Source organism: Microcoleus sp. PH2017_28_MFU_U_A (genome assembly GCF_020738035.1).
GTDB lineage: Bacteria > Cyanobacteriota > Cyanobacteriia > Cyanobacteriales > Microcoleaceae > Microcoleus.
Window position 1 is genome coordinate 1 of record NZ_JAEQCX010000031.1, and the last position, 56,598, is coordinate 56,598.

Below are 56,598 nucleotides of genomic sequence, written 5' to 3' on the forward strand. Positions count from 1 at the left end.
CTTTAGCCAGATTGCAGTTTCTACAGGCCAGAGTCAGATTCGACACCCGCGAACTTCCTCCTTTCGATTTGGCGTGAATGTGTTCGACTTCTAAAGGCGCATTCTTGATGTCGCAGTAAGCACATTTCCTGCCCCATTTTTCTAACAAATATTGTCGGATTTCATAACCTGCTAGTTCGCCTTGAGTATATTCAATTCCTGATATTTCCGGAAATTGCATTGCTTGGGTGTCGAATTTAACTAACTCTTGAGATATAGCTGTTACGGGAACATACCGTCGCAATCGATTCACCCAAGTCACAATATTCGATACTCTTGAAGCTAAACTCGGTGGCAACCATCCGGGAGTGCGAGTACGATTGAGATGACGGTATCTAGTCTTGCGATTCCTGCGGTTGCGACGGATTGCGGCTCGGGATGCTAAGTCACCAGTGATGTGATTTCCCCGATGAACTAACTCGGCTGCCCAGATAACTTTGTCACCTTCCAATACGGCTAATCCTGTGGTTTTCGAGCCGGGATCGAGCTTAATTTCGTGCGATTTGGTAAGCGGTTTTTCACAGGAATACTTTAGGATTATTGTGAACGGATAACGTCTGTAAACTGCTGCTTTACCTTGAGTTAATATCCGTCTGGCAAGACCTGGAGTTACAGGATCTAACGGTTGTTTGTTGGTGTCTAAAACGAAGACAAAATTAGACATAATCGTCCTCCGATTGCTCGGGTAATGTTTTCCTCGCCAATGTTTTCAGGGCTTGTTGAGTCAACCGCACTTCTTTAATTGACGACAGAGCCACAGGCTGGAAAGTACCTGTAGGTGTCATCACCCTCAAAACGTAGTTGTAACTGAGGCTGGCTATCTCTTCACCTTTAGGTACTGGTTGTCTAGTTATGTCCGGTGATTGGTGGATAGCATCAATTGTGCCTGAAATTCCGCGCACAGTGTGAGTTTAGCACAATTTTCGATTTGGGCGATCGCACAATAAAATTGGTTCGTAGTGCGGACTTTCATTACCGGACATGAGATAAGTCCTCGACGCAAGTGTGACAATAGTTAAAGATTTTTTGAGGTAGATTGTGGCGCCAAGAGTGAAGACAGCGCAACCGCATACCTTTGGTTAATGTGCCAGTTGCGTCTCGGAATGTAAATGAAACGCCCGCGCAGCAAGCTGTCGCGCGCCCGGATCTGTGTCAGCTTGGGGCGCCGTGCACATTGTATAACATCGCGATCGGGCCCAGCGGAATAGAATAGCCTTATATCCATGTGTGCGTCTATTGTCAACTAATTTTCTTCTCTTATCTCTCTTCCTTCGCCCCGCGAAGCAAGGAGACTATGAAAGCGGTGCATTTAAAAAACTTCTTCACAATCCAAAATCTCAAATATAAAATCTCAAATCCCTATGAGCTACTGTATTAACCCAGAATGTCAAAATCCCGAAAATTCACTCACAGAAAAACTTTGCTTGAACTGCGGCTTTAACCTATTGTTGAGACAGCGGTATCGCCCGATTAAACTCTTAGGAAGAGGTGGATTTGGCAAAACTTTCCTCGCCATTGATGAAGACATCCCCTCGCAACCGCGCTGTGCCATCAAGCAATTTTATTTTCGCGATCGCGATCCAGTAATTTTCAACAAAGCCCTTGAATTATTCCACCAAGAAGCAGTCCGTTTAGACGAACTGGGAAAACACGCGCAAATTCCCACTTTATTAGCTGCATTTGAACAAGAAGGTCATATTTATTTAGTTCAAGAGTTTATAGACGGGCCGACTCTCAAAGAAGAATTAGACCAAAGTGTCTGCGATGAAAATCAAATTTGGCAACTGCTGCAAGACTTATTACCCGTGCTGCAATTCATCCACGACAACCGCGTCATTCACCGCGACATCAAACCTGAAAATATTATCCGCCGCCAGTCGGACAACAAACTCGTATTGATCGATTTCGGCATTGCCAAACTGCTGACTGATTCAGCTATACTCCGTTCAGCAACGCTGATCGGGAGTCAAGATTATATAGCTCCCGAACAAATGCGCGGTAAAGTATTTCCTGCTAGCGACCTTTACAGTTTAGGTGTTACTTGCATTCGCCTGATGACGCAAGTTCCGCCGTTGGATATGTACGACTGTAAAACCGAGCGCTGGTGGTGGCGCGAGTTTCTCCCCAAAGGCACGAGTATTAGCGCCGAGTTAGGTGAGATTTTAGATAAATTGCTACAAACTCATCTTTGTCAGCGCTACAGTTTTGCGGCGGAAGTTTTGCAAGATATCAATGCAGTTTTAGATATTCGCCAGCAAAATTTGGTTGTGCCGAAAAAGCCGATCGCCCAAACTCTCATTAATACCGACAACTCGCCTTATTTCAAAGCCCTGCCAACTTCTGAGCCTCCGATTTCACCGACCAAAACTACCGCCAATTCCGCAGAAACTTTGTCCTTATCAAGGATTTCAAATCTCGATTCTACCATGATTTCAGCAGCGGGAGTTGATTATACCAAACTGCGGGATTGTTTGTCAACTAAAAAGTGGAAAGAAGCCGATCGCGAAACTTGGGCCGTGATGTGTCAATCTCTATCGCTGACACCGGGAATTCAGCTAGAAATCAGCCAAATTTACAAGTTACCATGCGAAGATTTGCAAATAGTCGATCGCCTGTGGCTGCACTACAGTCAAGGTCGGTTTGGCTTCAGCGTCCAAAAGGAAATCTATGAAAGCGTCAAGGGAGATTATGTCAGATTTTGCGATCGGGTAAACTGGCAAACCTACAATTCTGCTACTGCTTCGGGACAACTTAAATTTACTCAGCAAGCACCAATCGGACACCTGCCATCTCGCAGTTGGGTAGGCGGCATTCAGTGGCTGCGACACCTCGATGCCTTGTCAGCAAAGCTAACCGAATGCAACAACAATTGACTATTGATATTTGTTATTTGTTATTTGTTATTTGTTATTTTTGAATATTTCGCAATAATTAATAACCAATAACTAATGACTAATAGCGTTCGCGAGCAGGGACAGCACTAATGACTAATGACTAATGCCCAATGACCTGTTTGGCCACTGCCCTGTTTGCCCAATTCCCGATGCCCAATTCCCGATGCCCAATAACTTAACTCTACCTGAAAGCAGAGCAATGGCTCCCGCTAGATGTATCCAACGAGCGAGGTTCAGTGCGATCGCTTGTCGCACAATATATTCTGAAGCATAAACACAGATACAAGTCTGCAACCGAACTAAAGAGAGGTATCGATCGATGTTTTTTCACAAAAAGCCACTAATGTCTGCGGTAACAGTAGACGAAGCCAACCCCCGTTTTGCCCAACTGCTGCTAGAACAGTTTGGCGGAGCAACCGGAGAACTGACAGCAGCTTTGCAATACTGGGTGCAGTCCTTTCACTGTGAAAATGCAGAGATTAAGGATATGCTCCAAGATATTGCGATCGAAGAATTCAGCCACTTAGAAATGGTTGGCAAACTGATCGAAGCTCACACCAAAAACGTTGACCAAACAGAAGCTTACAAAAGCACTTTGTTTGCAGTCAGAGGTGTAGGCCCGCACTTGTTGGATAGCCAAGGTCAAGCTTGGAGTGCTGCTTACGTCAACGAAGGCGGCGATGTTGTCCGCGATTTGCGCGCTAATATCGGTGCGGAAGCAGGAGCTCGCCAAACCTACGAAGCATTGATTGAACTAGCGCCGGATGCGGGAACGAAAAAGACGCTGCACTTCTTGCTGACTCGGGAAATTTCCCACACTCAAATGTTCATGAAAGCTTTGGAAGCGATGGGCAAACTTACCGATCCGTTCTTCGGAAATATCGCGCCAGATTCAACAGTAGATTTGTTCTTTAATTTGTCTAGTGATGGCAAAGACCAACCAACTGCTTTGAACTCTGAACCTACTTTCAAGTACGTCGCCGAGCCTACTCCTCAAGGTTAATCAGAATATTCGGCAACTGTTATCCCCGACTTCTTAAAGAAGTCGGGGATTTCGGCGTTCGGTTTTTTTTAGGAGTTGCGGCTCCCTGATGTTAGAATTATTCAACATCCCGATCGACCATTAACATCAAATCCCTATTGAAATTGCGATCGACTTACCTATTAGTTTCTCACGGCAGCCGTGACCCCAGACCGCAAGTAGCTTTGGAAAACCTGGCTCAACTGCTGTCTGATAATTTGGCCCACTCCTTCCCCGCAGTCGCCACCGCCACCCTAGAACTCGGCCCCGCGCCACTCCACGAACAAATTTGCAGTTTTGGCGAACGTACCCTCTCCCTCGGACTGACTCAATTGCAAATCCTGCCCGTATTTTTATTACCGGGAGTGCACGTCGCCGACGACATACCGGCAGAGGTGGAAATTGCCCAGAAAACTTTTGGTTCCCGGTTAAACATAGAAGTGCGCCCGCATTTAGGTTCCCAAGTAGCAGGCTTAACAAACTTGCTCAAAACTCAGATGCAAGAGCTAGCTTTTGTCCCCAATTTGCTATCCCCAAAATGGATTGTACTATCTCACGGCAGCCGCCGCCCCGGAGGTAACTCGACATTTGAACAAATCGCCAGCCAACTCGGCGCAGAGACTGCTTATTGGTCGGTAAAGCCGAGTTTGGAAGCACGAATTGACAGTTTGGTTCGCGGTGGACATCAGCAAATAGGAATTGTGCCATACTTCTTATTTAATGGAGGAATTACAGATGCGATCGCCAAAAATGTCGAGCAGCTACAGCAGCAATTTCCCACGGCAGAACTTCATCTCGCAAATCCTCTAGGCGCCAGTGTAGAATTAGCAGACTTAATTCGGGATTTAATTCAAAAATGAATCGCAAAGACACAGAAGAGGTCAAGGAAGCAAGAAAAATGTCTTTAGGTAAAGTGTATTTAGTAGGTGCAGGCCCCGGAGATCCGGGTTTGATGACTTTGAAGGGAAAAGCGCTGTTAGAGTGCGCGGATGTGGTGATTTACGACGCTTTAGTCAGCCCTCAAATTTTGGCAGTCATCAACCCCCAAGCAGAACGAATTGATGCCGGGAAACGCAAAGGCCGTCACTCGTTAATGCAGGACGAAACTACTCAGTTAATGATAGACAAAGCTCAAGATAATGCGATCGTAGTTCGTCTCAAAGGCGGCGATCCGTTTATTTTTGGGCGCGGCGGCGAAGAAATGGAAGATTTGGTAAAAGCTGGAGTCTCGGTAGAAGTTGTACCCGGTGTCACTTCGGGAATTGCGGCCCCGGCTTATGCGGGAATTCCGTTAACACATCGATCGTACAGTTCGTCAGTCACTTTTGTCACCGGCCACGAATCGGCGGGAAAATATCGGCCGGAGGTTAATTGGCAGGCGATCGCCCGCGGCTCCGAAACTATTGTAGTATACATGGGAATCCACAATTTGCCTTATATCATCGGCCAGTTAACAGCAGCCGAATTGAGCGCAGAAACGCCCGTAGCCTTAGTGCGCTGGGGAACGCGGCCGGAACAAGAGGAATTGATTGGCACTTTGAGTACAATTGTAGAGCAAGTTGAGGCGACTGGATTTTCCGCACCTGCGATCGCCGTAATCGGAAATGTCGTTAATTTGCACTCTATATTGTCTGGCTGTCGGCCACATCAGACGGTGGTTGAAACCGCACCTACACAAACGATTTCTGCCTCCGCAGACTGAACAAAACAAATTAAATTTAACAATCTTTGTCTTCAACCCGCGGAGGCGGGTTTTGTCTGTGTAGACGCGGTTTTAACCGCCGTGTCTTTTCTACAAACCTATGTTCAACGTGCTACCTGCCGCATATATTCCCCCCACAACTGAGCCGCATTTGCACTACCTCCGCCAGTCGGAGAATTATCATCATTTCCCAACCAAACTCCTGTCACCAGTTGCTGGCTGGGAATATAACCGACAAACCACAAATCTTTATTATCATTAGTCGTGCCTGTTTTTCCAGCTTCTCCCAAGCCCAAAGCAGCACTGCTACCCGTACCTCCCCGAACAACTCCTTGCAGCATATCAGTCATCGTATCCGCGACGCCTTCAGAAACTAACTGTCGATTGGCAACGCCATCTTTTTGATAGTCATAAATCACCCGACAACTTTTAAAATCATTTCGATCTTTGCAGTCGCTGCTGTCAATAATTCGCTTGATTACGTGGGGGCGATTCCCCAAACCCCGGTTCGCCAAAACCCCGAACGCACCCGTTAATTGCAATACGTTAACTTCACTTTCACCTAACACTAAACCGGGGGAAGAACGCAGGGGAGATGTAATCCCCAAACGTCTGGCCATGCCCACTACATTGTCTAAACCGACATCTTGCGCGACTCTCAAAGCAATGGGATTTTCCGACTGTGCTAAACCCCGATACATATCAGTGCTACCGCTGGTTCTGGCGCAGCCATTGTAACTTTGTCCTCCCCAAGAAAGCGGCTCGCAAGAATAAGTCTTACTGGGTGGGATTCCGCGTTCTAGGGCGGCGGCATAGGTGAAAATCTTAAATGTAGAACCGGGCTGTCTCAATGCTTGGGTAGCCCGATTAAACTGACTTTGCAAGTAATCTACACCCCCAACTAATGCTAAGACTTCCCCGGTTGTAGAATTGAGAGTTACTACAGCTCCTTGAGAAAAACCTGCATTCGCTCCGGCATTTTCTACGGCATTTTTGAGGGAAGATTCAGCTACTTTTTGCAGACCTGGATTTAAGCCTGTTTCTACAATAAAATTGCCTTCTCTGGCTAACTGCTCCCCCAACAAAAACTCCAATTCGTCAAATACATAATTGTAGAAATAAGGCGCGATCGTACTTTGCAGGTATTGGCGGGCTTTGGGATTGATGTCAATTCGCGATCGCCTCGCGCGATCGGCTTCTTCCTGAGAAACCGTCCCCATGGCTCGCATCCGTTCGATTACTCGATCGCGATACTGCACCGCCAACTGATAATTTTGAATCGGATTAAAACTGTTTGGCCCAGGCAAAATCCCCGCCAAAGTCGCCGCCTCAGACAAAGTCAAATCCTTCGCCGACTTGGCAAAATAAAATCGAGACGCATCCTCAAAACCGTAGAGGTCAATTCCCAAAAACACGCGATTTAAATAAGTCAGCAACAGCTCATCTTTGCTGTAATAACTCTCTAGTTTCAAAGCAACTACTGCTTCCCGGAATTTGCGTCCGCCCGAATCTTGAGTACCTACATAATCTCGAAACAAACTCCGCGCTAACTGCTGCGTCAGAGTGCTACCGCCTTCGCGAATTCCTCCCCCGCGCACATTGGTCAACAGCGCCCGCAAAACGCCGATCGGATCTACGCCCAAATGCCAATTGTAGCGGCTGTCTTCCGAAGCAAGTACCGCCTTGGATAAATAAGGCGAAAAATCCTGCAATTGCTTCAATTCTAAGTGAGCGTTATTCTGAGGGGGACGCAGCGGAGTTTGTCCGTCGCGGGCGTAAACAATCACAGGGCCGTTGATACTTCTCGGTAGAGGCCGCACTTGAAACTTGGTCGATTCAACACCAACCAAAATAGCTATCAGAGTGGTGATTCCGCTAACACCGTAAAAGCTGTAACGCAAAAATTCTAAATACCAAGGTGGCGGATCTACGTACTGAACTCTGACGGCGGCGGCGAGTTCCGGCGGCCCTAATGTGAACACGTCTCCGTGACGGAGGGACATACTTTTAATTCGTCTTTTCCCTCTGTAAATGCCGTTGGTAGAGTCTTCGTCTTTAATTACAAAAGGTGTTCGCCGTCGAGTATCCCGCGACAGGGATAGGTGTACGTGACTGACAACGGGATTGCGAACTACAATATCTGAAGCTTTGGACGATCGACCTAACAGATATCGATCGCCCAATAGCGGATAAACCTCAGCTTTAGCCGCACCTGCATCCTGTACCCACAGTTCGGGTACTTTGGCATTTGGTTTCAGGGCTAGCTGGTTAAAATTAACCTTGGCAATTGTCTGGACTGCTTGGGTAATCGCACCCAAGACGGTTTGAGGTTTGCGGGGCGGCTGCGGTGGGGTCATATTTCGCTATGGACTACGATCGAGCGATCGGCTCTTGAATCATTCTACTCGCAACTTTTGGCTATTTTCAGGATCTGTCCCATACTTTGGGCGATCGACCGTCGATGTTAGATTTTAGATTTTAGATTTTAGATTTTAGATTTATACCGTGTCCTGTCAATTACCTAAAATTAAAAATGTTCGATCGTTCGGACTTTAGTCCTACTAGCGATTCCCAGCAAAATATTATAAATTTCCTAAACAATGAACTGTTTATCTAACATTTATCCTCGATTTATATCATTTATCAAAACTTTTGCTACAAAACAATTGTTCGGATTGTTTGATCGACCTCGATCGAGGCTAATTCTTAGGTACGTAGTTGCGCTCTTTGCGCTCCGATCTTAATATATATAGCCATCCTAAATCATTATCACGGGCGGCGAACATAAATGTGATTTCGCCTAAATCAATCAGGGACACGGCTTGACCTAAGTCCCTACAGGTACTCATGAAAATCCTGCGAGGATTGCGATAAGAGCGCAAAGAGCGCAACTACGTACCTTTATTTAGTGTGACGGTTGCGTCTAAGACTGAATTAATTAAAACCCCCCTTTTTCAAGGGAGGTTTTAGGCGTAAAATACGCAATATTGTCCTTACATCGAAGAACCCAAACCGGCATAAGCACCGTAGAAGAAAAGGCTCAAAATGCTCAGAGCACCGAGACCTGCGACAGTAGCTACCAGCCACAAAGGAATTCTGCCACTTTCACTAAACATAGCGATCACCTCACTAATTCACAGCTAAACAAATTGGATTGAATCACAGAGATTGAACTGAACCACCAGTTAGTTAAAGAAATAACTGGAGAACAAAATCCCCAACACAAAAATCAGCAATAAACCCAAATAAAGAGAAGTCCGGTTTAACTCGACTGGCTGCTCGTTGGGATTAGGGGCGCGTTCAGGCATTATAAACTCCTATCGTTGAATAAATTGCATTGCTGCGATCGCGCCCAAAAAGAAAATCGTTGGGACACCTAAAGTATGAACGGCCAACCAGCGTACCGTAAAAATCGGATACGAAATTGGCTCATTGTTTGGCGTTCTGCTCGTCATTTTTCCAAATCCTTGTAAAATTACTTGCCAATGAACTGATCTACTTGTTTCTTAGCTTCAAAGCGATCCGAGATAATCGGAACTTCTTCGCGCTGCTCTGTGAAATACTGGTTAGGGCGAGGAGTTCCGAAAGCATCGTAAGCCAAACCAGTTTGCACAAACAGCCATCCAGCAATAAACAAAGCTGGAATGGTGAGGCTGTGAATTACCCAATAACGGATGCTTGTAATAATGTCCCCAAACGGACGTTCTCCAGTTGTACCGGCCATTTAGAATCCTCCTTTCAACAACAAATCGACAGACAATCTCTATTACTATTCTACTATCAAGCAGCTTGCGCTGAACCTTGATATTTAAGTAGAGTACCGCTCGCACCAATCACGAATCCGCGATCGGGGCCCATAAAGACAATCCTGTAAAAATTAGCAGGAACGTCCTCAACTTCACGGTCTTTTTGCCAAGTTTTCCCGCCATCCAAACTGCACAGCAAATTGCCGCCGCCGCCGGCTACCCAAACTTCATTATCAGTCCGGTAAGCCATGTCTAGCAAACCCCAACTCGCTTTGCGATCGGGAAAAAACGGTTTTCCCCAACCTTCAGGATTGGACGGATCGCTAAACTGAATCTGACCGCCGCGGGCGAGCATCCACAAACGCCCGTCCTTGGTAAAGCCCATGTTTTGCAAGCGGCGAGAACTATTGCGGTTGTGGGGTTCCCAAGCTTGTTGTCCTGGTCTCCACACGGAGTAGAAATTACCTTTCGAGGATACCGCAACATACTGCCCGTCTTCCGAGCGGTTGATATTGCGAACTACCCCAAAAGAATCTTGCACGATCGCTTTCCAATTTTTGCCACCGTCAGAAGTCCGGTAAATCGCCCCGACATCCGTCGTCATATCAGCCGTATTTGGGCCAATAGCGGCGATCGTACTCGGAGAACCTGGTAACTGAGAGCTTAAAGCAATCCGCGTCCAAGACTTGCCCTCATCTTCTGTGTGGAGCAAAACCGAAGGCTGACCGACAATCCAGCCTTCGGAACCGGAAAAACTCACCGACGCAAAACGCGATCTCGGCTCGTCTATATCCAGTGCTACTGGCTTCCAGTTAGTCCCGCCGTCGATCGTTTCAAACAGAGTCGCCTCAGAACCAACAACCCAGCCGTGCTGGGCATTTCCCGTAAAGGCAATATCCTGTAAATTAGCTTCTGTTGGCAAGGAAATCACTTGCCAAGGGTTGTAACTCACAGAACCGATCGTGCTGCAACTCGTACAGATGAGTGCAGCCGCCAATAACATTACAATTCGTTGCCAAAATCTCACAATCGTTTTACTGCAAACCATACATACTAAGTAACAACAAGAAACCAACGACCAAGCCGCCAAAAATCAGCAAACTTTTTTGACCTTCGGTCATGCCGTTGACGCCGACACCGTAGCGCTGATTTGCTTTAAATCCCGATACTCCTTCCATCTGACCCAGATTTTGAAAGACCGACTTGCGGCCCGCGCAAACGGGACAAACCCAAGTAGCGGGCAAATCTTCAAAAGCCGTGCCAGGGGCAATGTCATTTTTAGGATTCCCTTTTTTCGGATCGTAGACGTAGCCGCAGGCGCGGCACTCGTGCCGATCGAGGGTCTTAGTCTCAGTGGCTCGATCGCTCATAGTTCCAAAAAGAGTAGGTCAGTTGACACTCTCCGGGCTTTAGCCACGGAGATTCTTAAGACCACAATTTGAGTCTTAAAGGCGCTGACAAATCGCCTCTACACGCTCAAAACAACTACTAACACCAGAAGTATTGCAATTGCGCTTACTTTGATCTTTTTATACTTTCAGAGTCCATCACGCCCGCCAGTTAGGTACGCTCAACAATTCACTATTGCTTGTTTAACTCTCGCTACGATCGAGTCGAGGCGAGCTAAATCAGGAGTTACACCTTTTGATATTGTTTCAACACGTAGATGGTTGTTCTTACTTGCCTTTCTAGATCTTCTAACGCGAAGCCGTCCTAGAAGGACGGGGCTTCAGACCCATTTTGTTGGTGAAGTACCTCAACTAAGCTTCGTTATAGTTGGGGCTGCCAACCAACACTCAGATTAGGACGGTCTTATTCGTCTTCGAGGTTTCCCGTCTCAACCGCCGATACCACGTTAGGGACACCACAAGGGTGTTCGACACAAAGCGTCGATGATGGTCTTACTCAGCGTCCACAGGCAGCCGCCCGTCTTCCACAGGCAGTTAGAATATCGTTTACCCAATCCTGAGATTGCGGTTTTATTAAAATATACATTAAAAATTATTGCAGAAGATGGACAATTAATCTCGATCGACCAGTAATTTCTGTTACCGAAAAATTGGGCCTAAAGCCCCGTGTCCCGATCGGACGGCTTTTATGATAAGTTATGTATTTATGTATTGTTGATTCGCGAGATGTAAAAATCCGGTCTCAACTGTATAAATCCAAAAAATCTCAAATAAGTTGGGGCATCAACTATCGTGCTAGGCAATATGAGACAAGCCGTGCTTGCTTTTGCTGTTTAAATCCACAATCCCCATGCCTTTAGGTTGGGGAGTATGTCAAATAACCCTTTCACAGAGGCAGTAATTATTCACCGTGTTTGCACTTAGCGGCTACGAGTATTTTTTAGGCTTCCTGTTAATTTCGAGCCTAGTGCCTATCCTCGCCCTCACGGCGTCTAAGGTACTGCGGCCCAAAAGTCGTCCCTACGACCGACGCACTACCTACGAATCTGGCGTTGAGCCGATCGGCGGAGCCTGGATTCAGTTCAACATCCGATATTATATGTTCGCCCTGGTCTTCGTCATCTTCGACGTAGAGACCGTATTCCTCTACCCTTGGGCGGTTGCTTTCAACCAGCTAGGACTCTTGGCTTTCATCGAAGCCTTGTTTTTCATCACGATCCTCGTTATTGCTCTTGTATATGCATGGCGCAAAGGAGCCTTAGAATGGTCTTAAGTTCTGATACATCACAAAAATCCCTAATTGTCAATCCGGCAGAGCGGCCGCAAGTCACATCCGAATTATCAGAGAACGTCATCCTAACCACGGTTGATGACATCTATAACTGGGCGAGACTTTCCAGCCTGTGGCCGTTGCTTTACGGCACGGCTTGCTGCTTCATCGAATTTGCAGCTTTGATTGGTTCGCGCTTTGACTTCGACAGATTCGGCTTAGTACCGCGATCGAGCCCCAGACAAGCTGACCTGTTAATCACCGCAGGTACAATTACCATGAAGTACGCCCCCATCTTGGTGCGGCTGTACGAACAAATGCCCGAACCCAAGTACGTGATCGCCATGGGCGCGTGCACGATCACCGGTGGAATGTTCAGCGTAGACTCCCCCACAGCAGTCAGAGGCGTTGACAAACTTATCCCCGTAGATGTGTACATCCCCGGCTGTCCCCCGCGTCCCGAAGCGATTATTGACGCAATTATCAAACTGCGGAAAAAAATCGCCAACGACTCAATGCAAGAAAGGGCTAACTTGTTACCGACTCACCGCTACTACACCAGACCCCACAAAATGAAAGTAGTAGACGACATTTTGGATGGCAAATATTTGTCAATTCCCGGGCGGATAGCCCCACCGAAGGAGTTGACGGAAGCAATGGGAATGCCCGTACCGCCCGCCCTGCTTGCAGGACAAAAACAGGAGGTACAACGTGGCTGAGACAGAATCTGCGATTGTTGAAGCTGGGAAGGTTTCTCAGTGGTTGACTCAGAATGGCTTCGATCACGAGGCTTTAGCTGCTGATAATTTGGGTGTGGAGATCTTAAAGGTCGATCGAGAATTCCTAATTCCGATGTCAACAGCACTGTACGCCTACGGGTTCAATTATATGCAGTACCAGTGCGCCTACGACCAAGGCCCTGGACAAGATTTAGTCAGCGTCTACCACTTGGCTAAATTGACGGACAACGCTTCGCACCCCGAAGAAGTCCGCGTCAAAGTATTTATTCCCCGCGAAGATCCGAGAGTTCCATCAGTTTACTGGATTTGGAAAGCAGCAGATTTCCAAGAGCGGGAATCCTACGATATGTACGGCATCGTCTACGAAGGACATCCGAATCTGAAACGGATTTTGATGAACGAAGATTGGGTGGGCTGGCCGCTGCGGAAAGATTATATTTCGCCTGATTTTTACGAATTGCAAGACGCTTATTAAGGGAGTTTTGTGAGGGCGGGTTTAGAGCATAAAATTTGACTTTTAAAGTTTAGTTTTATGTGAAACTCGCCCTCTATTTTTTGGCTAATTTGGATTTTCAAACCGCAGATGCACGCTGATTTACGCAGATGAGTACAAATTTTTACACGAAGATACTGGAAGGGATTAAGGAAAGTAAGTAGTTCCTAGAGATTCATAAGTGATGTGAGGAAAATTTTGCAACAACATCTTTCGTTGTTCATGAGATAAGTTTTTAAATTTATCAGTTACTACAGTGTAAGCTGCACAAAAACCAGGCATACCAAGCAACTCAGCAGTAAGCCCTTGAAAAAATTCCGGTGAGAGATTGGTCAATCTTGAAATATCATCAAGCCATGTTGTAAAATTTTGTCCATGAAGATGTACTTTTAAATCTAAATTTAATCTTATCTCTCTTTCAAGCAAGCCAATTAAAAGTCGAATAATAATTGATTTTTGAGATGAAGGATACCACTGAGGAATCTCGATATAAGATTCTTTCATGAGGTTTAATAATATTATTTCCACAGACATTGCTTGTGCTTCAAGAAACAAAAACTCGTTGGGAGCTAATATGTTAGACCACTTTTTATCATAAGCTTGCATTTGCCAAATATGCACAGAATCGTGAATGATATGCCATACAAAGAACTGGGATGGTCTAAAAATTCCTGGATCGACTAAGGTGGGACAATCTAGGAAGCGCCAGCACCGCCATACCTCTGAACTCCAGTCAGCGACTCTCAGTTTTGGAGAAGCATATAAAGTTTCGCGACTTGGTAAGTAGTCTTTGAGGTATCTATCAGCTACTTCCGTAAACCATTCATCATACGCCCTTGTGTACAACGAAGAAACTTGTAAACTCCAATCGCTTGGAATGGTATCTGATTCAACTTCCCTCTTCAAATTGTCATTTAAATTATTTTTATAGCAACCCAAAAACTCACAAATTTCTTCAACTCTAGAGGAGATCGTATGATGAGAATTCATTGTTGTTTCAACATTATTCAAGTCGATACAACTAGCTACCTGTGGATTAAATCGAATGCTTGCTGCAATTTTGAGACAACGCTCAGACATCTCTTGCTGCTGACCGTAATTTAGCAGGAGATTAGCTGCTTTTTGAAGTTTGCGCGCTGCTGCTTCACCTCCAAATTCACCGCAAATTAAATAGAAAATTTCCAGAAAACCTTCAAGATTGTCAAACTGTTGATTTAGTAAAGAAGTGACTGCTTCATCATAGAAGGCTTTTGCTGTCCACGCTCCCTGACCAACTTTGGAATATTGTTCAATATACTTTTCCATTTTTTTATGGTAGCTGTTTTTATCGGGAAATAAAAGTATTTGTCTTTGACTAATTCATGCGAATTCTCAGAAGTAATCTGTTTGAATCTAAAAATGGCGATCGACCGTGTAACATCCTATGGTTATCTACAAAAATTGCTTCTCCATTATTAAGTAACAAACTAGAGCAATATCTACTTGTGTGAATCAAATCATTAAAAACTTGAAGCTTTTCCTCAAAATCTTTTACATGGCTGTGCTTAATTAATTCTAATCCGGTCTTCAAAGTGTCATATCTGTATCTAATCATGGGAATATCTGAAATCAAACTTGAATAAATATATGCCGTTTTATTTTGGGTTTGAAATATAGTTGGGACTGCGATAGGAAATTTGGTTTTACAAGCAAACTCGATCGTCTGTCTTCCCAAATAACTTTTTTTTAATTCATTGAAAACTAGGTTAAAATCCAGTAATAAAGTTTCTCCTCCTGCACACTCAGCTTGACGAAAAACAAGTAACGCCATATATTTTTCAGGCAACTTCCTGTATTGAGAATCAGTGTGTAATGGAGCAGCTTTGTTATGTTCGGAAAAAGTTACGATCTGAGAGATTGATGATTTAGGCTTGATTTCCCATACAAAATCAGATTGACCGAGATTGTGAGGCACTAAAGTACCAATATGAGAGGAAAGCTTTGTCAAAAAGAGCTTTGCAGAACTCAAATCGTAAGACTCGGATTCTAATCCCTGCAAAATTATAAAACCGTGCCTATCGACATATTTTCTTATCCATCTACCCACTGTCCCAATAGAACCGAACCTTTTAAGCAAATACTTATACTCAAATTTATGCTTTTCAGCAGACAACATATTACAGAATTCTAGATTAAATTTAGTCAAGTTTTATTGTTAACCATGCTGTACCAATTGAAAAGCGGAAAAAGACGGATTTTATTTAATTTTTGTAAACGACGGAAAAAGAATGAAAAAGACGGATAAAGTCGGCTATAATAACTGATGTCCTCCCACATCCCGAATAATGCAGGTGCGCGAAGTATTGCAATTTGTGGACAAAGTTGTCTACGCCAAGACAGGTAAACATCTCAATGACTTGCAGCGCGGAATTATCGAAGGAACTTTGAAGCGTCAAAAGTATCCCGATATTGCAGAAAATTGCGGTTGTTCAGCGGGTCACGCTAAGGATGTCGGTTATGAGCTTTTACAAATGTTATCTGATGTCTTGGATGAACCAGTAGATAAAAAAAATCTTAAATCTGTCCTTGAGCGCCAAGGTAATCTGACTATTTCTTTTGGCGATAGAAGTAAAAGTATTAGAAGTATCAATAGTAATATAATTGGCTGCCTAAACGTTAGTTCTGAGCAAGCAGTTGCTACCGGAAACGAAAGTCAGTCTCAAACTTCTGACTTTCAGCGCGTTAAGAATAAAGCTAGGATTGAAGCTGTTGGTAAATTACGGCAGTTTGGATTGAGCGACGAACAAATTGCAGAGGTGCTAGAACTACCTTTGGATGTGGTTGAGCGGGTGAATTTGCAGGAATAAATCTGGTGGAGTAATAAAGTTATATGCAAACTTGATGAGTTCCAACGATCGCAAAACAAAACTAGAATATGGCGATTTTCAGACACCGCCGGCATTAGCCGAGATGGTATGTCGAAAATTAGTAGAACTTAATATCAATCCTCGCACCATAATTGAGCCGACGTGCGGTGTCGGTAATTTTATTCAAGCTGCTGCACTTTCGTTTCCATCCGCAGACAAGATTATCGGGGTTGAAATAAATCATAATTACTTAACACAAATTAGACTCAATAACCAATTATTTCAGGATGAGAGATGTGATATTTGGCACGGAGATTTCTTTGAATTTGATTGGGAATTATTAATCAATCAATCCACTGATAGACTGCTTGTACTCGGCAATTTTCCTTGGGTGACAAACTCACAACAAGGAACTTTTGGTAGCGAAAATTTACCTAAAAAAAACAACTTTCAAAATCACAAAGGCTTAGATGCTCTCACAGGTAAGAGTAACTTTGATATCTCAGAATGGATGCTGATTCAGGCGGTGCAATGGCTGCAAAACCGCGATGCTGATCTGGCGATGCTTTGCAAGACTTCGACTGCTAGAAAGTTATTGAATTACCTTCACTGTCAAAAACTCAATCTCGCTGAATGTGCAACTTACACAATAGATGCTAAAAAATATTTTGATGCAAATGTTGATGCTTGTTTGTTAGTCTGCAAATTTGATGCTGACTCGCGAAACTACTTCTGTGATGTATTTAGCAGTTTAGAAACTTCGGACTGTCACCGAATTGGATATCACAACAATCTCCTAGTTAAGGATATAGATGCTTTCAGTAAATTGAGCGATTTATATGCTGTGAATTCAGGGACAAAATGGCGATCGGGTGTAAAGCATGACTGTTCTAGTGTAATGGAATTTAAGAAAATTGACAATTATTTTGTAAATAAATTGGGAGAAGTTGCTGATATTGAGGAAACTTATCTGTTTCCCATGATTAAAGGATCTGGTGTTGCTCAAAATCGAATTAATGCTACCGATCGCTATATGCTAATTACTCAAAAAAATATCGGGGAATCAACGGAAAATATCCAAAAAATTGCCCCTAAAACGGGGCGATATCTGGAGTCTCGCGGGCAATATCTAGATAATCGAAAAAGCAAAATTTATGAAAATAACCCTAGATTTGCGATTTTTGGAGTGGGCGATTATACCTTCAAACCTTGGAAAATTGCGATCGGCGGGCTTTATAAAAAATTGGAGTTTAGGTTAATCGGCGAAATCGCTAATAAACCTGTAGTTTTTGATGATACTGTTTACTTCCTAAGTTTTGACGATGAGGGAGTTGCACGTCAAACTTTTGAGCTTTTGAATTCATCGGCTGCAATTAAGTTTTATTCTGCGATCGTATTTTGGGATGAAAAGCGTCCGATCAAATCGAGTGTCTTAAATTGTCTGAATCTGTCATTGCTGGCAGATTCGGAGTTTGTAACCGCAGATGCACGCGGATGAGTATAGTTCTGCTATTTTTGACCGAATACGTAAAAAGTGGTGATATCGTTCCAAATTCCTTGCTGGGTTTGCAATGCTTCTATTTCTGCTTCAAATTCGGCCTTGGCTTGTGCTAATTGCTCAGTTGAAAGTGTTGATAACGGCGGCGGATATTGTCCAGGGGCGGGATGAGAATTTCCGGCCCACATTGCTTTTGCTTTTTCTAAACTGATATAGCTGCCGTCTTGTTCGATTTTAATTTCTATCTGTTTAAATCCTGCTTTTTCGAGCAGTTTGTGGCATTTTTCAACAGTGCCTGTGGGTTTGCTCATATTGAAGGAAATGCCGTATTTTTCGGCTACTTGCTGCGTCACAACTCCGCCTACAAAAGCGGTGTCGGCAAAGGCATGAAAGCCAATTATTCCTCCTGGTTTGAGGAATGTGTACCAATGCGTGAGGGCGACGTGCAGATCCGACATCCAGATGAAGGCAGAGGCACAAAAAATGCGATCGCAAACATTACGTGGTAAGTCGATATTTTCGGCATCCCTTAGCAAAAATTCTGTATTATTAAGCTTTAATTCGAGAGCTTTTTTTCTGGCTACATCGAGCATTCCATGCGAAATATCTACGCCAATAACTAGACCTTCAGTACCGACAATTTGAGCGGCTGCGATCGCCACATGACCCGTTCCCGTTGCAATGTCTAAAACCGTTTGTCCGCGACTCACTCGTCCGTATTCAACGAGACGCTGAGCAATCTGCAAATGCCAATCGCTATTGTCATAACTTTGACTTCTGCGGGTGTACAAATCTGCGATTTCTTGTTTGTATTTGTCTAATTTAGGTTGGTTGTTCATAGAGCAAAATGATGAATAGATTCAATGTACCACTCAATTTCCGCATCCGTGCAAGTAATTCCATTCTGCCAAATTTCATATTCACTCAGATCGATATCTTCATTCCAAACCAGTGCATAACCACCAGGCTCAATTTTAAAGTTTCTGAAAAATCTAGGATTACCTAACGTCGCAAACATCGGATTCTCTAATAACTTAGAGATGTCATATTTTTTGATTTCAAGATTAGTAAACTTAACCATCAAGGTATTATCGTCAATAACTTTAGCAGAAACAATGCGCTCAGGTTTCATAATGAGGATTATTGTAGTAGAAATAATAGCACAATGACAGACCATCGCCACTAACTTCAATCATTCCGCAAAGCTGCGATCGGATCTAAGCGAGCGGCATTCCGTGCCGGCAATACTCCAGCCAATAAGCCTACTGTAAAGGATAGTCCAAAACCGGCTGCGATCGACCATACTGAAATTACAAACGGAAAACTAAATGCTGTCGCGGCCCCAAAGGCGATCGCAATTCCCAACCCAATACCAGCCGTACCGCCCACAGTCGAAACTAAAATCGATTCAGCCATGAATTGAATCAAAATAGCTGCATTGGTAGCACCTACAGCTTTGCGAATCCCGATTTCCTTAGTGCGCTCCACAACTGACACCAACATAATATTAGCAATCCCGATGCCGCCAACTACGAGCGAAATTCCGGCGATCGCTACTACCATCACTGTAAACAAACCTACCACATTGCTGAAAGTATTCACAATATCAACTTGATTAATCACTCGAAAATCATCCGGTTGTGGCGGATAGATATTGTGGCGCAAACGCATGATATTTTCTACTTGAAATTGAGCATCAGCTAAATCCGATTCCCCCGTAGTTTGTAACCAAAAACCAGAGATGGCAATTCCAGCCAAAGAATTTCTACCCACAATTCGAGCCGACATATTTTTCAGGGGAATATACACGCGATCGTCCTGATCCGTACCCCCTACCGAACCCTTGGGTTCCATCACTCCTATTACCTTGTAGCGCCCTCCCTGAATGCGAACATCGGCTGATAGGGCATTAGCACCAACTCCAAAAAGCTCGTCTCGCACCTTAGAACCAAGGACAACAACTGGTTCAGCAGCATTCAATTCATCCTCATTAAAAAACCGTCCTGCTTGAGGTTGAATGTTCTTCACATCGGGGTAATTTAAATCAGTTCCTAATATAGAAGTAGATGAATTTTGTCCGCCATAAACAACTTGCACTTGGCGCTGCAAAAACGCCGAAATCGCCTTAACTGCCGGTGCTTGTTTGCCGATCGCCCTAGCGTCATCCCATGTCACAGTAGAAGCAGAACCACTACCCTGACTAACACCGCCCGATCGCGAAGCACCAGATAAAACCAACAGCACATTAGTACCCAAAGCCTTCAACTGTTCCTCAGTAGACTTTTGTACTCCCTGGCCCACCGAAGTAATCGCAATCACCGAAGATATGCCAATAATCACGCCCAGCATCGTCAAACTGGTACGCAACTTATTATTCCACAGCGCCTCAGTCGCCATGAACATAATTTGAACATTTGAGATTTTGTTAATAACTGGGGGAGTTTTTAATTTCATGTTATCGGTTATTTGTTATTTGTTATTTGTTATTGAGCGGGCAAATTTCTACTACTCAAATCTTGTACTTTTTCATGAACAGGCAAGATGCCTGTTCCACAAAAATTCAATTTTCTTGTGGGGTGGGCTTCTAGCCCGCCCAGAAAAGATTATTGCAAATAGTGCAAAATATCTCTTTTTATGAACAGGCAAGATGCCTGTTCCACAATAGATCAATTTTCTGCTTGTGGGGTGGGCTTCTAGCCCGCCCAGAAAAGATTATTCCAAATAGTGCAAAATATCCGATCTAACGCAAACGACTTCCACCACCCGGCTGCAAACCTGGAATTCCGCCCGATGATGGAGTTTGAGATTTAGGCCGCAAGCCAGGGGGGAAACTAATAAAAACCTTTTCATTTCCCTTCAAGCCCGATCGCACTTCCGTCTTATCATCAACCGTCATCCCCGTCTTAATCGGCACAAACAAAGGCTTCCCATCTTCACCACCAGTCACAAACACTCCCGTTTCCTTTTTTTGACGAACAATCGCCGCAGTCGGGACAACTAAAACATCCTTCAACTCACCCGCCTTAAACTCCACATTCACATTCATTCCCGATCGCAATAGTTTTTTAGCATCATCAAGAATTGAAGCTTTTACCTCAAAACTGGTAACATTTTGCTGGACAATTGACTGAGGTGAAATTTGATTAACTTTCCCAGTAAAAGTCTTTCCCGTATAAGCATCAGCTTGAATAGACGCATTTAAGCCGAGGCGGATTTGAGCAATATTACTTTCTGCCACATTCGCCACAACCTGATTTTTTGAAGCTAAAGACAAAATCGAAGAAGAAGTTGCCGATGTCACCGCACTACCTGCTGTTGTCGGTGTCACAAAAGCTCCTGGATCGGCATATTTGCGGGTGACAGTACCGCTGAAAGGAGCGCGAATTTTCGTATCATTAATCAACGCTTGGACTGTTTGAAGACTACCTTTAGCCGAGAGAACTTGAGCCCGGGCGATCGCAATTTCTTCCGGCCGAGCACCACCTTGAATTAGTGCCAAAGCTTGCTGTTTTTGCTCCACTGCGGCTTCGGAAGCGGCGATGTCTTCGGATCGCGCCCCCGATCGCACTCCTGCCAAAACTTGCCGTTTTTGCTCGACTGCTGCTGCGGAAGCCGCAATATCTTCCGGGCGAGCACCAGCTTGAATTAGCGCCAAAGCTTGCTGTTTTTGTTCAACTGCGGCCCGCGCAGCAGCGATGTCTTCCGGGCGCGAACCAGCTTGCAACAAAGCTACAGCTTGTTGAGCTTGTCTGACTTGAGTTTGAGCTCGATCGCGCGCGGTGCGAGAAGTATTCACAATTTGAAGAGAAATGGCCCCCGATGTGTAGAGTTCCTGATTTCTTTGAAAGTCTTCTTCTGCTTGTTTTTTGGCATATTCAGCATCCCTAAGTTTAGCTTGCGCTTGGGCAATATCTTCAGGGCGATTGCCCTTGAGCAATTTTTGAAGAGTTGCTTGTTGTTCTGCTAATTGGGCCTTTGCTGCTGCAATATCTTGACTGCGATTCCCATTGAGCAATTTTTGCAGGTTTGCTTGTTGTTCATTTACTTGGGCTTGGGCGGCGGCAATATCCTGAGTGCGATTACCGTTAAGTAATTTTTCCAAACTGGCTTGTTGTTCAGCTAATTGAGCCTTTGCTACTGCAATATCTTCGACTCGATTACCATTGAGTAATTTTTGCAAGTTGGCTTCGGCTGAGGCGAGTTGTCCGCGATTTTGAGTCAATTGTCCTTGCAGGTTGGAGTCATCCATTTGGGCGAGAATCTGCCCTGTTTTAACAGTGTCTCCTTCTTTAACCAGTAAAGTTTTGAGCACTCCTGAAGTTTTGGGGCTGACGTTAACACTCCTTTCGGGTACTATTGTGCCATTTGCGGAAATGGCGATCGGCAAATTCACCCTTTCTACAGCAACGGTTTTTTCCTTACGTCTGCTTTCGCGTTTCGATTTGACTGTGAGTTGGCTGTAAGCTGTGTAGCCGACTCCGGCGAGTAGGGAGGCAGCGAGGAGTCCGCTTAACCAGGGAGTCAGCCCTTTTTTAATCTGAAACTGCTTTAGGAAGTACATATAAATTTAGACCGATCGGGCGTCTGCTTCATTTTGACCGATCGGGAACCGAAAAGGTTCAATTTAAGTCTGGCTAATTTTTTTTGGTTGTGGTGTTGTGTCGGATTATTTTGGATAATAATGAAATCAGCTACGATCAATTGAGAATCTCGATCGATGAGGAACGCAGACATGAGCATTCAATTAGAGTTACCGCCGGAGTTAGAAAGTCAACTATCTACTGAAGCCTTACGACTAAACCTACCTTTATCTGAGTACATACTACGTGTTTTATCGATCAGAGAAGTTCTGAGTAACCCACCTAAAACTGGAGCAGAACTTGTTGCTTACTGGCAAAGTGAAGGAGTCATCAACTCACGACCTGATATTACCGATAGTCAATTATATGCTCGAAACCTGCGCCATCATTTCTATCCTGCTTGAGCAATAATTTTCCCTATATCTTGAGGCGTTGCACCTGTTGCCAGGATTGCGCGTATTAACAGTTCAATAGAAACCGAATCTTCGCCATTTTCAGCCTTGGCAATACGAGGTTGACTGGAGTTGATTTTATCGGCTAACTCTGCCTGTGTCATCAATTTTTGCCGACCTTAATTGAGATTAAGACTGAGGGCTAACTTAATCTCAATTAAGGTCGATTCCTCTGGTGAAAGTTCTAAGAATTCCGAGGCAGATCCGATTTTCCAGCCTCGATCTTCTAGACGCTTCTTTTTCGCTTGATCCATAACATTAGTCCTCTATATCCGTGTCATATTATATCATATCTGATATAATTATGGCGAAGATCGTCATTCGAGGTAACAGTTGCTATGACTTACCCTAAGAAGAAAAAAGGTTTCCGCACCATCAATGTTGAAGGGCAAGAATTCCGTTGGCATTTCCGCCCTTCTTTTGACGACGACTACTTGACTTTGCAAGGGAGTGTTTCATCTGGCGAGCAGTTAATTGTTATCATGCGTTATCCGTGGTTGCCAATCAACGGTTTCCATTTAACCGATGGCGGTAATGTGTTCCATTTGCACAAAGCAGCCTGGATCGTCACTAGCAAATTTGCTCGGACAGCTATCTTGCATGGTATTGCTAACGGCTGGAAACCAAACGATCGCCGTCCACCCCTGTTCTGCGTTTATAGTGAAGGAACCTTTTCATCTATGACACCGCAACGCGAAACATCGGTTACATATTCCTAGAAAGAGTTATAAAGCCGTCACAAATAGGAGAAAATATGCTCGAACTCAGACCAACCTGTGAGCATTGCAACAAGGCGTTGCCACCAGACTCGCTTGATGCACGCATCTGTACCTATGAATGCACTTTTTGCGCTACCTGTGTGGAGAGCATTTTGGGTAAAAATATTTGTCCGAATTGTGGTGGTGGCTTTGTTCTGAGACCAATCAGGCCATCAAAAAACTGGAGAGACAACAACTATCTTAGCAACGATCCGGCGATCGCCAAAGTCAAATACAGGCCAGTGGATCTAGAGGCTTATGCAAAGCTTGTGGCGGCAATTGGCAGCTTAGCTCCGGAAAAGCGGTAAGGCATTTAATGATTTTACCTGCCAGCCATCAAAACCTGTTCAGCAGTCAGTTTTAAGTCTGGGAAAGTTAGAGAGACGATGGTCTGATTGCCCCGAATCTGTTGAATTTGATATTCCCCATTCACTAAAGTGCAGATAGAAAGGGTGGGTTTTTTAGGCTTTCCAATGTGTTGAGTACCACCTAATCCTGCGTAGTCCGCAATCCAATATTCAGGAATACCTAAAACTGCGTAGTCTTCGACTTTACGAGAATAGTCATTTTGCCAGTTACTACTAACAACTTCCGCCACAAATTTAATCGAACTGCCCAGTGTTAGAATCGACTCACCAGACCAAAGCAGTTCTTTAGTAAGTTCATCGCGATCGACAACTGCAACATCAGGTCGAAATGCTGTCATACCAATATTTGAAGGGCGCAATAGTCCCCGCTGAAGGACAAACCAAGGTAAGCCTGTTCCGTCGATCTGGACACATATTTTTGTGGTAATGAAGGCTGCAACCTCCTCATGGGGGCCTGTGGGTTCCAAGTCGAATACCTCTCCATCGATCAGCTCATAGCGATTATCGCCACCATAACGGGCGATAAACTCGTCAAAGCTGAGTGGTTTCTGTTGTATTGGTTGGTCGATCGCAATGGTCATAGCTCAACTTAGCCCAATCAATTCCTTTAGTCTATCAGATGGACAAACTGGTTAGATCGATCGAACTTGTGAAAAGTTCGATCGCCCATTTCCTCCTTAACAAACAGCAGCCACGCCCAACTCTGTAATCGCCGCCTCCGGGCCCACCAAAGAAATATACGGTTCGACGAAGTATTTGTGAGCAGCTTCCCTAGCTTCAGCAGCAGTAACTGCCGCAATTTCTGCTTGAAACTGCTCGTCAAATTTAATTCCCAATTCCAGGATTTCGTACCAACCTAAAACTTGGGCAATTTGCGAATTGGTTTGTTTTCCTAAAGCATATTGACCGAGCATTTTATTCTTGCAAGCTTGCAATTCTTCTTCGCTTAGTTGGGTGTTGGCGAGTCGATCGACTTCTGTACGCAATCCTTCAAAAGCAGTCACCGTATTTTCGGGTGCTGTACCCATGTACGCTACAAACTGAGCCGTGTCCAGGCGCGTCGCGTAGAGTGCCGAAACATCGTAAGCTAAGCCCCGCTTTTCCCGCAATTCCACAAACAACCGACTCGACAAACCGTTACCCAAATAGGTATTCAGTAACTTAATCGCTGCATAGTCGGGATTTTTGACCGAGGGCGCGAGGTAGCCCAGCATAATCACTGATTGCTGGGTATCTTGCGCCTTAGCCACGGATTGCGGGGAGGCTTTGAGGGGGGGAACGGTTAAAGTTGGGAGGGGTGTTAAAGGCGCTTTCCAGTCACCAAATGTACGATCGATCAGGGCGATCGCATCTTCGGTAGATATTCTGCCGGCTACCGAAATAACCACATTATCGGGACGGAAATAGGTTTTGTGGAACTGTTCGAGCTCGTTTCTGGTGAGCTTTGACATCGTAGCTTCCGTGCCCAAGGTGGAGAAAGCATAGGGATGTTCCTGATACATGGCGTGTCGCAATTGCTCGAAGGCGATCGCAAATGGTTGTTCTTGTTGCGATCGAATTGCCGATATCGCAATGCGGCGTTCGAGTTCGACTTCAGCTTCCGGGAAAGTGGGCGATCGCATCAATTCCGCAGCCAACTCCAAAATGTCCTGAAAATCGGCAACAACCGTCTTCAAACTCACTAAAAAATAGTCTGTAGTCGAGTCGGTACTCAATCTCGCTCCTACCGATTCTACACGTTCGGCAATTTCTAGCGAAGACAGGCGATCGGTTCCCTTAGTCATTACCGCCGACAGCAAGTGACACAATCCTGCTTGTTCCGGCTGTACGCAGCGGCTACCGGCGCGCAGGAATATCCTAGCTGCAATAATATCTGCTGCTGGATTTTCTGATGCTAAGACAACCATACCGTTGTCTAAAACCGTGCGCTGAATTTCATTTTTCATCATTAATTTAGTTAGTAATTGGGAATCGGTAATGGGGAATCGGTAATGGGTAATTGGTAATGGGTAATTGGTAATTACCAGAAATAATTGGTTGAAAGCCGGAACCTTGATTGGGAGAAATTAAAATCAGACTATTCATTACTCCAATCTTCTTCCTTCGTCAAGTGCTGTCAACTGTCAACTGTCAACTGTCAACTGAATCGATCGCCATTTTGCTATTTTCCATTTGCATTTTGTATGCTGTCAGACCGAGCAGAGCTTGATGCACGATCATACTAAATGTAACAAAATCTATCCCCTAGGGTGCGGGCCAAACACAGAAAACACCGGACAAACCAAGATTTATCCGGTATCAAAGATATTCATATTCTGTCCCTTTACCATCAGACTGGTTTGATCGCCACAGCCGCATAGCGTTGGGGTGAGAGATATTGTTGAGCTAGGCGCTGGAGGTCTGATGGCTTAAATGACTGAATCCTGGTAGGATAGCTGAGCGCTAATTCGGCAGTCGCGATCGTACTGTAATATCCGTAAAGACCAGCTAACTGTCCCGGCGTTTCGAGGGAGAAAGCAAAGTCGTTGCACAGCAAACGCTTGCAGCGCATCAGTTCTGTCTCCGAAACCAGCTCAGATTGCAATTCCCAAAGCCGATCGCAAATTCGAGATTCCACCTCTTCTAGATCCTCGGCTTCCAAGACAGCACTAATCGTAAACAAACTCGATTCCCGTTGTAGCGAGAAAGAGCTTTCGATCGCGTGTACCAATTGTAATTCTTCCCGCAGTTCCCGGACTAAACGCGAACTCCGCCCATCTGCGAGCAACACAGAGATCAAATCCAAGCCGCAAGCACTTTGCAAGTGATCGACTCCCGGCCCAGTCCACGCCATCATCAGTCGCGCTTGTTCCAATCGAGGAAGACAGAGTTCCTGACGGCGAATTTCTACTAACGGCGGTTCGGCTTCGGCGACAAATTTAGGACAATCCCACCTGTCAGAAAACCGATCGAATGCTTTCCCTGTGATATCTCTGGCTTCTTCTTCCTCAATTCCCCCGACTATCACCACAGTCATATTTTCCGGCTGATAGTGCGATCGATGAAAACAGCGCATTTCGTGGGGAGTTCGCGACATCAGCAACTCTTCCGTACCGAGTACCGATCGCCTGTAGGGATGTCGCTGGTAGACTGTTTCCATCATTGCTTGGAAACCCAGCCAATCGGGATCGTCTTGAGATTGTCGGATTTCTTCGAGTACCACATCTCGTTCGCGATCGAATTCCGCATCGGGAATCCCAGCACGCAACAGCAATTCTGCCAGTGGCTGCGCCGTTTCTGCTAAATAATCTGCCCCAGCGTTGACATAAAAATGGGCGTAGTCGTGACTTGTAGCTGCGTTGGCGACACCGCCGCGATTTTCGATTACTTGGTCAAATTCTCCAGGGGCGATCGCATCCGTCCCTTTAAATATCATGTGTTCTAGAAAATGAGCCATTCCCGACCAAGAATCCGGCTCCTTCGTAGCGCCAGCCCTCACCCACACGTCTAGCGCAACCACCGGTGTGGCCGAAATCCGCTGGTGAATGACCGTTAACCCATTGTGCAGCTTCCAGACCTTGGCTGGGAACTCTAAAGCAGTGAGCAGTTGAGACAAGCTAGTTATTCTTAAACTTCAGTTAACTTCGGCTTCAACTATAGTAGCGCTTTACTGATGTGCGATCGGGATTAATTGATACAAAAGTCAGTTGTCAGTTGTCAGTGGGCTGTTGTCTGTGGGTTGTGGTCATTCAGGAAGTAATTTTTGCTTTTTTTAAAACGACCTTAGCCTTAATTACTTACCATTTCTTGGTTTAAAAGTCAATAGGTTGCGCGGGATATTAATGAATCAGTCGGGAGAAAGAGGGAGTAATCAGAATATTTCCATAAATTAAAAGATGTAAGAACACTAAAGACATCGAGAGGAGAAACGACAGATGGTAGCTACCCTTGAAGATACCAAGCGCCAAGCGATCGCGATGAAATTAGCAGACATGAAAGCACTGCAAAACCTGCTGATCGCCAACGAGCAATTGTTCATCAATTCCTGCAACGACTCCGAACTGTGCGATCGCTTCCGGGATATGCTGGAGGACGATCGCAAAAACATGGGCGTATTGGAAACCACGATCGTCCAATACGGGATTCAATCCGAACCCAAAGAAACCACCACAAAAATGATCGAAGAAATTCAGAAACTCATGGAAGGTTCTGAACTCACAATGTTTGAAAAAGTCGGTCAGCACGAACTGCTCAAACACAAACAAACAATGGCCGGCTTGTTAATTCACAAAGCCGCTCAAGTAGTTGGCGCCGACATCGAAGCCGCCATTACTCCCCTCAACACAGTTAACTTTGAAAACCGCGCCCACCAAGAACAACTCAAAGGAGTTCTCGAAATTTTAGGAGTGCGCGAACTCACCGGAAAAGACCCCGATCAAGGCGTTTGGGCCCGCGTCCAAGACGCAATGGCTGCGATGACCGGCATCATCGGCGGTGCAGTTACCCGCACCAAAGAGGAGATGAACATCACCGAAATCATCTCCATGGATCACCGCAAAGTCGATACCATATTCATGGAAATCGAAAAAACCGACAATCCTCAAAAACTGCAAGAATTCTTCGGTCAACTTTACAAAGACTTAAGCGTTCATGCAGAAGCCGAAGAACAAATTGTCTATCCCGCAGTTCGCAGCTACTACAGCGATACCCAAGAACTGTACGACGAGCAAGCAGCAATGAAGCAAATGCTCGCCCAAATCAAGGCTCTCAACCCCAGTTCTTCTGATTTCAAAGCTCAAATCCAACAGCTAAAAAAAGCGGTTCAGGATCACGTTAAGGAAGAAGAAAACGATATGTTCCCTCAAATTCGCCGCAACCTGAGCGAAGCACAAATGGAACAAATGGCTACTCAATTCAAAGAAGCCAAGAGTACAATTCAGCAAGAAATGGCTGGCATTAGCTAATTGAGCAGCGAGCTAATTTCAATTCTAGCTAAAGCTAGAAAACAGCTCAACTGCAACCTATCAATCCCGCCACCAAGATGGCGGGATTACTATTTTAAAAAGCAGGAAAAAAGAAATATGAGGACTAAAGTCCTCAGTACAAACTTAAAAACAAGGTTTGTAGTAAGGAATTTAGTCCTTCTTAAAAACAAGGTTTGTAGTAAGGAATTTAGTCCTTCCTAACCATTAACTACAGATCCGCCGTTGGGATGCAAAATTTTACCTGTGATATAAATAAAGGTTTTGTGGCGGCGGGGAATCGTTCTTTTTGCCGATCGCAGTCTACGACTAAAGACAGTTTGTGCGGCACAAAAGTAAACTGCACCCCAAAACAATGTTTGACGTGCAGCTTAAACTAGCTAATTACTAATAGTTGAGTCTCAAACTAGAGACCCAACTTCAGATTAGAAACCAGTCGGAGAAGTAGCAGGAGCACCTAACAGTAAATCCTTCTTATCTTCAGGCAACACTACAGTTAGTGCACTCGCTGTGCGGCTCAAGCTCATGTCATCAACAAAGCTGATACCTGCATTTTCATTGGCGATCAAGCTGGTATCAATGCTGCTGGCCTTAACCGTAGCATCAAGTCCACCTTCAGTCAGAGGATCGAGGCTAGAAGCAGTTCTTGCTGGAGTCGCTACTGGCGCCGAAGGCGTAGTATTGGGTCCCGGCACGTTAAAGGTAACAGGATTAGGCCCTGTCCGGATCGGGAACGGGTTGGGCACGTTCGGATCGTCGAAAACTTCCAAAACCGAGTAAGTAGCCGGGAACAAATTCGGGAATAGAGCAATCCCTTGTGCGTTCGTTCTCACCAAAGGCTCAGTGGCGGCATCGTAACGATTGTTCCGGTTCAAATCCAAAGTAAATGGAACATTAGCCAGACGAGGTTCGGTTCCGTCTTGTACGCCGTTGCGGTTGTCGTCTCGGAATTTGGGAACTAACAAATCATAGCGGCGAGAGTTACCAATCAAAGCGCAAGTAAAGGTTTGATTGGGGCCCAAAACGATATTGAGCGGTTGAGTCGTCTGGAAGAAACCAGGAGGAGGTACTTCTCGCAGGTTGTAAGTACCGGGACGCAAATTTCTGAAAGCAAAAGTACCAAACTGATCGCTAGTGGTAGTTGCTTCCCCTGCATCCAGGGCGCCGTTGTTATTGGTATCGAGAAAAACAGTAACGCCGCTAATCGCCGGTTCGTTTCCGTCTCGATAGCCATTCAAGTTAAAGTCCTCGAATTTGCAACCAGTGATGTTGCTATTCGGTGTATTGGCAAAAGTAACGTTAGCGTCCTGAGTGCCTAGAGTTACCGGAACACCAGCAGTTGTCGAAGCCGAGAAACCAGCCGGTACGACTTCCCGCACCGTGTAATTGCCCAGTTGCAAGTTGGTAAATGCTCCTCTTCCTTGAGCATTCGTCTGTATTTGTTGTTCTCCGGCCTCAGGAGTGCCATTATTGTTGGTGTCTAGGAAGACAGTGACACCGCTAATTGGTGCTTCACCCTGAATAGGCTCGAAGCGACCGTTTCCGTTCAGGTCATTGTATTTGAATACAGTGATGTTAGGTAGAGTGTTTCCCACACCAGAATTACTTCCATTCCCAGTATTAGCTCCCACAGGAGTAAAGATAACTGCTGGTGAGGGGTTAGTCGCTGGGAAAGGTAAAGGGGTGTTGGCAAAAATCGGCCGCTCGCCTGTGGCCGCGATCGATCTTTCCCCAGCCTGTTGAACGCCGTCGCGGTTGGTATCTACGAATTTAGGGTCGTTTGGTTTCAGTGTATAGGTTGAATCTGTTACCAAGATCGGTTGCTCTCTGCTGATCGTACCCTGGAACCGTGCTTGCGGGCCTGGTGCCGAAACCAGAGCGGGGTTAGGAGTAGTTGCCACTGGAGCATTGAGGTTGCCTGGGGCGCCACCACCGGGCAGTGTCGCTGGAAAAATTTCCAAGACAGAGTAATTGGCAGCTCTCAAATCCCTGAAGGTAGCAACTCCGTTTACATCGGTGATAGCGATGGGTTCTGAGGCTTGATCCCAGCGACCGTTCCCGTTCAAATCTAAAATGAAGGGTACGTTAGCAATGGGGGGTTCAAAAACTCCATTGACCACATTTCGCGTGCCACTGCGGTCATTGTCCCGAAATTTGTTAATTTCAATTTGATAGAGGGGAGTGTCGCCAACTTGAGCGCAGGCAAAGGTTTGACCGGGGGCTACCGTTACGTCCAGTACAGGGATGTTGTTGGGTGGGGTGCTTTGGGGGAAATCTCTTTCTAGGGGTTCTCCGTTGATACCGTTGACTCGTTCTTCCCGAACTCTGTATGTTCCAGGTGTTACATTAAACGACCACGAACCATTTTTGTCTGATAATGTGTTAAGTTCCCCTGCATCTAATCGGCCGTTGGGGACGCTGCCGTTGCTGCCATCAAGATATATCCTGACATTTTTAATCCCCGGTTCATTCCCGTCTCGAAAGCCGTCGGCATCTATGTCTAAGTATTTGCATCCAACAATCCGGCTGCCCACAAGCTGGGTGTTGCCAAAGAAAACGTTGGTGTTTGTGTTTCCAACAGTGACAGCGAGGGGATTCGGAGTCGTGGTACGGAAACCAGCCGGTACTGTTGTTTCTGTGACTACGTAGTTGCCGGGAACCAGATTTATGAACGAGAACCCTCCGTTAGCGTCTGTAAGGACGGAGATATCGCCTGTATCTAATCGGCCGTTGCTGCCGATCGCAGGTTCGAGGAGAATGGGAATGTTTGCCAGACCTGGTTCATTTGCCTGTCTGATCCCATCCGCGTTCAAGTCATTGAACTTGATACCTAAAATTGCCGGGCCTGTATTCCCAACCTGTAATTGCTGGGCAATCCGCTCTTCGCTAGTTAAATTTGCCATGATTTCTCTCCTTCACACCTAAATCCACGTAAATTACAGACTACTGTATGGGTTTGTCAATAGCTGAGTAGTTTTTGCTAGTCGCTGACAATTGCCACTCGATTTTACATACGTCTGTGCTTGAGGTAATGTTCCCCATCTCACACAACAATGCCTCAAGCTTTGTCGCTGGCCAGTATATCAGGTTTTGAAGAGCCCTGGCAATTTGAGGGCAACATCTTTAAGATTTGCACGCCTTCTCTCTCCGTACATACTTGCTGGTTTGAGCTCTAAAAAGGCCTTGATTGAGTGCTCCAGCCGATCGCAAGTCGGGCGGCATCGTTCAGGTTTGTCATGGTTTGCTGTAAACAGACGATCGCAGGCTCTGGGATTGCCTCTTCACAACAAGCTCTTCACAACAAGCTTTAGACCGATCGAGCTACCGGACTGGATATGATTTGCTTTCCCTGAAAATATGCCGATCGGGGTTAGGGGAACTGTCTGATAGTTTCTGACTTACGCTCAATGCTACAGATACATTTAACCCGGCAAATCCAGGACTAAGCCTGATACTACCGTGTATGGCAAGACAGAAAAAGCTGCAAGCTCTCCTGTCAAGGAGGTATCTCTCAAAGCTTTCAACAAGATATTGAAAGCGCCATTTGAATTTATGTCCACACTTTGAACGGGTTTTTGATATGTATTCTTCCGTTATGCCTACTACAAAACTGCCATATTTAACAGCTTGATGCTTCAACATTTCCTGGAAACGATAATGACTCAAAGTGACCATGCTCTTAGCTGTTTTAGTCGCTAAAGCATTTTTTTTCTCAATCTACACTACCAGCTTTTACCTAATTATTCAAGAAGTTTCTAGAAAATCATTTACTTTGTATCAACAGCCTCTGAAATATTTCACCCAATATACAACAAGCCAGCTTCGGGGTTCCCGGAACTTACGCTTGAGTCTTGGACGCTGCCAAGAATAGGGTATCACGCGATCGCCCTTTAATCTGTTCCTGATTTTTATTTGCAGTTTGGCATTCCGGGCGATCGAGCTTTATTCAAAACTAAATCACCTACCCGAACGAGTTTCCAGATCCCAATTAATTAATTCATTGGTCTTGACAAATCCGGCGATTTGTGGACTAGGCTCCCAAATGACATTTTGTTGCCCAAAGTTAGGAATATTGCCTACATTCGCGGCAGGTCGATCGAGCAAAAGATCGCTAATTTGATAACTATCGCGACCCGCGATCGCCAGCGAGGTATCCGCCCCCATATTGCCTACAGGTTCGCCCCCATAGCTAGCATCCGTCAGCGGGTCGCCTTTCAAGGATTTAGCCGATGGCTTACGCCCCGCTACGCTACGACTTTCAGGATCTCCAGTCAGCAAATCGATGCTGCTAGCCCGAACATCTGCCGAGACAACCACCAGCGCAGGCGGAGTTGTTTGAATGAAACCGGGCGGCGGAACTTCCCTAATGATGTAACTACCTACCGGAACATTGCGGAAACTGTAATTGCCCTGACTGTCGCTAAAGTTACTGGCTTCGCCCGGATCTAAACGGCTGTTGTTATTGAGGTCAATGTAAATTTGGGTATTGGCGATCGGCGGTTCCCCGGGGTCTAGGCGGCCGTTGGCATTAAAATCGTTAAATTTCACACCGCTAATCGTACCAGTCACCAACACGTTACCAAAGCTGAGATTGGTGGCATTTGTGCCGTTACCCACGGCGATCGGAGTCGGATTTGGCGTAGTTTGTCGGAAACCGGGCTGCGGGACTTCTCTCACCGAATAAATGCCTTGGGGCAAATTGATAAAAGAGAAATTACCTTGGGGGTTTGTTAAAGTCGAAGGTTCGTTGGGATCTCGGACATTGTTGTTGTTGGTGTCGAGGTAAATCGGCCAGTTGGCAACTCTCGGTTCCGTCGGTTCGTTGACACCGTTAGCGTTGAGGTCGTTGAACTTAAAGCCGCTGATGCTGCCGGTGGGGAAATTGTTGCCGAAATTGACCCCGACAGCGTTGGTATTGCCCGTAATGTCGATCGACCCTGGATTTGGCGTAGTCTGTATCCATCCCGGTTGCTGAACTTCCCTCACCAAATACCGGCCCGGGGAAACATTGGCAAAAGTGTAGTTGCCTTGGGGGTTTGTGATGGTATTGGGTTCCCCCGGATCTAACCTGTTGTTGGCGTTGAGGTCGAGGTAAATTTGCCAGTTAACCAGAGGCGGATCTGTCGCGTCTCGGACACTGTTGGCATTGAGGTCATTGTATTTGAGACCGCTGATGCTGCCGACAAAAAACACATTGCCAAAGTTAATATCTGTGGTGGTCACATTGGAAGTAACGTTAACCGGGCCCGGGTCGGGGGTAGTTTGGCGAAAACCCGGTTGCTGGACTTCTCTCACCAAATATGTATTTGCAGGAATATTGACAAAAGCGTAATTCCCTTGAAGGTTTGTAATAGTAGAAGGTTCGCCACCGTCTAGCCGATTGTTGCGGTTGAGGTCGAGGTAAATCTGCCAGTTAGCTAGGGGCGGTTCCCCCGGATCGAGGCGAGCATTGCTGTTGATGTCGTTGAATTTTGTACCTGCGATCGTCCCAGCGTTGAAATTATTGCCAAAATTAATATTGCTAGCATTTGTCCCGCTGGTTATTGTTATGGGTGCGGGATTCGGGGTAGTTTGGCGAAAGTTCGGCTGCTGGACTTCCCTAACTTGATAAGTTCCCGGTGGCAGGTTGGCAAAGATGTAGTTGCCTTGGGCGTTGGTGAGGGTGGAAGGTTCACCGCCGTCGATCCGGTTGTTGTTGTTGAGGTCGAGGTAGATTTGCCAGTTGGGAATTGGCACATCACTGCCGTCGGGCCGCCCGTTGGCGTTGAAGTCGTTGTATTTGTTGCCGCTGATGCTGCCGACTTGGAAGTTGCCGATGTTGACATTGCCGATGTCTATTTGGCTAGCGGTTCTGGTGGGGTTGCTGGATTCGGTCATGGTGTTGAAGAAGGCCCAATGAACGCGGTTTAATCTTTAGCTCTACGGCAATCTAGCAGTTTTTTTGCCAATTGCAGCTATTTTAGGGGATTAATTTTTTTATCAAAGGGAAGGACTGGGAATCAAAAATGCCCTGTTTGGCCGATGCCCTGTTTGGCCGATGCCCTGTTTGGCCGATGCCCTGTTTGGCCGATGCCCTGTTTGGCCAATGCCCAATTTTTTCCAGATTTGATGTACGATCGCTACCAAGTTTTGTATCGGTCGAATTTCCCATGTCCCAAAACCTGACAGCAAGCTGGAATAAAGCCCGCGAAGTTCCGAGTTTACTCCTCGGCTGGAGTTTGTGCGGTTTATTGGCACTGGGCGCGATCGCCTCTACTCCTGCTAATGCACAGCTACCAACATCTGAACCAGGCAATAATAACAGCCCGATCGCCCAAACAGGTGCGATCGTCCGCCCCGCGCTCAAAATCGGCAGTCGCGGCTCAGATGTTACCGAACTCCAAGCTGCTCTTAAATTATTGGGATTTTATAACGGCGAGGTAGACGGGATTTTCTCGCAAAGCACCGCTAAAGCTGTGTCTCAGTTTCAGGAAGCAGCAGGCATCGCCCCAGACGGCATAGTCGGTCAAAATACTTGGAACCGGCTGTTTCCAGCGACTCCGGACGCTAGTGTTGAAAAGCCGATCGCCAACGCTCCTGCAACCCCCGAAAACTCGGAGATTAGCCCTCAACCGCAGCCCACCAATTTTCCTGTTTTGAGAAGACGAATGCGGGGGCCGGCAGTCAGAGAGTTGCAAGAGCGACTGAGGGCCAAGGGATTTTTGCGCGCGAGTGCTGACGGCGTGTTCGGGCGCGAAACTGAAGTTGCTGTCAAGGCTGCTCAACGAAAATATCAACTACCAGCAGACGGCATTGTCGGCCGCGCTACTTGGGAAGCCCTGCTGCGTTGAGAGCAAACAAATCTTGCCGGATATGCACATTGGGAGATCTGGCGATCGTACAAATTGTTAATAATCGATTTCTGAAGTATTTCGGTGCGTCAAAAAGTGTCAAGTTTCGTAAACAAAGTAGAGTTAGTGCAGAATTGGTGTTAGTTTAAATACATGAGGGGCAGAAACCAAGCAGCACAAAAAACTTGGATAAAAAAATTTGAATTAGAGTGTTTGTCCCGCTCGGCTCTAGTTCGCAGGCAACGCCTGAATCGTGTAGTTTATTAGCAGATAAAAGAAAGGTTGATATTGCGCTCGGAATTTGTGAAATAGCTTGAGGCGATTTGAGAAATCGAAAGTTATCAAGTTAGAATTGCGATCGCACAATCAAACACAGAAGTCTGAATAGGCTCCGCTAATAGCTAGCTCCCTCGCAGAGCAGTTGCCAAAAAGTTCACCTTAGTAGTAGTTGTTTGCTGAATTTCAGCAGAGCTAAAAACCCACTTGAATCAATTTAACTCACAAATGTTTTAGGGTCTGGCATCCGATATGCTAGGCCCTAAAATAGTTGACAGTTGACAGTTGACAGTTGACAGTTGGTAGTGGACAGTTGACAAACTAATAGACCTCTTGCAAAAGTTCTTTTAATAAAATTTTGGAACGGGCAAGATGCCCGTTTCACAAGAAAAAACATTTTTTTTGGAACGGGCATCTTGCCCGTCCTAGTTATTTTTGGAAGATATCAACTGACAACTGACAACTGTCAACTGTCAACTGTCATTTGATATCTTCGATCCGAGCATTCAAGCCATTAGCGGTGAGAATTTGTAGCAATTCTTCAGCTTTTTCGCGTTCTTGAAAAACACCAGCTTGAATCACCGATCGCCCGTTGGTAAAAGTCCGAAAAGCATCGGGAACCAAAGATAGCATTTTTTGTCGATCGCCCGAACTCTCGGCATCCACCACAACTCGATACCGGAAACCTAAAGCAGAAGCTCGATCGACTGACGGCGAATTTTCGGAATCGGGCAGAGAATTCCCCCCTAAACCAGCGGGTACGTAGCCACCCCTTCCTAGAGGAATGTTGCGGCCCGGAACCGGCAATTTACCCTCGGAAGTAATCGCACTCGAACTATCAAAATTGGGCGGAATCATTGGTTGTTGTACCGAACTTTCTCGAACGGATCTAGCATCTGGATCGGGTACAGGAATTGCGATCGCCCCTGTTCCTTCAGCAGCAGCATCGGCGTTTCTCGGAGGAAGCAGAGGCCGCAACTGAGTGCTGGCGGGTGCCGGTCGCCTGGAAACTGGCGCTGGTGGCGCAATTGGCGCTCTTTCAACCCTGGGAGTTAATCGCCCGGGAGTGTAAGCAGGGAGAGAAGTTTCTGGGCCGCCGATACTCGAAGGTCGATCGACCCTTAGCTGCAAAGCAGTTCCCGCAATGGGTGGAGGCGGGCTAAAAGTTCCCGCCACATCAACCGATCCCGTTGTCCGATTGCTCAACAATTGATTGCCGTAAGCGGGGATTACTTGACCTTTCGCCGCATTGTTTATATCGTACTGGCCGTTATTGCGAATCACATTCCCCCCCGGTTCCGCCGAAGTTCCCAAATCTGGCAGAGCTCTGGATATCGCCACAATTCCATCTCGGCGATTGCTTTCGATATAATTGTTGCGAAGTATCGGTCTGGCATCAGCTTGCACCACCACGCCGTCTTTATTCCGAGTAATTTTGTTGCCGATTAACAAAGGCGAAGCGTTCTGGGCGACATTCACCCCAAATCCGGTGTCTTCAAACACATTATCTCGAACTTCCGGGCGAGACTCCCCAAAAATCGTAATCCCGTTAGCTCCATTTTTCGAGAAAAAATTCCCGCCAATCGTCGGCCTTCCAGTACCAACTACCGAAATGCCGTCGTGAGTGCTACCTGAAAAAGTATTGTTAACAACCGTCGGAGAACTCGATTCGATCCACAAAGCGTAACCGCGATAGTTGGTATTTGTTACCGTCACCCCGCTGAGTCCTGCCCCGTCTGCGCCTAAAATCGCGATATTTTGACCAGCCGAAGTCGGACTGATAAATTCTCCTCCGCCTTTGATGACAATATTTTGGCCGCGAGTGTTGGGATTTCCTTGAACAGTCACGCTGGGCCTGAGCATTAATGGAAATTTTTCGCCGCTTTGAGCGCTGTAAGTACCGGGCGCTAGTAAAATCGCGGTTTTCGGCGGGGCGACGCTGAGGGCGTAGGTGAGGGTTTTGAACGGCGCTCCATCGCTGCCATTACCTGCTGTGTCGCTGCCACCGCTGGAACTCACGTAGAGTATGTTAATGTCGCTGTCTGGCGCTTGGGAAAGTAGCTGCACGGAGCCGGTCTCGACAGCGATCGCCGAGGATTGAGGGTGGCAAAAAGCCGTGCTGGCAAAGACGAGGAGCAGGCAAGAACTTAAACTCTTGCTTGGCAATCGACTTTTTTTGCACTTGCTCTGTTTGGAATTTAGGATCATAAAAAAACACAATTTATCTTTGAGCCAAATTTCGCATCCCGTGTTTCGTGTCGGGTTTGCGCGATCGCAGTTTAATGTCACCCACCTGCTGGGGTTTTCTGCTGTTAATCTTTTGTTTTGTCCTGCTAACCTAACGGCTTTCCTCCGAAGTGTGGTATGCAGCTTCACGATTCCACTCTGATCAAGTTTGCTCTATTATGCTTTGTTTTCTTGAAATGCCATAAAACTTAAAAATTTGTCAAATTTAGATCGGTTGATGGCAGAATTAGGTCGATCGCCTTCACCACAATCTTGAGGGCATGGGAGAATGTAGCAGTTTGACCGCTAGCACTTAGTTTAATCAAGGTGGTTCTGATTGACATCCTCCCCGCCTTCTTAACGGCGAGGATTCCTAAGCATCACTACTTAGGTTTCTGCTTCTTCCCTTTGAGGGGTTTCGCACCAGCCTTAACAGATTTACTCTGTTCGGGTCTGACGGTCGCTCCACAGACTGATACGGCAAGTCCTGCCGCCAAAATGTTTTTTGCCGCATTGATATCTCGATCGTGGTGCGTTTTACACTGAGGGCAATCCCACTCCCTGATATTCAACGGCAGATTTTCAACGATGTGACCGCAATTGCCACACCGTTTTGAACTCGGAAACCATCTGTCAATCTTGATTAAAGTACGACCGTACCAATCGCACTTGTATTCAAGTTGCCTGACCAATTCACCCCAACTTGCATCGCTTATAGCTAGGGCTAGTTTCCGGTTCTTGACCATATTCTTCACAGCTAAATTCTCGACGGCGATGGTTTGGTTCTCGCGCACCAACCGCGTTGTTAACTTGTGAAGGTTATCTTTTCTTGCATCGGCGATTTCTTGATGCACTCTCGCTACTTTAATCCGTGCTTTGTCTCGGTTGTTTGACCCTTTGAGCTTTCGGTTTAAAGCTTTATGCGCTCTTCTCAACTTGCGATATTTTACCTTGAATCCTTTGGGATTGGCAATCTTTTCGCCCGTACTAAGAGCAAGTAAACTTGTAATGCCCAAGTCAATACCAACTTGATTGCCTGAAGGAGGTAACGCCTCAATCTCAACATCCACCAATAGAGAAACCGACCACCTGCCAGACGGGGAAAGCTTTACGGTGATAGTTGATGGTGTCGCACTCGTCGGCAATGTTCGGCTCCAGCGAATAGGCAATGCTTGCGCGCATTTTGCTAAATAGACTTGTCCATTCTTGAACTTAAATGCCGACTTGGTGAACTCTGCACTACCACCGTTTCGTTTTTTTTTAAGTTAGGATACTTTGCCCGCCCATCAAAAAAGTTAGTGTAAGCAGTTTGTAAGTGACGCAAACACTGCTGTAACGGTACGCAACTAACTTCGTTGAGAAAATCTAGTTCTTCAGTTTTCTTCCATTCTGTTAGCATACTAGAAGTCTCAGCATACCCTACTCGTTTTTGGTCTTTGTACCATGCCTCGGTTCTTACAGCCAAGGCACGGTTATATACTAAACGAGCGCAACCCATTGTCCGTCGCAACAAACTTTCTTGTTCCGGCGTTGGGTAGAATCGATAGCTGAAGGCTTTTAGTGTCATATTTACAGTCTAGCATTTCGATTGTGATATTACGCTAGACTCAATGTAAAATCTTTGTAAAGCCGTCGTAGAACGACGGGGTTTCTACCAATTTTTCTGAATGACCGAGAAACAAAACAGAACTTTACCGGCACAGCCAGCCCTCTGCCGGATTTTAGATGCAAATCTAGATCGATCGCGCGAAGGGTTGAGAATTATTGAAGAATGGTGCAGGTTTGGTCTCAACAGCGCCGATTTAGCCCTCGTGTGCAAGCAATTGCGCCAGGAATTGGCTTTTTGGCACACCCCAGAATTACGCAGCGCTAGGGATACGCCGGCAGATCCGGGTACGGAGTTGACTCACCCGCAGGAAGAACAGCGTGGCAGCATTCAGCAGCTACTGGCGGCGAATTTTTGTCGGGTGGAGGAAGCTTTGCGGGTACTGGAAGAGTACGGTAAAGTTTACGATCCGAATATGGGCAAGGCTTTTAAGCAGATGCGCTATCGAGTGTATACTCTCGAAAGCGATTTGCTGGCTTACCGGCGCTACCAACAGTTACTTCGATCGCAGTTATACCTTGTAACCTCCCCCAAATACAACTTTTTAACAATCGTGGAAGCTGCTTTGCAAGGCGGAGTGACGTTGGTGCAGTACCGCGACAAAGCCTCAGACGACGGGGTAAAGCTGGCGAATGTGCGGCAGCTTTGCGAACTTTGTCACCGCTACGATGCTTTGTTGATTGTGAACGATCGCGTGGATTTGGCGATCGCCGCGGATGCTGACGGCGTACACTTAGGACAGCAAGATTTGTCTGTAGCGGAAGCGCGCAAGTTGCTCGGCCCGGGACGGATCATCGGTAGTTCCACGACGAATGGCGAAGAAATGCAGCGAGCGATTGATGCGGGAGCAGATTATATTGGAGTTGGGCCAGTGTACGAAACTCCAACGAAGGCAAACAAGCCGGCGACGGGTTTGGACTACGTGCGGTATGCTGCTAGTAAGTCGCCTGTTCCTTGGTTTGCGATCGGCGGAATAGACATCAACAACCTCGATGAAGTATTGAATGCCGGAGCTCAAAGAGTTGCCACAGTGCGATCGATTATGGATGCAGAACAGCCTACTTTAGTCACGCAATTTTTCATCTCGCAGTTGATTCGGATGCAGAATTTGAAAGCTCAGAAAGCTTTGCAGGCGACAACCTAGGTTGATTGGCGATTTATCGGGCGGGTTTCGTGCACGAATTCTGTGGATAAAATATAATTTTTGTACAAAACCCGCCCTGAAACTGATAATATTTGAGTGATGACAAATCAAATTGCGCTGCAAGTTAACGGAGAAAATCGCAATTGTGCGATCGACACACCGTTACCAAAATTACTAGAACAATTAGGATTAAACCCGCGCTTAGTAGCTGTGGAGTACAACGGCGAAATCCTGCACAAACAATTTTGGGAAACCACACAGATAAAAGAGGGCGACATCCTAGAAGTTGTGACAATCGTCGGAGGAGGCTAACAGGTACGTAGTTGGGCTTCAGCCCTCTTCCAGGTACGTAGTTGGGCTTCAGCCCTCTTCCAGGTACGTAGTTGGGCTTCAGCCCTCTTCCAGGTACGTAGTTGGGCTTCAGCCCTCTTCCAGGTACGTTGTTGGGCTTCAGCCCTCTTCCAGGTACGTTGTTGGGCTTCAGCCCTCTTTCGACTTGTAAAAAAAGCAAATTACTAGCCTAACAACCCCATTTCTGGCTACGTACCTGAATTTGGAGGGCTAAAGCCCAACAACGTACTTAATTTGGAGGGCTAAAGCCCAACAACGTACTTAATTTGGAGGGCTAAAGCCCAACAACGTACCTGAATTTGGAGGGCTAAATATGAATTCCCAGGCAAAACCCAGGAAGGCATAAAATTAAACTGCTACAGCTTCAGCCACAGGTGCTGCTACAACAGGATAAATACTGACTTTCTTGCGAGTCTTACCCTTTCTTTCAAAAGTCACCACACCATCAACCAAAGCAAAAAGAGTATCATCTCTGCCGATACCAACATTATTACCAGGGTGAACTTTCGTGCCGCGTTGACGAATCAAAATGTTGCCAGCTTTGACAACTTGACCGCCATACTTTTTGACACCCAGACGCTGAGAATTAGAATCGCGTCCGTTACGTGTACTGCCTGTACCTTTCTTGTGGGCCATAGTATCCTCAAACTGTATTTACTATTGTTTATTCTGATTCAATTTCGCCGGTTTGGGGAGCTTCAACAACTTCTTGAGTTAAATCTCTCGCTGCCAAAACAACACCATTGACTGTAATAGAGTCAATCATAAAACGAGTTGTTTCTTGACGGTGCCCTTTTTTCTTCCGAGTTTTCTTTTTCGGCTTCATCTTGTAGACGAGGACTTTGCGGCCCCGGAAATGCCGCAGCACAGTTCCTTCTACTGTGGCATTTTCTACCAGAGGCTGGCCGATGTGAACATCGTCTTCGTGCTGGATCAGAAATACTTTGTCGATCGTGACTTTGGATTCAGCTTCGACGTGAAGCAGTTCGATGTCGTAGAAGCGGCCTGGTTCTACCCGAAATTGTTTGCCGCCGGTTTCAATGATTGCGTAAGTCATGGGATGGTTGTTGAGATTGCCGTACAGGTAGCTGAGTAGTCAGTTGACAGTTGACAGTTGACAGTTGACAGTTGACAGTTGTCAATTGTTAATAACTTTTGGCTGTGGACTGCTCTCCAGCTTTTGGAATGTCTTAACCTGATCCGAGCCGGATTTAGACAGACAATCTACAATTATTGCTGATTCGGGTATTTTTGTCAAGTTAAAACGCACTTGATATTTTCTGATTTGGGACTTACGCATCAAAACCAAAGAAACCGGGTTTTTTCGGAGATCCTTCGTTACAGCCGACATCAAGGGCAAAAACCCGGTTTCTGACCACCTGTGCATAAGTCCTATTTTATTTATTTACGGAATGTTTAGAGAGTTGAATGTAGAATTTCTCAGACTCTCTATTCTAAAGCGCGGCGGGTAAAAATGGCAAATCGCATATTTAAACTCTTAACTACTGATATTAAAGAACTGTGTTCCGCCGAAGCAGCCGAGGGAATCGGAGAAGCAGGAAAAGCAGCCGCTGAATTGGCGAAAATGTTCAAAGAACAAGGGCTAGATAATAGCAATTTGCTGCTAGAAGTTTTGAACTCTCCCTTAGCTCAAGTTGTGGGAACTGGATTGCCCTTTGTCGGGATGGCGGCGAAACTACTGGCGTTTTTTATTGAAAAAACTGAACAGCAGCCGACTTTAGCTGAGTGCATTTTCCTGGTCAGTCAGGCGGCTTATCTGGAAAGTTTTAAGGATTTTATTGGACAAGACGCAAGTTTGTTAAATCGCATTGGGCAAACTCCAGTTTCCGATAAAGTCAAACAGTTGCTTAAGAAACTGGCGGATTTAGAATTTAGTGATAAAGCAGCTAGAGAAACTGTGAATTGCTTCCGCGATTCGATATTAGCCAAGGAATTTAATATAGTGCTATCAGAGCGGCTGGAACAAGCCGGACTAGAAGGCAGTCAAGCTAAGATTTTGACAAAGAGAGTTGCTGCTAATACTCACCGTTATTTAATCGAAGCTTGGGCAGTTTCCGGCGATGCTATGAAACATCTCGGACAGCCTTCTTTCAGCGAATGGCGGGAGGAACAGCAGAAATATCAAAGTATTGACGAATACCTGGAAGAGCAGATTGCCGATAAGCCAAAAGAAAAAGTATTTGCTGAAGAGTTTACATTTAAGGATATCTACGTACCGCTGAAGGCAAAGCCGATCGATAAAAATGGCAAGCCCATAAATGATGCAGCAGCTTTCGATTTAGAAACTTGGGCAAAGCAATTGCTTGAGGATGAACAGAAACAAGATATGGTGATGTTCGTCGAAGCTGGACCAGGACGCGGGAAAAGCGTTTTTTGTCGGATGTTTGCTGACTGGGTACGACAACATTTATTTCCAATTTGGACTCCGGTGTTAATTCGATTGCGAGATATTCCCAAATTGCAAAATAGTTTTCTGCAAACGCTTAAAGATGCGGTTAATGCGGGTTTTACTAGCGATAATGGCTGGTTGACGGATAGAAATACGCGATATTTGTTTTTCTTAGATGGCTTTGACGAGTTGCTGATGGAAGGGAGAAACAGCGGAGGCTTAGAGCAATTTCTCAAGCAAGTAGGGCAATTTCAGCGTGATTGTCAGCAGAGTTCGGAAATGGGACACCGAGTTTTGATTACTGGCAGAACTTTAGCTTTGCAAGGAATTGAAAGGCAAATGCCAGATAACCTGGAGCGAGTCGAAATTCAGGTGATGGATGACGAATTGCAGCAGCAGTGGTTTAGTCAGTGGGAAACCCTGTTTGGAGCGGAAAAAACCTCTGATTTTCAGAATATTTTAAAACATCACAACTGTCCCGAAATAAGATCTGAACTGTCACGAGAACCGCTATTGCTTTATTTGTTAGCGGCGATGCACCGGGATGGAAAGTTGAAAGTTGAGGATTTTCAAGGGACTAACAGCACTCAAGCAAAAATTTTGATTTACAATCAAGCGGTGAATTGGTTACTCACAAAACAGCGTTCTGACTTACTCAATCGGAATTTGACAGAACTGGAAACAGAGGATTTGCGGCGCATCCTGACAGAAGCAGGGTTGTGCGTGGTGCAGTCGGGAGTGGAATGCGCTCCTGTAGCGATGATTGAAGAACGATTAAAAGCAGACAACTCGGTTAAAGCATTACTCGATGAAGCACGAAAACGGATTGGCGATAATCCTCTGAGAAATGCTTTGGCTGCTTTTTATCTTCAGCAGGGCAGTAAAGACGGTTCTGTGGAGTTTGTACACAAGAGTTTTGGCGAATTTCTGTGTGCGGAACGATTGAAAGAAAGTCTGGAAGAGTGGACGGAACCGGGAAAGAAACGTATTAAGTTTAATACTCAAGACTCTCAGATGTACTGGGAGATTTATGATTTGTTGGGTTATGGGGCGCTGACGGAAGAGATTGTGGAATATTTGATGGGGTTGTTAACAACTCCGGCTGTTGCAGAGGAGGAAAGTCTGTTTCGACCTGTGGAGTTATTCCAGCGTCTGGAAGATTTTTATTTGCGGTGGTGCGAGGGAGAATTTATTGATATGCTGCCGGAAAGTTTGCCTCAGAAGAAGATGCGCCTGTTGGGAGAGCAATTGAAAACCGAAAAACTGGGACAGCGACAAATAGATATTTATGCTGGTTTGAATGTGATGATTTTGCTCTTTGAGTTGCACCGTTACGGTCAGAGGAGAGATGAATTGAAAGACAAAATGGTGTTTTATCCTTGCGGGAAACCTAATGCTGAAGGCAAGCTTGACGATGCAAATCGGTTGTTGCGTCTCATCAGCTATAGCTATTGTGTTGGGGATTCTGGCTTTCTCCAAATTGTTGGCTTCTTTCTCAGCGATGCAAACCTCACTGGCGCAAACCTCGGCGGCACAGAGCTCTGTGGCGCAGAGCTCAACGGCGCAAACCTCAACGGCGCAAACCTCAACGGCGCAGAACTCAGCAACGCAGAACTCAGCAACGCAGACCTTAGGGACGCACACCTCTGTCGTACATATCTCACTGAGGCAGATCTCACTGAGGCATATCTCAATAACGCAGACCTCAGTGGCGCAGACATCAGCGGCGCACATCTCAATAACGCACATCTCAATAACGCAGACCTCAGTGACGCAGACCTTAGTGACGCAGACCTTAGTGACGCAGATCTCAGTGACGCAGACCTCCGCGACGCAGACCTCCGCGACGCAGACCTCCGTGATGCAGACCTCCGTGATGCAAATCTCAGCAGCGCAAACCTCAGTGGTGCAAATCTCAGTGGTGCAAACCTCAGTGGTGCAAACCTCAGTGGTGCAAATCTCAGCGGCGCAAACCTCAACGACGGAATGATCAGTATCTCGCAGTGGCGCACTTTTGGCGATGTCAAATGGGATGAAAATACAAAGTGGGAAAATGTTCGAGGTTTGGGTACAGCCGTTAATGTGCCAGAAGCGTTAAGGCAACAGCTAGGAATGGAGTAGAAACATTGATGAACTAAGTAATGCCAAAAACCCTGCGATTGCTTCGTTCCTCGCAATGACAATACTTCACACAGTTTTATCATTTTTATGAACAGGCAAGATGCCTGTTCCACAAAGAGTGGATTTTCTTGTAGGGTGGGCATCTTGCCCGCCCCTAAAAGGCTTATTGATATACGAAGATCGATCGCACTTAATTCTATCCAAAAGCGCGATCTACCCAAAAGCGCGATCGCACTTAACTCAAGCCACAGCAGCAGAACAGTTATTCGATCGCAATAATTCCAAAGCCTGCTGTCTTACCCTACCTTCCATCACCTCAGTTTGCAAGGTAATAAAAGCCTCAAAATCTTCTAAACCGTACTTAGTCATCTGCAACTGCTGGCGCAACAGTTCCTCGGCCTCAACCGTTAAATAACCCGTTTCCAAAGCTTTTCGGACAATTGTACTGATTAAACTCATAGTAATTTCACCCTGAAGACACGCACGTTATAAACAATGGAGTTTTATCACTTGACCAACTCTACATTGAGTTTGTTTCAAAATTACCTTGAAATACGGTTAAATCTACCTTAAGGCGTACTTGAGGGTAGTAGCTTTTGATACACACAACTCTAGGAATTTTAACTTTAGACCGGATAAAACAAGTATATTTACTTGGTATTTAACAACAGTCGCCATTCTCTGACACCAAAAGGAGGAACCAGCAACCCAGTTTCTTTTTCACCTTTCACAGGCAAACTCAACCTTAAAGGTTGATTGCTTTCCAGTTGTATAATTATTGATTTAAAATCATATTCTCCGACATTGATCGGCAAATCCGACTCGCTCCAAATATCCTTGGCTTTACCAATTTTGCGATCGCCCGCAGCAACAGTTAGCGCTACACGATGCTGCAATTCTGTTCCGGGAAATCCTACTAATCTCAGGTTAAAGGAGTTTACCAATCCCGACTGTACTCGCTTATACAAAACCACTTGCCATGCTCTATCATGAGTGTCGCGCAGGCTTTGTACGGAGCGGAACATTACTCTGTCTGCTCTTTCTGGATATTTGTGAATTGAGGCGAAGGCGGGCGGGCTAATAGCTAGGATTAGATACAAGCACAAGCTAATAATAGTTATAATCTGGCGCCAAAAATCATTTTTTTTCATATTTAATACTTCCAACGAAGGTTCGGTTCGTAGTGAGGACTTTAGTCCTTCTTATTTCCAATCAGTTTCGGCTTGAGATAACACGTAGGCGGAAACATCAATAATTTGTTGTTCCGACAAACGATCTTTGTAAGCGGGCATAATGCCTTTACCGTTGGTTACTAAATTTGAAATATTGGCGATTGAATCCATGCCGTATTTTTTTAAGGCTTTTTGTTTCAAGTTTTTGCCGCGCCTGATAATGTTGCTACCGTTGATGTGACAGCCTGCACAGTTGGTGCTGAAGACTTCGGGGGCGGTTGCGGTTGGCGGAGTTGTCGCTGTATCTGCGATCGCACTTTGGGAATTAGTGGCAATTTCTGCAAATGCCAGTGTCAGTATTAATAGGATGAGGGTGAGAATTTTTTTTAAGTTATTTGGCGAAATCATTTATTTGCAATTTTCTAATTACTGCTAGATTTGATGATAGCACTAAATCCATAACCGGAACAGGCAAGATGCCTGTTCCACAAAGAGTTAATTTTTATTCTATTTGTGGGTAGGGCTTCTAGCCCGCCCGAAAGGCTATATATTCATTCTTCCCAGTCGAAGGTGCGGGTAACTGCTTTTTTCCAAAACCGATATTTTTGCTCCCGAAGTGCGATCGACATTTGGGGTTCCCAAATACAATCCACCGCCCAATTATCCCGCAATTCGGCTAGTTGGCTCCAAAAACCCACCGCCAAACCAGCCGCATAAGCCGCACCCAGGGCAGTAGTTTCCGCTACCACAGGCCGCACCACAGGCACTCCCAAAACATCGCTCTGAAACTGCATTAGCGTGTGATTTCCCACCATTCCACCGTCTACTTTTAAAGATAAAAGCTGCACCCCAGAATCCTGATTCATCGCATCCAATACTTCCCGCGTTTGCCAAGCTGTCGCTTCCAATACTGCGCGAGCAATATGTGCCTTAGTCGCATAGCGAGTTAAACCTGCAATTACTCCCCGGGCGCTGTCTTGCCAATAGGGCGCGTAGAGTCCAGAAAATGCTGGTACAATGTAAACTCCGCCACTATCTTCGACGGTATTTGCTAATGTTTCTACTTCCGCAGATGTGTTGATGATGCCCAAGTTGTCGCGCAGCCACTGGACTAATGCTCCGGCGATCGCAATACTGCCTTCTAAAGCATACACAGCGGGCGATTCTCCCATCTTGTAGGCGACTGTTGTCAGCAATCCGTGGTTTGAAGGGACGATCGCCTCACCAGTATTCAGCAGCATAAAACAGCCCGTACCGTAGGTATTTTTCGCCTCCCCAACACTGAAACAAGTTTGCCCAACCAAAGCTGCCTGCTGATCTCCCAAAGCAGCAGCAATCGGAACATTTTCGAGCAATCCTTTTGCAAGTCCAAAAACTTGACTGGAAGGGCGAATTTCTGGCAACATCCGGCGGGGAATTCCCATGATTTCCAAAGTTTCCGCATCCCAATCGAGGGTTTGCAAATCCATCAGCATTGTGCGGCTGGCGTTGGTAACATCGGTAATGTGCGTGCCTCCTGTCATATGCCAAATTATAAAAGAATCGACATTGCCAAAAATCGCATCACCTCGATTCGCCGCTTCCCGCAATCCAGCGATATTGTCCAGCATCCACTTAATTTTGGGGCCGCTGAAATAAGTTGCTAGCGGTAAACCGCAGCGCGATCTAAATCGATCTTTGCCGTCAACTTCTGCTAAGCTAGTACAAATTTGGTGAGTGCGGGTATCTTGCCAAACAATCGCATTTCCGTAGGATTTTCCCGTATTCTTATCCCAAACAATAGCAGTCTCGCGCTGGTTGGTAATGCCGAGGGCTGCAATATCTTTCGCATCGATATTACCGATTTCCAGGGTATTTTTAATTACGCTTTGGGTTCGCCGCCAAATTTCCTCGGGATTGTGTTCCACCCATCCCGGTTGTGGATAGATTTGCTGGTGTTCTTGTTGGTTGCTGCAAATTATCTGTCCCAGGCGATCGAATATGATAAATCTGGTGCTGGTGGTTCCTTGATCTATTGCTGCTACGTATTTTTGAGACAAGAGTTTAAAACCTTTTTAAGTAGAAGAGAGGGTTGACAGTTGACAGTTTAGGTACGTAGTTGTGCTTGGGCGCTCTTTATAATATTAGGCAAGAGTGCTAATATCGAAATTACGTGCCTTGCCCCAAACGCGAGCCGACCTTTGAGCGCTACTTTTGGTGGTTTTATATTTTATATATCCTATCTAATAATAAAACCACCCTACTTAATTAAAGTGGGAGCGAATTCAGGAGCAGCTTCATATAAAATTGATATTAGCGTTCGAGTCTTTAAAGTCTATGATAATATGTAAAAGTCAAATTAATGTCAAAATTTTTAGTTTAGGGAAGTCCCTGCTTTGAAACTAGCAGAATTGCTCAGACTCGATCGCACAATTAAGGTTATTGGCTTTGACGACGCTCCGTTTTCTCGTACCAGCAGTAGTTTGGTGTCGATCGCAGGCGTGGTCTGCGGGGGGACTAGATTTGAAGGAATGGTCTGGGGACAAGTCCTCCCAGACGGATTAGATGCCACCGACGTAATTTGTCAGCTACTGCTAGGAGGGAAATTTTTACCGCAATTGCATCTCGTTTTGTTGGACGGAATTGCTTTCGGCGGCTTCAATATTATTGACCTTCCCAAGTTAGCATCGCGGCTGCAAATTCCTTGCGTTGCTGTCATGCGCCGCCAACCAGATTTAGCTGCTGTTGAAAAAGCCCTCGGTCATTTCTCAGATTCGGAATACCGTTTAGAATTGTTGCGCCGCGCTGGCAAAATTTACGCTTTTGAACCTTTCTTTTTTCAAGTGTGCGGCGAACAACCGGAAGTAATTGCACTGGTACTCCAGCGTTTGACTGATACTGGTAAGGTTCCTGAAGCTTTGCGTTTGGCTCATTTGATTGGGGCGGCTGTGATTACTGGTGTTAGCGGTAGTTCGGCTTGAATTTATTATCGGCAATTTAATTTACCGCCATAAAAAAGGTTCGTAGTGAGGACTTTAGTCCGCATCATTTATTATAAAACAAAAAGGTTCGTAGTGAGGACTTTAGTCCGCATCATTTCTTAGAGGACAAAAAGGTTCGTAGTTAGGACTTTAGTCCGCATCATTTCTTAGGAATGAGAATTAAATAACTTACAATTTTAATTATTGTGGTATGGGCGTCCCGCCCGTCTATAAAGGACGGGCGGGACGCCCATACCACTTTTAAGAGTGTAAATTATTTAATTCGCGATCCTTAGAGGACTAAAGTCCTCACTACGAACCTATGGGGATACGGATTTAAGATTATTTAGCTTCCGACAATCTCGCCCTCAATTTCACCGAATTCGATTTTAATTCCCAAGGCCAAAGTTAGGGTACTTTCAGGTTCAATCATTTTCATGTCGCCTTGACTGTCTGTGGCCCACCAAGAGCGATTGCTCAAATTGATCAATCCTAAGGATAACTCGTTTGGCGATCGAGAATTCACCAGCGCTACCACGCCGCTAGACGCCGTAGCCGTTAAACTCGGGATGTCAGAGGTGAATAGCTGAGTACCCGCAGTCAGAGGGATAACTCGACTTCCCAATGTCAGCAAAAATTGACCGTTGGCAAAAGCATTGGCTGGCGATGCTTGTGATAAAATAGTCGGCGTAACCCGAGCGGAAGTTGCAGTAGGCAAGTCAGAGTTTCCAACTGTAATTGTACAGTTACCGATTCTCTTTTGGTCGCCCGATCGCAAATAACTCACCGCCCCGCTATCAAAATTCTCGCAAACAATTTGACCCCCTTCCAATTGAAACCGCATCGCTAAAGGCGAAACATGAGGAATGTAGATAATAGACAAATTTTCATCGCTACCAAAAGTCACCGGTTCCGCACCAATAGTCAGAGTGCGATTGGTTCCGCTATCGTAACTAATTACCAGCCAAGCTTTGTTAAACAAAGTTTCGGCCACAACTAGCATAATTCCAATCCAAAAGCCGATCGCACCACAGCCAGCTAAACGGCCCGCCGTACCCGACAAAGTATAAGCAAACAGAATAAACAAACAACCGCCCAAAAGACCTCCCACACCGCCACCACCCGCGCCGCGCAGCATTCCTAAATTAGGAATGCGTTTAGAAAGTCCAAGTCCTAACAAACCGCCAGCTATTCCCCAGCAAATCACTCGCAATAGTTCATTTTCGCCGTCGCCAATCCCGCTAAAAATACCTTCAGCGATTGCTCCAGAAATAGCCCCCGCAATTACACCAAACAATCCGCCATTTTTTAAAGATTGTTTGATTTGGGGCTTGCCTTTGATATAGTAATAGTAGCCGAACATAATTGCAGTAGCAATTCCGCCGCCTACCAATCCAAACCAGCGAGATGTGGACAATACACTGTCAAAAACAGATGTTGAATCATTGAGATGGTGCATGAAAGGTTCAGTGATGAGATTGCCGGCGAAACCGCCGACAGCACCGCTAATCCCAAACTGCAAAGCTTTTTTAAGGGCTGATAGATTTCTTTTCACGGCGCACCTGGTTACAAAGTGAGAGTCGATCGATTTTGGATTTTAGATTTTGGATTTTAGATTTCACCGATGAGTCTGGAAAATTGCACCTTAATCTAAAATTTGGGTTGCTCCGCGTCCGAGTGTGGGAAACTTGTATCCGTTTTTGGACGAGAGTCAAATTTAGCTACAAGCTTAAAAGTCGCCATTTCCGATCGACACCTGTCACCCCTCAGTCTTCCGTACCTCTGTTTGACACAGAAGTTTTTTAGCCTCGCGCCGTCGCCTTCGGGACAAGCCGCTGAAGGTTCGATGGCTGTAATCCTTGCTGATATAAGATTTTAGCGATTTCTTGACTTTGAATTTTTAACGAATTAGACGCCACCGAGGGCCCAAAAATGAAAAGGAATGTTACAAACTATTACGGTAACACTCAGAATGTGAACATAATGCCTCAAAATACTTGCGAGAGGTAGTTGCGTTAGAGAAGCAATATCCTGACTAACTGCCGAACAGTCACTCGATCGCCACTTACGGATCTGCTGCAATCTCGATCGTAGATTAAAGATCGCATCAATCATTTGTGGTATTCTAAGCGACAGGCTCAGTGCGGCCACAAAAAAACGCACCGGCGTGAAGAACGAGCGCCGTCAAACAGCGAAGGCAGACACCCGGTAACAACTTCAGCAGTTGCAGGCTGTGGAAAGTCCACCCTTCCCCGTCAAAGCTCCAGCCACCAGCGAAGCGAAAGGTACGGGATGAAAGCGCCCGAACGTCCTAGTTCAACGCGGAGCAGTTCGCAATTGCAAAATATCCAGCGGGTACACACAAGATGAGTATCGTCACCAAATCAATCGTCAACGCAGACGCTGAAGCTCGTTACCTGAGCCCAGGCGAATTAGACCGCATCAAGAGCTTCGTCACCTCTGGTGAACGCCGCGTCCGCATCGCCCAAATTTTGAGCGAATCCCGCGAACGTATCGTCAAAACAGCCGGCGACCAACTTTTCCAAAAGCGCCCTGATGTTGTTTCTCCCGGCGGCAACGCTTACGGCGAAGAAATGACCGCAACTTGCTTGCGCGACTTGGATTACTACCTGCGTTTGATCACCTACGGAATCGTAGCTGGCGACATTACTCCGATCGAAGAAATCGGTATTGTCGGCGTCCGCGAAATGTACAACTCTCTCGGAACCCCGATTGCAGCAGTTGCCGAAGGCGTCCGCGCTATGAAAAATGCAGCTTCTTCGCTGCTCTCTGGAGAAGATGCTTCCGAAGCTTCCTCTTACTTCGACTACGTTATCGGTGCGATGCAGTAAGGAATTTAGGTTTTTGATTATAGATTTTTGATTGAACAATCGAGGGTTACTGATAACAAGCCAAAAGCTTTTGCAGATAATCAACTACTTGTAAATCTCAAATCCCCAATCCCAAATCTAAAATTCTAGCTCCAAAATTGGACTGACTCAGCCACTTTCTAGGAAACAAGACAACCATGCAAGACGCAATTACCGCCGTTATCAATACCTCTGACGTTCAAGGTAAGTACCTGGACAGCAGCGCATTAGACAAGCTCAAGAACTACTTCGCTTCTGGTGAACTGCGCGTCCGCGCCGCTACCGCCATCAGCGCCAATGCAGCCACAATCGTCAAAGAAGCAGTTGCTAAGTCTCTGTTGTACTCTGACGTAACTCGTCCCGGTGGCAATATGTACACCACTCGTCGTTATGCAGCTTGCATTCGCGACTTGGACTACTACCTCCGCTACGCCACCTACGCCATGCTAGCTGGCGACCCTTCCATCCTTGACGAGCGCGTGCTCAACGGTTTGAAAGAAACCTACAACTCCTTGGGCGTGCCCATCGGTTCTACCGTACAAGCAATCCAAGCAATGAAAGAAGTCACCGCCGGTTTGGTCGGTTCTGACGCTGGTAAAGAAATGGGCGTCTATTTCGACTACATCTGCTCTGGCTTGAGCTAAATCTAAGGAAGAAGGAAGAAGGAAGAAGGAAGAAGGAAGAAGGAAGAAGGAAGAAGGAAGAAGGAAGAAGGAAGAAGATTTATTTCTTACCTCCTTTAACTCTTAACTTTTAACTTTTAACTTTTAACTTTTAACTTTGGACTTATTACCTTTAGCTTTGAAAGAAGTCAGGGAAATTGAGAGTGATTGCTAGACCGTCAAAGGCCAGTCGAGAACGCCCGACGAGTTTTAACGAGCTAGTTTTGACTCCTAACTCCCTGACTTCAATCTTTTTAAAATCCATCTAAAAATCTGTAAACCTACTCAGGAGTTTGTTTCCCATGAGAATGTTTAAAGTGACTGCTTGCGTCCCCAGCCAAACTCGCATCCGCACTCAGCGCGAATTGCAAAATACCTATTTTACTAAGCTCGTTCCCTATGACAACTGGTTCCGGGAACAGCAAAGAATTATGAAAATGGGCGGCAGAATTATTAAAGTGCAACTGGCTACCGGTAAGCCCGGAGCTAATACTGGCTTACTTTAAAATCCGAGAATGGATTGATAGAGGGGAAGAGGTCGCGATCGACCTCTTTTTTTGTTTGTTATGATTTTAGCTAGGCTGTTCCACATTAAAATTGGATATTTGAGGCGGGCTAGAAGCCCACCCCACAAGAGGTTGATTATTTCTTGACGTGCAATTTAAATGCTAATTAGCTGATAAGACTTATGCACTCGCCCACAAATAAACCGGGTTTTTAAATCGACATTGAGGGTTTTAAGCAAATATTTGGCTAAAAAACCCGGTTTTTGACCACCGCGAATTAAGCTGGCGTGCATCTGATGTTTACAATCTTGTTTCTTGAAATTCTTGTGGGGTGGGCTTCTAGCCCGCCCCCAAATTAAATTCAAATGCACAACAGCTTAACTAATGATAAAGTTCGCGAGCTCTTAAGCTCGCACTCATAACTCATAACTAATGACTAATGATATTCGACGCTTCATTCCATTTTTTGACCCCAGCGCGTCGCAATGGGCTGCGGAGGCCCGATGGCTGCGGTGGCTGACTTTTTTGTGGCTGTTTGTAGGGCTGACAGCATTGTTTTCAGCTTCCTATCCCATTGCCAATTCCGAATTGGGAGACGGCCTTTACTATTTTAAGCGGCAACTAATCGCAGTGGCGATCGGGCTGGCGGGCTTTAACTTAATGGTTTACTCCCCCCTGCGTTACCTGATGAAAACAGCTCAGTTGGGAATTCTGGTGCTACTGGGAGTGCTCTGGTTGACCTTAATTCCGGGAGTGGGAACCACAGTCAACGGCGCAACTCGCTGGATATCTTTGGGCCCGGTGCCGATTATTCAACCTTCTGAGTTGATTAAACCGTTTTTCGTTCTGCAAAGCGCCCGCATTTTCGGCAACTGGCCTCGATTGACAAACAAAGTTCGGTTTACTTGGATGTTAATTTTCGGGGCGATGCTGTTGGGCATTTTGTTGCAGCCGAATTTGAGTACCACGGCTTTGTGCGGGATGACTTTGTGGTTGGTGGCTTTGGCGGCGGGCTTACCTTACTTGCAGTTGGGTGGAACGGCTATAGGGGGAATGCTGTTGGCGGTTTTAAGTATTAGTTTTAAGGAGTATCAGCGCCGCCGGATTATGTCTTTTCTCAATCCTTGGGCTGATGCGATGCAGGATGGTTATCAGTTGGTTCAAAGTCTGCTGGCTGTGGGTTCTGGCGGGATTTGGGGCGTTGGTTTGGGGATGTCTCAGCAAAAGTTATTTTATTTGCCGATTCAGTACAGCGATTTTATTTTTGCTGTGTTTGCTGAGGAGTTTGGTTTGGTGGGAGGTTTCTCGCTGTTACTGATGTTGGCGGCTTACGCTACTGTGGCTTTGAGGGTGGCGATGCGGGCGCGGAATGCTGAGTCTCAGTTGGTGGCGATTGGGGTGATGGTGGTGATGGTGGGACAGTCGCTGCTGAATATTGGGGTGGCGACGGGGGTTTTGCCGACTACGGGTTTGCCGCTGCCGTTTTTTAGTTATGGCGGTTCTTCGATGGTGGCGAGTTTGTTGTTGTCGGGGTTGCTGATTCGGGTGGCTAGGGAGAGTTCTGAGGCTGAGGTGGTTTCTCTGGATGGACGGCGGGGACAGCCGTCCAAGCCGAAGTTGCGATCGACCAACGGCAATACACAAGCTGAGTAATTTGTCAAGTTATTTCCGCTAAAACAAGCCCATGAATAAGACGGTATAGACGCGGTTTCAACCGCCGTTGTATCTATTGCCGCCCGTCACCCTTATTTGGCGGTTCTTCTTGTTTTTCTTGAGGTTTAGCTGTGATATCAGTTAATTCTTTTTTGTCTGGTTTTGGTGTTTCTGGAGTTGAGTTAGCCATTGGTTTATTGTTTAAGTAGATGCACCGTTTAATTATATCTTTTTTGACTGCAAAGGTATTGCTGTAGATAGCGGGAGCAATATCGAGACCAACAATTCTCATGCAGTGGGGTTTGATAGCCAATACTCGAAGACTTTATGTAGAGTGTAGATGCGAATAGATAGATGTCGGTTCTAGACTGCTTGAGGGTTGCAGCCAAACAAATCGGAGGTGGACGCAAAAACACCTTTATTAAGTATTAAATGCCGATCGCCATCTCGACTGATTAACCCTTGCTGCTGCAATTTTCCCAACATTCGCGTTACCGTTACGCGAGTCGTGCAAATAGTATTAGCAATATCTTGATGTGTCAAGCGGATGCTCAAACGAGTTCCCTCAACCACAGGCTGACCGAAGTCCTGTTGCAATAATAGCAGAAGTTGATACAAACGGTCTTCTACTCGGCGCTGTCCGGCGATCGCCAAAATTGATTCCATTTGTCGCAGCCGCCGCACCATTTGAGGCAACAACTCGTGAGCCAATTGAGGAGAAGCTTCAATTTCCACCATAGAATACCACATCAAATAAACGTCTGATGTTGCCGTAGCTCGGTAAGTCTGCAAGGAAGTCAACCACAAACCGAAACACATCGAAGGCCCCACCCAACCCAAAAGTCCTTCTTCTCCGGTGGGATAAAGGGTACTCAGTTGTGCTAAACCTTGACAGACGCGCCAAAGGCCTTGGGACATTAAAGGAATGGTTTCGCCCTTTGCATAAAAATGCAAGTTTCGAGTTGCTCCTGTGTTATGCTGGACTTCCGCTAAAAGTGCTTTCGATGTTGGTGGCATATCCGTTATTTCCAGCT

59 protein-coding genes and 1 pseudogene are annotated in these 56,598 nt (G+C 45.9%); 23 read left to right on the forward strand and 37 right to left on the reverse strand.

Going from position 1 to position 56,598, the window contains the following annotated elements:
• Positions 1-703 (reverse strand): RNA-guided endonuclease IscB (iscB, locus tag JGK14_RS04670; RefSeq protein WP_325314810.1); only part of this gene is annotated, 703 nt, incomplete at its 3' end.
• Positions 696-941: a hypothetical protein gene (locus JGK14_RS04675; protein ID WP_325314811.1), complete on the reverse strand. Its 246-nt coding sequence runs from the start codon at positions 939-941 to the stop codon at positions 696-698. The genes iscB and JGK14_RS04675, both read right to left, overlap by 8 nt.
• A gap of 459 nt (positions 942-1,400) precedes the next feature.
• Here JGK14_RS04675 and JGK14_RS04680 point away from each other — a divergent pair, with 459 nt between their 5' ends.
• The 5 genes from JGK14_RS04680 to cobA all read left to right on the forward strand — a co-directional run bounded on the left by JGK14_RS04680 (position 1,401) and on the right by cobA (position 5,656).
• Positions 1,401-2,912, forward strand: a complete 1,512-nt coding sequence (locus JGK14_RS04680) for a serine/threonine-protein kinase (RefSeq protein WP_325314812.1) — start codon at positions 1,401-1,403, stop codon at positions 2,910-2,912.
• 124 nt (positions 2,913-3,036) lie between these two features.
• Complete coding sequence (locus tag JGK14_RS04685) at positions 3,037-3,207, forward strand: hypothetical protein (RefSeq protein ID WP_293202828.1); 171 nt, start codon at positions 3,037-3,039, stop codon at positions 3,205-3,207.
• A 45-nt stretch (positions 3,208-3,252) separates the two neighbouring features.
• Positions 3,253-3,936, forward strand: coding sequence for a manganese catalase family protein (locus JGK14_RS04690; RefSeq protein WP_293175790.1), 684 nt, complete (start codon positions 3,253-3,255; stop codon positions 3,934-3,936).
• 137 nt (positions 3,937-4,073) lie between these two features.
• Positions 4,074-4,814, forward strand: a complete 741-nt coding sequence (locus tag JGK14_RS04695; protein ID WP_442921426.1) for a sirohydrochlorin chelatase — start codon at positions 4,074-4,076, stop codon at positions 4,812-4,814.
• The gene (cobA, locus tag JGK14_RS04700) at positions 4,811-5,656 is read left to right on the forward strand and encodes a uroporphyrinogen-III C-methyltransferase (protein WP_293175788.1); all 846 of its coding nucleotides are present in this window, start codon (positions 4,811-4,813) and stop codon (positions 5,654-5,656) included. Before JGK14_RS04695 ends, cobA begins: the two co-directional genes overlap by 4 nt.
• 104 nt (positions 5,657-5,760) lie before the next feature.
• Here the strand turns inward: cobA and JGK14_RS04705 are convergent, their stop codons facing one another.
• The 7 genes from JGK14_RS04705 to JGK14_RS04735 all read right to left on the reverse strand — a co-directional run bounded on the left by JGK14_RS04705 (position 5,761) and on the right by JGK14_RS04735 (position 10,772).
• The gene (locus JGK14_RS04705) at positions 5,761-8,013 is read right to left on the reverse strand and encodes a transglycosylase domain-containing protein (protein ID WP_293175786.1); all 2,253 of its coding nucleotides are present in this window, start codon (positions 8,011-8,013) and stop codon (positions 5,761-5,763) included.
• 636 nt (positions 8,014-8,649) lie between these two features.
• Positions 8,650-8,772: a photosystem II reaction center protein J gene (locus tag JGK14_RS04710; RefSeq protein WP_293175784.1), complete on the reverse strand. Its 123-nt coding sequence runs from the start codon at positions 8,770-8,772 to the stop codon at positions 8,650-8,652.
• Positions 8,773-8,841: 69 nt separating this feature from the next.
• A complete protein-coding gene (locus tag JGK14_RS04715) occupies positions 8,842-8,964 on the reverse strand; it encodes a photosystem II reaction center protein L (RefSeq protein ID WP_293175782.1) in 123 nt (40 codons plus the stop codon).
• A 9-nt stretch (positions 8,965-8,973) separates the two neighbouring features.
• Positions 8,974-9,111: a cytochrome b559 subunit beta gene (gene psbF, locus JGK14_RS04720; RefSeq protein ID WP_006635504.1), complete on the reverse strand. Its 138-nt coding sequence runs from the start codon at positions 9,109-9,111 to the stop codon at positions 8,974-8,976.
• 20 nt (positions 9,112-9,131) lie between these two features.
• A complete protein-coding gene (gene psbE, locus JGK14_RS04725; protein ID WP_293144446.1) occupies positions 9,132-9,380 on the reverse strand; it encodes a cytochrome b559 subunit alpha in 249 nt (82 codons plus the stop codon).
• A gap of 56 nt (positions 9,381-9,436) precedes the next feature.
• Positions 9,437-10,450 (reverse strand): photosynthesis system II assembly factor Ycf48, encoded by a 1,014-nt coding sequence (locus tag JGK14_RS04730; RefSeq protein WP_293175780.1) that lies wholly within the window; start codon positions 10,448-10,450, stop codon positions 9,437-9,439.
• Positions 10,437-10,772, reverse strand: a complete 336-nt coding sequence (locus JGK14_RS04735; protein WP_293175778.1) for a rubredoxin — start codon at positions 10,770-10,772, stop codon at positions 10,437-10,439. Before JGK14_RS04735 ends, JGK14_RS04730 begins: the two co-directional genes overlap by 14 nt.
• A gap of 522 nt (positions 10,773-11,294) precedes the next feature.
• Between JGK14_RS04735 and JGK14_RS04740 the strand changes: the two genes are divergently transcribed.
• From JGK14_RS04740 to JGK14_RS04755, 4 genes are all read left to right on the forward strand, one after another.
• A complete protein-coding gene (locus JGK14_RS04740; protein ID WP_293175776.1) occupies positions 11,295-11,444 on the forward strand; it encodes a hypothetical protein in 150 nt (49 codons plus the stop codon).
• A 277-nt stretch (positions 11,445-11,721) separates the two neighbouring features.
• Positions 11,722-12,084: a photosynthetic/respiratory NAD(P)H-quinone oxidoreductase subunit C gene (gene ndhC, locus JGK14_RS04745; RefSeq protein WP_006635500.1), complete on the forward strand. Its 363-nt coding sequence runs from the start codon at positions 11,722-11,724 to the stop codon at positions 12,082-12,084.
• Complete coding sequence (ndhK, locus tag JGK14_RS04750; RefSeq protein ID WP_265233759.1) at positions 12,075-12,800, forward strand: photosynthetic/respiratory NAD(P)H-quinone oxidoreductase subunit K; 726 nt, start codon at positions 12,075-12,077, stop codon at positions 12,798-12,800. The genes ndhC and ndhK overlap by 10 nt, the downstream gene beginning before the upstream one ends.
• Positions 12,793-13,296, forward strand: coding sequence for an NAD(P)H-quinone oxidoreductase subunit J (locus JGK14_RS04755; protein WP_293175773.1), 504 nt, complete (start codon positions 12,793-12,795; stop codon positions 13,294-13,296). The genes ndhK and JGK14_RS04755 overlap by 8 nt, the downstream gene beginning before the upstream one ends.
• Positions 13,297-13,461: 165 nt before the next feature.
• Here JGK14_RS04755 and JGK14_RS04760 read toward each other — a convergent pair whose 3' ends face one another.
• Together JGK14_RS04760 and JGK14_RS04765 are read right to left on the reverse strand one after the other, a co-directional pair.
• Positions 13,462-14,619, reverse strand: coding sequence for a hypothetical protein (locus JGK14_RS04760; RefSeq protein WP_293175771.1), 1,158 nt, complete (start codon positions 14,617-14,619; stop codon positions 13,462-13,464).
• A 49-nt stretch (positions 14,620-14,668) separates the two neighbouring features.
• Positions 14,669-15,499, reverse strand: a complete 831-nt coding sequence (locus tag JGK14_RS04765; protein ID WP_325314814.1) for a TauD/TfdA family dioxygenase — start codon at positions 15,497-15,499, stop codon at positions 14,669-14,671.
• 139 nt (positions 15,500-15,638) lie between these two features.
• On the opposite strand from JGK14_RS04765, the gene JGK14_RS04770 reads away from it, so the two are divergent.
• Positions 15,639-16,160: a hypothetical protein gene (locus JGK14_RS04770; protein ID WP_293175767.1), complete on the forward strand. Its 522-nt coding sequence runs from the start codon at positions 15,639-15,641 to the stop codon at positions 16,158-16,160.
• Between the two features lie 34 nt (positions 16,161-16,194).
• The gene (locus JGK14_RS04775) at positions 16,195-17,658 is read left to right on the forward strand and encodes a class I SAM-dependent methyltransferase (protein WP_325314815.1); all 1,464 of its coding nucleotides are present in this window, start codon (positions 16,195-16,197) and stop codon (positions 17,656-17,658) included.
• A gap of 11 nt (positions 17,659-17,669) precedes the next feature.
• On the opposite strand, the gene JGK14_RS04780 is transcribed toward JGK14_RS04775, so the two are convergent.
• The 6 genes from JGK14_RS04780 to JGK14_RS04805 form a co-directional block, all read right to left on the reverse strand.
• On the reverse strand, positions 17,670-18,497 hold the full coding sequence (locus JGK14_RS04780) for a class I SAM-dependent methyltransferase (RefSeq protein WP_325314816.1): 828 nt from the start codon (positions 18,495-18,497) through the stop codon (positions 17,670-17,672).
• Positions 18,494-18,790, reverse strand: coding sequence for a DUF2442 domain-containing protein (locus JGK14_RS04785; RefSeq protein WP_293312202.1), 297 nt, complete (start codon positions 18,788-18,790; stop codon positions 18,494-18,496). Before JGK14_RS04785 ends, JGK14_RS04780 begins: the two co-directional genes overlap by 4 nt.
• 56 nt (positions 18,791-18,846) lie before the next feature.
• A complete protein-coding gene (locus tag JGK14_RS04790; protein ID WP_293197840.1) occupies positions 18,847-20,112 on the reverse strand; it encodes an ABC transporter permease in 1,266 nt (421 codons plus the stop codon).
• Between the two features lie 286 nt (positions 20,113-20,398).
• Positions 20,399-22,219 (reverse strand): efflux RND transporter periplasmic adaptor subunit, encoded by a 1,821-nt coding sequence (locus tag JGK14_RS04795; protein ID WP_293231124.1) that lies wholly within the window; start codon positions 22,217-22,219, stop codon positions 20,399-20,401.
• 410 nt (positions 22,220-22,629) lie between these two features.
• Positions 22,630-22,794, reverse strand: a complete 165-nt coding sequence (locus tag JGK14_RS04800; protein ID WP_293175755.1) for a helix-turn-helix domain-containing protein — start codon at positions 22,792-22,794, stop codon at positions 22,630-22,632.
• Positions 22,795-22,809: 15 nt separating this feature from the next.
• Entirely contained in the window at positions 22,810-22,944 is a 135-nt protein-coding gene (locus tag JGK14_RS04805) for a hypothetical protein (RefSeq protein ID WP_293175753.1), read from the reverse strand.
• A gap of 84 nt (positions 22,945-23,028) precedes the next feature.
• Here JGK14_RS04805 and JGK14_RS04810 point away from each other — a divergent pair, with 84 nt between their 5' ends.
• Together JGK14_RS04810 and JGK14_RS04815 are read left to right on the forward strand one after the other, a co-directional pair.
• The gene (locus JGK14_RS04810) at positions 23,029-23,409 is read left to right on the forward strand and encodes a hypothetical protein (protein WP_293175751.1); all 381 of its coding nucleotides are present in this window, start codon (positions 23,029-23,031) and stop codon (positions 23,407-23,409) included.
• Positions 23,410-23,444: 35 nt separating this feature from the next.
• Complete coding sequence (locus tag JGK14_RS04815) at positions 23,445-23,756, forward strand: DUF1272 domain-containing protein (protein WP_293216951.1); 312 nt, start codon at positions 23,445-23,447, stop codon at positions 23,754-23,756.
• Positions 23,757-23,770: 14 nt separating this feature from the next.
• On the opposite strand, the gene JGK14_RS04820 is transcribed toward JGK14_RS04815, so the two are convergent.
• The 4 genes from JGK14_RS04820 to JGK14_RS04835 form a co-directional block, all read right to left on the reverse strand.
• A complete protein-coding gene (locus JGK14_RS04820) occupies positions 23,771-24,397 on the reverse strand; it encodes a Uma2 family endonuclease (RefSeq protein ID WP_293197837.1) in 627 nt (208 codons plus the stop codon).
• A 96-nt stretch (positions 24,398-24,493) separates the two neighbouring features.
• A complete protein-coding gene (locus JGK14_RS04825; protein WP_293175853.1) occupies positions 24,494-25,762 on the reverse strand; it encodes a M16 family metallopeptidase in 1,269 nt (422 codons plus the stop codon).
• 7 nt (positions 25,763-25,769) lie between these two features.
• A complete protein-coding gene (locus JGK14_RS04830) occupies positions 25,770-25,901 on the reverse strand; it encodes a hypothetical protein (protein ID WP_293175745.1) in 132 nt (43 codons plus the stop codon).
• Positions 25,902-26,145: 244 nt separating this feature from the next.
• A complete protein-coding gene (locus tag JGK14_RS04835) occupies positions 26,146-27,411 on the reverse strand; it encodes a M16 family metallopeptidase (protein WP_293231121.1) in 1,266 nt (421 codons plus the stop codon).
• 319 nt (positions 27,412-27,730) lie between these two features.
• Between JGK14_RS04835 and JGK14_RS04840 the strand changes: the two genes are divergently transcribed.
• Positions 27,731-28,759, forward strand: coding sequence for a hemerythrin domain-containing protein (locus JGK14_RS04840; protein WP_293175742.1), 1,029 nt, complete (start codon positions 27,731-27,733; stop codon positions 28,757-28,759).
• 443 nt (positions 28,760-29,202) lie between these two features.
• Here the strand turns inward: JGK14_RS04840 and JGK14_RS04845 are convergent, their stop codons facing one another.
• The 3 genes from JGK14_RS04845 to JGK14_RS04850 form a co-directional block, all read right to left on the reverse strand.
• Positions 29,203-31,680: an SdrD B-like domain-containing protein gene (locus JGK14_RS04845; RefSeq protein ID WP_325314817.1), complete on the reverse strand. Its 2,478-nt coding sequence runs from the start codon at positions 31,678-31,680 to the stop codon at positions 29,203-29,205.
• A gap of 418 nt (positions 31,681-32,098) precedes the next feature.
• The gene (locus JGK14_RS33990) at positions 32,099-32,452 is read right to left on the reverse strand and encodes a zinc ribbon domain-containing protein (protein WP_442921427.1); all 354 of its coding nucleotides are present in this window, start codon (positions 32,450-32,452) and stop codon (positions 32,099-32,101) included.
• A 282-nt stretch (positions 32,453-32,734) separates the two neighbouring features.
• Positions 32,735-34,654 carry an SdrD B-like domain-containing protein gene (locus JGK14_RS04850; protein ID WP_293175738.1) on the reverse strand — a complete coding sequence of 640 codons (1,920 nt, stop codon included), beginning with the start codon at positions 34,652-34,654 and terminating at the stop codon, positions 32,735-32,737.
• 128 nt (positions 34,655-34,782) lie between these two features.
• Here JGK14_RS04850 and JGK14_RS04855 point away from each other — a divergent pair, with 128 nt between their 5' ends.
• Positions 34,783-35,607 carry a peptidoglycan-binding domain-containing protein gene (locus JGK14_RS04855; protein WP_325314818.1) on the forward strand — a complete coding sequence of 275 codons (825 nt, stop codon included), beginning with the start codon at positions 34,783-34,785 and terminating at the stop codon, positions 35,605-35,607.
• Between the two features lie 756 nt (positions 35,608-36,363).
• Here JGK14_RS04855 and JGK14_RS04860 read toward each other — a convergent pair.
• From JGK14_RS04860 to JGK14_RS04870, 3 genes and pseudogenes are all read right to left on the reverse strand, one after another.
• Positions 36,364-38,259, reverse strand: a complete 1,896-nt coding sequence (locus JGK14_RS04860) for a DUF1565 domain-containing protein (protein ID WP_293197831.1) — start codon at positions 38,257-38,259, stop codon at positions 36,364-36,366.
• A 59-nt stretch (positions 38,260-38,318) separates the two neighbouring features.
• Entirely contained in the window at positions 38,319-38,453 is a 135-nt protein-coding gene (locus JGK14_RS04865; RefSeq protein WP_293197830.1) for a hypothetical protein, read from the reverse strand.
• Between the two features lie 39 nt (positions 38,454-38,492).
• A pseudogene (locus JGK14_RS04870) lies at positions 38,493-39,676 on the reverse strand (RNA-guided endonuclease InsQ/TnpB family protein).
• Between the two features lie 100 nt (positions 39,677-39,776).
• On the opposite strand from JGK14_RS04870, the gene JGK14_RS04875 reads away from it, so the two are divergent.
• Complete coding sequence (locus JGK14_RS04875; protein WP_293175730.1) at positions 39,777-40,859, forward strand: thiamine phosphate synthase; 1,083 nt, start codon at positions 39,777-39,779, stop codon at positions 40,857-40,859.
• A gap of 99 nt (positions 40,860-40,958) precedes the next feature.
• Positions 40,959-41,171, forward strand: coding sequence for a sulfur carrier protein ThiS (gene thiS / locus JGK14_RS04880; protein ID WP_293204540.1), 213 nt, complete (start codon positions 40,959-40,961; stop codon positions 41,169-41,171).
• Between the two features lie 387 nt (positions 41,172-41,558).
• On the opposite strand, the gene rpmA is transcribed toward thiS, so the two are convergent.
• Complete coding sequence (gene rpmA / locus JGK14_RS04885) at positions 41,559-41,846, reverse strand: 50S ribosomal protein L27 (RefSeq protein WP_193973153.1); 288 nt, start codon at positions 41,844-41,846, stop codon at positions 41,559-41,561.
• Positions 41,847-41,874: 28 nt separating this feature from the next.
• On the reverse strand, positions 41,875-42,267 hold the full coding sequence (gene rplU, locus JGK14_RS04890) for a 50S ribosomal protein L21 (protein ID WP_293175726.1): 393 nt from the start codon (positions 42,265-42,267) through the stop codon (positions 41,875-41,877).
• A gap of 417 nt (positions 42,268-42,684) precedes the next feature.
• Here rplU and JGK14_RS04895 point away from each other — a divergent pair, with 417 nt between their 5' ends.
• Positions 42,685-45,741, forward strand: coding sequence for a pentapeptide repeat-containing protein (locus JGK14_RS04895; RefSeq protein WP_293204535.1), 3,057 nt, complete (start codon positions 42,685-42,687; stop codon positions 45,739-45,741).
• A 240-nt stretch (positions 45,742-45,981) separates the two neighbouring features.
• Here JGK14_RS04895 and JGK14_RS04900 read toward each other — a convergent pair whose 3' ends face one another.
• The 4 genes from JGK14_RS04900 to glpK form a co-directional block, all read right to left on the reverse strand.
• Positions 45,982-46,200, reverse strand: a complete 219-nt coding sequence (locus JGK14_RS04900; protein WP_293175722.1) for a hypothetical protein — start codon at positions 46,198-46,200, stop codon at positions 45,982-45,984.
• Between the two features lie 191 nt (positions 46,201-46,391).
• Complete coding sequence (locus tag JGK14_RS04905; RefSeq protein WP_293204533.1) at positions 46,392-46,892, reverse strand: DUF3122 domain-containing protein; 501 nt, start codon at positions 46,890-46,892, stop codon at positions 46,392-46,394.
• A 51-nt stretch (positions 46,893-46,943) separates the two neighbouring features.
• The gene (locus tag JGK14_RS04910) at positions 46,944-47,321 is read right to left on the reverse strand and encodes a c-type cytochrome (protein WP_293175717.1); all 378 of its coding nucleotides are present in this window, start codon (positions 47,319-47,321) and stop codon (positions 46,944-46,946) included.
• A gap of 143 nt (positions 47,322-47,464) precedes the next feature.
• Positions 47,465-48,952, reverse strand: coding sequence for a glycerol kinase GlpK (gene glpK / locus JGK14_RS04915; protein WP_293197828.1), 1,488 nt, complete (start codon positions 48,950-48,952; stop codon positions 47,465-47,467).
• Between the two features lie 336 nt (positions 48,953-49,288).
• Between glpK and JGK14_RS04920 the strand changes: the two genes are divergently transcribed.
• Positions 49,289-49,873, forward strand: coding sequence for an endonuclease dU (locus JGK14_RS04920; RefSeq protein ID WP_293175713.1), 585 nt, complete (start codon positions 49,289-49,291; stop codon positions 49,871-49,873).
• A 346-nt stretch (positions 49,874-50,219) separates the two neighbouring features.
• On the opposite strand, the gene JGK14_RS04925 is transcribed toward JGK14_RS04920, so the two are convergent.
• Entirely contained in the window at positions 50,220-51,428 is a 1,209-nt protein-coding gene (locus JGK14_RS04925) for a hypothetical protein (protein ID WP_293175711.1), read from the reverse strand.
• Between the two features lie 353 nt (positions 51,429-51,781).
• Complete coding sequence (locus JGK14_RS04930; protein ID WP_293175709.1) at positions 51,782-51,988, reverse strand: hypothetical protein; 207 nt, start codon at positions 51,986-51,988, stop codon at positions 51,782-51,784.
• A 251-nt stretch (positions 51,989-52,239) separates the two neighbouring features.
• Here JGK14_RS04930 and apcA point away from each other — a divergent pair, with 251 nt between their 5' ends.
• The 4 genes from apcA to JGK14_RS04950 all read left to right on the forward strand — a co-directional run bounded on the left by apcA (position 52,240) and on the right by JGK14_RS04950 (position 55,564).
• Positions 52,240-52,725 (forward strand): allophycocyanin subunit alpha, encoded by a 486-nt coding sequence (gene apcA / locus JGK14_RS04935; RefSeq protein ID WP_265234273.1) that lies wholly within the window; start codon positions 52,240-52,242, stop codon positions 52,723-52,725.
• A 176-nt stretch (positions 52,726-52,901) separates the two neighbouring features.
• Positions 52,902-53,387, forward strand: coding sequence for an allophycocyanin subunit beta (gene apcB / locus JGK14_RS04940; protein ID WP_293144548.1), 486 nt, complete (start codon positions 52,902-52,904; stop codon positions 53,385-53,387).
• Between the two features lie 320 nt (positions 53,388-53,707).
• A complete protein-coding gene (locus JGK14_RS04945; protein WP_006634929.1) occupies positions 53,708-53,911 on the forward strand; it encodes a phycobilisome linker polypeptide in 204 nt (67 codons plus the stop codon).
• A 432-nt stretch (positions 53,912-54,343) separates the two neighbouring features.
• Positions 54,344-55,564: an FtsW/RodA/SpoVE family cell cycle protein gene (locus JGK14_RS04950; protein WP_293204525.1), complete on the forward strand. Its 1,221-nt coding sequence runs from the start codon at positions 54,344-54,346 to the stop codon at positions 55,562-55,564.
• 73 nt (positions 55,565-55,637) lie between these two features.
• Here the strand turns inward: JGK14_RS04950 and JGK14_RS04955 are convergent, their stop codons facing one another.
• Positions 55,638-55,877, reverse strand: a complete 240-nt coding sequence (locus JGK14_RS04955; RefSeq protein ID WP_293202833.1) for a hypothetical protein — start codon at positions 55,875-55,877, stop codon at positions 55,638-55,640.
• Positions 55,878-55,927: 50 nt separating this feature from the next.
• On the reverse strand, positions 55,928-56,581 hold the full coding sequence (locus tag JGK14_RS04960; RefSeq protein WP_293175703.1) for a Crp/Fnr family transcriptional regulator: 654 nt from the start codon (positions 56,579-56,581) through the stop codon (positions 55,928-55,930).
• Positions 56,582-56,598 lie beyond the last annotated feature (17 nt).

What these genes read in the sequence shown, in the direction of transcription:
- rpmA (WP_193973153.1), bottom strand. Translation starts at nt 41,846, where the DNA reads ATGGCCCACAAGAAAGGTACAGGCAGTACACGTAACGGACGCGATTCT.
- JGK14_RS04960 (WP_293175703.1), bottom strand. Translation starts at nt 56,581, where the DNA reads ATGCCACCAACATCGAAAGCACTTTTAGCGGAAGTCCAGCATAACACA.
- JGK14_RS04875 (WP_293175730.1), top strand. Translation starts at nt 39,777, where the DNA reads ATGACCGAGAAACAAAACAGAACTTTACCGGCACAGCCAGCCCTCTGC.
- JGK14_RS04740 (WP_293175776.1), top strand. Translation starts at nt 11,295, where the DNA reads ATGATGGTCTTACTCAGCGTCCACAGGCAGCCGCCCGTCTTCCACAGG.
- JGK14_RS04850 (WP_293175738.1), bottom strand. Translation starts at nt 34,654, where the DNA reads ATGACCGAATCCAGCAACCCCACCAGAACCGCTAGCCAAATAGACATC.
- JGK14_RS04790 (WP_293197840.1), bottom strand. Translation starts at nt 20,112, where the DNA reads ATGAAATTAAAAACTCCCCCAGTTATTAACAAAATCTCAAATGTTCAA.
- JGK14_RS04900 (WP_293175722.1), bottom strand. Translation starts at nt 46,200, where the DNA reads ATGAGTTTAATCAGTACAATTGTCCGAAAAGCTTTGGAAACGGGTTAT.
- JGK14_RS04945 (WP_006634929.1), top strand. Translation starts at nt 53,708, where the DNA reads ATGAGAATGTTTAAAGTGACTGCTTGCGTCCCCAGCCAAACTCGCATC.
- JGK14_RS04805 (WP_293175753.1), bottom strand. Translation starts at nt 22,944, where the DNA reads ATGGATCAAGCGAAAAAGAAGCGTCTAGAAGATCGAGGCTGGAAAATC.
- JGK14_RS04905 (WP_293204533.1), bottom strand. Translation starts at nt 46,892, where the DNA reads ATGAAAAAAAATGATTTTTGGCGCCAGATTATAACTATTATTAGCTTG.
- JGK14_RS04950 (WP_293204525.1), top strand. Translation starts at nt 54,344, where the DNA reads ATGACTAATGATATTCGACGCTTCATTCCATTTTTTGACCCCAGCGCG.
- JGK14_RS04800 (WP_293175755.1), bottom strand. Translation starts at nt 22,794, where the DNA reads ATGACACAGGCAGAGTTAGCCGATAAAATCAACTCCAGTCAACCTCGT.
- JGK14_RS04845 (WP_325314817.1), bottom strand. Translation starts at nt 31,680, where the DNA reads ATGGCAAATTTAACTAGCGAAGAGCGGATTGCCCAGCAATTACAGGTT.
- JGK14_RS04795 (WP_293231124.1), bottom strand. Translation starts at nt 22,219, where the DNA reads ATGTACTTCCTAAAGCAGTTTCAGATTAAAAAAGGGCTGACTCCCTGG.
- JGK14_RS04810 (WP_293175751.1), top strand. Translation starts at nt 23,029, where the DNA reads ATGACTTACCCTAAGAAGAAAAAAGGTTTCCGCACCATCAATGTTGAA.
- JGK14_RS04865 (WP_293197830.1), bottom strand. Translation starts at nt 38,453, where the DNA reads ATGTCAATCAGAACCACCTTGATTAAACTAAGTGCTAGCGGTCAAACT.
- JGK14_RS04685 (WP_293202828.1), top strand. Translation starts at nt 3,037, where the DNA reads ATGCCCAATGACCTGTTTGGCCACTGCCCTGTTTGCCCAATTCCCGAT.
- JGK14_RS04770 (WP_293175767.1), top strand. Translation starts at nt 15,639, where the DNA reads ATGCAGGTGCGCGAAGTATTGCAATTTGTGGACAAAGTTGTCTACGCC.
- cobA (WP_293175788.1), top strand. Translation starts at nt 4,811, where the DNA reads ATGAATCGCAAAGACACAGAAGAGGTCAAGGAAGCAAGAAAAATGTCT.
- JGK14_RS04780 (WP_325314816.1), bottom strand. Translation starts at nt 18,497, where the DNA reads ATGAACAACCAACCTAAATTAGACAAATACAAACAAGAAATCGCAGAT.
- JGK14_RS04785 (WP_293312202.1), bottom strand. Translation starts at nt 18,790, where the DNA reads ATGAAACCTGAGCGCATTGTTTCTGCTAAAGTTATTGACGATAATACC.
- JGK14_RS04830 (WP_293175745.1), bottom strand. Translation starts at nt 25,901, where the DNA reads ATGAATAGTCTGATTTTAATTTCTCCCAATCAAGGTTCCGGCTTTCAA.
- JGK14_RS04815 (WP_293216951.1), top strand. Translation starts at nt 23,445, where the DNA reads ATGCTCGAACTCAGACCAACCTGTGAGCATTGCAACAAGGCGTTGCCA.
- psbE (WP_293144446.1), bottom strand. Translation starts at nt 9,380, where the DNA reads ATGGCCGGTACAACTGGAGAACGTCCGTTTGGGGACATTATTACAAGC.
- JGK14_RS04735 (WP_293175778.1), bottom strand. Translation starts at nt 10,772, where the DNA reads ATGAGCGATCGAGCCACTGAGACTAAGACCCTCGATCGGCACGAGTGC.
- JGK14_RS04910 (WP_293175717.1), bottom strand. Translation starts at nt 47,321, where the DNA reads ATGATTTCGCCAAATAACTTAAAAAAAATTCTCACCCTCATCCTATTA.
- JGK14_RS04930 (WP_293175709.1), bottom strand. Translation starts at nt 51,988, where the DNA reads ATGATTGATGCGATCTTTAATCTACGATCGAGATTGCAGCAGATCCGT.
- JGK14_RS04825 (WP_293175853.1), bottom strand. Translation starts at nt 25,762, where the DNA reads ATGAAAAATGAAATTCAGCGCACGGTTTTAGACAACGGTATGGTTGTC.
- JGK14_RS04840 (WP_293175742.1), top strand. Translation starts at nt 27,731, where the DNA reads ATGGTAGCTACCCTTGAAGATACCAAGCGCCAAGCGATCGCGATGAAA.
- JGK14_RS04820 (WP_293197837.1), bottom strand. Translation starts at nt 24,397, where the DNA reads ATGACCATTGCGATCGACCAACCAATACAACAGAAACCACTCAGCTTT.
- JGK14_RS04680 (WP_325314812.1), top strand. Translation starts at nt 1,401, where the DNA reads ATGAGCTACTGTATTAACCCAGAATGTCAAAATCCCGAAAATTCACTC.
- JGK14_RS04710 (WP_293175784.1), bottom strand. Translation starts at nt 8,772, where the DNA reads ATGTTTAGTGAAAGTGGCAGAATTCCTTTGTGGCTGGTAGCTACTGTC.
- JGK14_RS04855 (WP_325314818.1), top strand. Translation starts at nt 34,783, where the DNA reads ATGCCCTGTTTGGCCGATGCCCTGTTTGGCCGATGCCCTGTTTGGCCG.
- JGK14_RS04895 (WP_293204535.1), top strand. Translation starts at nt 42,685, where the DNA reads ATGGCAAATCGCATATTTAAACTCTTAACTACTGATATTAAAGAACTG.
- JGK14_RS04690 (WP_293175790.1), top strand. Translation starts at nt 3,253, where the DNA reads ATGTTTTTTCACAAAAAGCCACTAATGTCTGCGGTAACAGTAGACGAA.
- apcA (WP_265234273.1), top strand. Translation starts at nt 52,240, where the DNA reads ATGAGTATCGTCACCAAATCAATCGTCAACGCAGACGCTGAAGCTCGT.
- JGK14_RS04760 (WP_293175771.1), bottom strand. Translation starts at nt 14,619, where the DNA reads ATGGAAAAGTATATTGAACAATATTCCAAAGTTGGTCAGGGAGCGTGG.
- JGK14_RS04715 (WP_293175782.1), bottom strand. Translation starts at nt 8,964, where the DNA reads ATGCCTGAACGCGCCCCTAATCCCAACGAGCAGCCAGTCGAGTTAAAC.
- JGK14_RS04705 (WP_293175786.1), bottom strand. Translation starts at nt 8,013, where the DNA reads ATGACCCCACCGCAGCCGCCCCGCAAACCTCAAACCGTCTTGGGTGCG.
- ndhK (WP_265233759.1), top strand. Translation starts at nt 12,075, where the DNA reads ATGGTCTTAAGTTCTGATACATCACAAAAATCCCTAATTGTCAATCCG.
- JGK14_RS04775 (WP_325314815.1), top strand. Translation starts at nt 16,195, where the DNA reads ATGAGTTCCAACGATCGCAAAACAAAACTAGAATATGGCGATTTTCAG.
- thiS (WP_293204540.1), top strand. Translation starts at nt 40,959, where the DNA reads ATGACAAATCAAATTGCGCTGCAAGTTAACGGAGAAAATCGCAATTGT.
- psbF (WP_006635504.1), bottom strand. Translation starts at nt 9,111, where the DNA reads ATGACGAGCAGAACGCCAAACAATGAGCCAATTTCGTATCCGATTTTT.
- rplU (WP_293175726.1), bottom strand. Translation starts at nt 42,267, where the DNA reads ATGACTTACGCAATCATTGAAACCGGCGGCAAACAATTTCGGGTAGAA.
- apcB (WP_293144548.1), top strand. Translation starts at nt 52,902, where the DNA reads ATGCAAGACGCAATTACCGCCGTTATCAATACCTCTGACGTTCAAGGT.
- JGK14_RS04730 (WP_293175780.1), bottom strand. Translation starts at nt 10,450, where the DNA reads ATGGTTTGCAGTAAAACGATTGTGAGATTTTGGCAACGAATTGTAATG.
- JGK14_RS33990 (WP_442921427.1), bottom strand. Translation starts at nt 32,452, where the DNA reads ATGGTCACTTTGAGTCATTATCGTTTCCAGGAAATGTTGAAGCATCAA.